The following is a 57,671-nucleotide window of genomic DNA, read 5'->3' as shown; positions in this document are numbered from 1 at the left end:
AGTATCGACTTTCGTGTCAGTACCATGCCAACCATGTGGGGCGAGAAAATCGTAATGCGTATCCTAGACTCATCCAGCGCGATGATGGGCGTAGATGTACTCGGCTATGAACCAGAGCAAAAGCAAATGTACTTAGAGGCCCTTGAACAACCGCAAGGGATGATCTTAGTGACCGGCCCTACAGGTTCGGGTAAAACGGTTTCACTATACGCAGGCTTGAACATTTTAAATAAGCCAGAGCGAAACATCAGTACTGCCGAGGATCCGGTAGAGATCAATCTAGAAGGCATTAATCAAGTACAGATCAACCCCAAAGCCGACATGACCTTTGCCAATGCTTTGAAAGCTTTTTTACGTCAAGATCCCGATGTGATCATGGTCGGTGAGATCCGAGATTTAGAAACCGCCGAGATTGCTATCAAAGCCGCACAAACCGGTCACTTGGTAATGAGTACACTGCATACGAATTCGGCACCAGAAACACTCACTCGTTTGCTGAATATGGGCGTACCCGCCTATAACGTTGCCAGCTCAGTCAGTTTAATTGTGGCGCAGCGTTTAGCACGCCGTTTATGCAAAAACTGCAAAGAACCTGAAATATTGCCCAAAGAAGAGTTGCTCAAACAAGGGTTCACTCACGATCAACTAAGTGACATAACTTTGTTTACCCCTAAAGGCTGTGAACATTGTACCGATGGCTATAAAGGTCGGGTCGGTATTTATGAAGTCGTTAAGATCACCCCAGAGATCTCCAACCTGATCATGTCAGGGGGGAACTCAAAGGAAATAGCGCAAATTGCACAAAAGCTCGGTTTTGCCAACTTACGCACATCAGGTCTTAGGAAAGCAGCAAGCGGTCTCACCTCACTAAAAGAGGTCAACCGGGTCACAAGCTACTAATTAACATCAGCTGAGGTTAACTAGCTTCTCAGCCTAAATTTAATTACACTGTGGGCAAAACACGCTAAGGGAGCCGTTTAATGCCCACAGTTGTAAAATGCCCAACTTGCCAAGCCGATGTAATTTGGTCAGACCAAAGCCCTAACCGCCCATTTTGCTCTAAACGCTGCCAATTGATTGACTTAGGAGAGTGGTCGTTTGAGAACAACAAAATCTCAACTGCTATCACATCCAACACACAATTAAATCCGCAAGAGCAGCAAGCAATGATTGAGGAAATTGAAGCCATGATGGCACAAAATGAAGAATCATTTTTTAAAGAGTAACCTTATCTTGAATTGACAAATGAGCGACCCTAAACACCCTATGTTTAGGGTCGTTCTTCACAATAATTAATGGCTACGTTTTCTTTTGTAGTGCTTGATTTTAGCTAGCTTCTCGCGCTGCTCTTGGTCTAGTACCTGCCAAATTTGCTGCTTACTTTTCAATTTTGCAAGTAATGCTTTGTCTTTTGCCACACTGCTTTTTGCAATCAACGCTTTCGCTTGTTGCTCATCAAAGTAATCATTTTCTACCAGCGCTTTAAATTCGTCTTTGCTGTCTTTTCGCGTCTCTTTGAAGGCCATCATTGCGGTTTTTTTCTCTTTTAGAATGTCTGCGATTTTATTTTGCTGCTCTTTCGTCAAATTGAGCTTAACCGCTGCTTTTTCGCTCAATAAAAAGTGCGTTTTATGGTGTCCCCCCTGCCCCGCTTGAGATACTGCGCTAACCAACAAAAAACCTGATAATGTACATACAGTTAGTAAGTTTGATAATTTCATTGTAGTTGTCCTTTGGGTTGTAATGTTTGTTCATGGTTAGCTTAGGTACTTGGATGCAAAGTAACGCAAAGCAATGTAAAGGCTGTGTAAAGTTCTGCAATTTAGTTTTGGGCGAGGTACACTGAGCACAGTGGTAAGTTGAAAAGTAAAGTTATGAGCAAACTGTTATTAATTGAAGATGACCGCGCATTAAGCGATTTACTCGCCGAATACCTGTCCAGCCAAGGCTGTCATATCACTCAGGCTTTTGATGGAGAGCAAGGGCTACACCTCGCAATTACACAGTCATTTGATGTGATCTTACTTGATATTATGCTGCCTAAATTAGATGGCTTTGAAGTCCTAAAAAAACTAAGAGCAACGCACCTAACACCCGTGATCATGCTCACCGCCAAAGGCGATGACTTTGACCGTATTTTCGGGCTTGAACTCGGCGCCGATGATTATCTACCAAAACCATTTAACCATCGAGAGCTGCTCGCTAGAATAAATGCCATTGGCCGGCGTATTGATTATGTCAAACAAGAGCATAAACATATCAAAGAGCTTACGGTTAATCAGGTCACTTTAAACGAATCAGCAAGGCGTGTTCATGTCTGTGAACACGAACTTACTTTGACAGGCACTGAGTTTGCAGTCCTCTATCAACTTATGACCCAAGTGGGTGAAGTAGTAAGTAAAGACGCTCTGAGTCAACAAGTGCTCGGCAGAAGGCTTGCGCCTTTTGACCGCTCTATTGATGTTCATGTCAGCAACTTGCGAAAGAAGATCGCAAAATATAATGACGCAAACTGTATCCAAACCGTTCGTGGTAGTGGCTACGTATTTTTGGCCGAATGAGATGCATAAATTGAAAAAACCACTGACTTTGCTCAAACCTTCAGGTTTGTTTTTTCAAGCTTTTTTAAGCTTTTGGCTGACTATAGCGAGTATCTTATTGCTGCTAGTCGTACTCAGTCAGTTTCAACCTGAGCGCCTTGAAAGCAAACCATTAAAAGGGCACTTACTCAATGCACTCAATCACCTACAGCACAATATTGAGCGATTAGTGAACGTAAAGGGGAAGGCGATAGAAAAAGTACTGAAGCACTCTCGTTTTACTGAAAAAAAATGGCTTTACCTTGCCCATGAAAACATCGAGCAAAGTATTAGCTCTCAACATAATAAACTCTCGCTCGATTTGTCTTTATTACACCTCGATGAGCCAACCCAGCCACAATTTATAGTCACTGAGCGTTACTACGCCTACGGGCCCTTTCCCATCACACTTGGACAAGAGCAATATCAACTTTTTCAAGTAAAACCCCTACGTGACCCACCACTGCTCACAAAAATGAAAATGCTCCCATTTTGGTTAAAAGCATTGGCCGTGATGCTGCCTTCGATTGCTTTAAGCATCTTGTTCAGCCGCCGCTTAGTTGCGCCTTTGACTGCATTAGGAGTTAGCGCAAAGAAACTCGCTTCGGGTACGCTCACAGCCCGAGTCACAGTCCCCAAGCGCAGACATGATGAGATCACAACACTCATGCATGATTTCAACCATATGGCCGACAAACTTGAAAAAAGCGTGATGACCCATAAACAACTTCTCGCTGACGTATCACACGAATTACGCTCGCCGCTTACTCGTTTATCACTAGCCAATGCCTTGGCTTCTGAACTGGCAAATGACGAGCAACAGAGTTACTTGGCGCGCATCGAAAAAGAAGCGCAATGTTTGGACAAGATGCTTTCCGATGTATTGACCCTGTCACGTCTAGAGCATGGTCAACAAGCATTGTATATGCAACCAACCAGCTTAAATGCACTACTCGATAACCTGCTAGCCGATGGCAGGTTTGAAGCTGAGCAAATGTCCAAACAGCTCTTGTTTAATGAATTGCCCGATATTTCACTGACTTGTGATGGAGAGTTACTCAGTAGTGCGATTGAAAATGTACTGCGTAATGCCATTCGCTATGCCAACCAATCCATTCATATTACCTTTCAACTCAATCAACAAGAATTAGCCATTGAAATTAAAGATGATGGTGAAGGGGTATCTGATGAAGCGTTAGAACAGTTATGTCAGCCGTTTTACCGCACCAGTCAATCCCGTAATCGAGATAGCGGCGGTATTGGTTTAGGTTTAGCAATTGCCAAACGCGCTGTTTTCGCGCACCATGGCACTTTAGAGTTTGATCATAATCAGCCTCATGGGTTGAAAGTTACAATAACATTACCAACATGACTTTTTACAGCCACAGCACCCAACTTGCACAGCATCAAAGCCTCATTGAACAGCATTGGCAGCAATGCCAACACGGCTACTTTGAAGGAACTCGTGGACGTTTATTTTATACTTCTCACGTGCCAGTTGGCGCAAAGTACTATGTTGTGCTGGTCAATGGTCGCATTGAGTCGGCTTGGAAATACCAAGAGTTACTATGGGAATTTGCGCAAAATAACCTAGCTGTATTTACCTTTGACCATATTGGACAAGGTTTATCAGAGCGCCTAACCCGCAACCCACACATTGGTTATGTGCCGCAGTTTTCTGATTATGCTGACGACCTTCATTTGTTTGTCGAGCAACTCGTCAACCCCCATGTAAAAGGCCCGCTATTTTTACTCGCCCACTCGATGGGGGCTGCCATTTCGTGTGATTATTTAGCTCGTTATTCCCCAGCTTTTGAAGGCGCCTTTTTATCCGCTCCGATGCTCGATATTCAAACCCATAATACGCCTTACACACTTGCAAAATGGGCCGCTCGAATAGCTTGTTTGATTGGCCTTAGAAAGCATTATGCCTTTGGACAAAGTGATTATAACCCTGTCGCATTTGCTGATAATCAACTAACCCACTGCCATACTCGTTACCAGCGCTTTCGTGCTTTATACCAAAAGGAAGCTGAACTCGCTTTAGGCGGCGTTAGTTTTGGTTGGCTTAATCAAGCCTTCAATTTTATTGAAAAGGTCCCAAGCCTTAACATACATTGCCCAATCTATATTGCCAGTGCCGAACACGATGAAATTGTCGATAATCACGCACAACTAAACTTTGCGAAGCACGCAAATGTGCAGATGCGAACATTTAAAAATGCAAGGCATGAACTGTTATGTGAGCAAGATGACATTCGCTACGAGGTGCTCTCAGCGTTTTACGCTTTTTGTGAAGCATTAGCGTTTAATGCTAAAGATACAGGATCTTGATGAATTAAAATATCCAATTCCCCATCAAACGCTTGTTGGATAATAGCAACCACTTCATCTGCAACCGTGTGCGCACGCATCAAGGGCATATGATCATCTAGCTCCAAGTGCAGCTGAATAAACTTCACCTTACCACTTTGTCGCGTACGTAAGTCGTGTACGCCATACACATCTTCGTGGCTAGAAGCTAACATGACAATTTCTGCTTTTTCCTCATCAGGCAACTCTCTGTCCATTAAGTGTGCCGCGCTTTCTTTGGCGATATCCCAACAGTTATAAAGCAAGTAGCCAGCAACACCAATCGCAAAGATAGGATCGGCATAAGCCACCCCATAATAAGACAACAAAATCGCCAGCAATACAGCAAGATTCAACAATATATCACCCTTGTAATGCAAAGAGTCAGCCTTCACCGCCACAGATTGTGTGCGCTTAACGACTTGATGCTGAACCGCAACCACCAGCAAGGTGCAAACAATGGCAAATAAACTCACCCATACACCCAGCAAAGAATGTTTCAAAGTAACCGGATTGATTAACCGCTCAACCGCATGAAATGCCAACAGGCTGGCGGAGCCGGCAATAAATGCAGCCTGACCAAGCCCTGCAAGCGCTTCAGCTTTTCCGTGGCCAAACCGATGATCATCGTCCGCGGGGCGCAAAGCATAGCTAAGTACTAGAAAACTCATCATCGAGGCACTAATATCGAGTAAAGAGTCAGTCAATGAACCAAGCATTGCGGCACTGCCTGACGACAACCAAGCCCAACATTTCGTGGCTATCATCAAACTGACCATCGCCATGGTAAACATACTGGCAAAACGCACTAATACATCATAACTTGCCTTCACGAGCTTCCCTTTTGTTCTACAGCGGACTCACTAAGTCCTCGATATTTATATTTAATAAGTGTACAGCTTAGCGAAATGAAGTGAAATATTGATGACATAAAAGCGCAAAACGCTTAGCCAGCTTTTATCACTGCGCTATACTAGGCGCTGCTATTTTTTCGAGGTGACTATGTTAGATATTGTATTGTACCAACCAGAGATCCCGCCTAACACGGGGAATATCATTCGTTTATGTGCCAACACAGGTTATGACCTGCACTTAATCGAGCCACTTGGCTTCGAGTGGGATGACAAACGTGTAAAACGCGCCGGTTTAGATTATCACGAATTTAGCAATGTTCAGCGCCACGCTTCTTTTAAAGACTATCTCAACAGTGCGCAACCTAAGCGCGTTTTTGCCTGCACAACCAAAGGTAAGACATACCACCATGAACCACAATATCAGGCGGGAGATTGCTTATTATTTGGTCCAGAAACTCGTGGCTTACCAGAGGAGATTATATTCTCACTGCCAGAAGAACAACGAGTAAGGATCCCAATGCGCCCAGACAGCCGCAGCATGAACTTATCCAATGCAGTCGCTGTGTTTGTGTATGAATCTTGGCGCCAACTCGATTTTGCTAACGCCCAATAAAGAAAAAGCGGAATTTATTCCGCTTTTTGCTCTCTACTCAACAAAGCCATAGCGGCTTCTTTGACATCTTTTTGCTGATAGAGCACTTGATAAATTTGCTCCACGATAGGCATTTCAATACCCGAACGCTGTGCAAGCAAATACACTTCTTTGGTATTGCGGTAACCCTCAACCACCTGGCCAATACTCTGCATTGCGTCATCGACACCTAGACCCTTACCAAGTGCCAAACCAAAGCGACGATTACGTGATTGATTGTCTGTACAGGTTAAGATCAAATCACCCAATCCAGCCATACCCATAAAGGTCTCTGAACGTGCGCCTAACGCTTTACCAAGGCGGCATAATTCTGCAAGGCCTCGAGTGATCAGCGCTGTTCTTGCATTCGCGCCGAAGCCAAAGCCATCCGACATGCCCGCGCCAATCGCAATCACGTTTTTCACCGCACCGCCAAGTTGGATACCAATGAAATCATCGTTATTGTATACACGGAAAGAACGGCCACAATGCAATAACTTAGCGAGCTGAGTCGCGAATTCACTCTGCGTTGCCGCGACAGAAATTGCCGTTGGCAGCCCTGCAGCCATTTCTTTAGCAAACGTTGGTCCGGAAAGTACAGCCAGTGGTACACTCTCACCCAACTGTTGCTGTGCAACTTCTTGCAACAAACGACCAGTATCAGGCTCTAACCCTTTGGTTGCCCACGCCACTTTTGCACCCGGTTGCAAATCCTCTCGGATCATCGCTAACGTGTCTGCAAAAGCATGACTTGGTACCACCACCAGTACAACTTCACTGGCCTTAACCGCCTTATGTAAATCGGCTTCTAAGTGCAAAGAATCTGGAAAAGGAATATCAGACAGATAACGTTGGTTTTTACGCTCAGCTGCAAGCGTCGCAACATCATCTTTATTTCGACCCCATAAGGTGACATGGTGACCATTACGGGCGAAACAAATAGCAAGGGCGGTGCCATAAGACCCCGCCCCTAAAACAGTTACAGCTGACTGAACTGAACTCATAAATTATGCGTCAGCAGTTTGCTCAGCTGGTGCTGATTGCGCCGCACGTTGCTGCATGTACTGTGCAAACAAAGCGTCAAAGTTAACTGGTGCTAGATTTAACTGTGGGAAAGTACCACGGTTAACCAAGCTTGCTACTGTTTCACGTGCATAAGGGAATAAAATGTTCGGGCAGAAAGCACCTAACATGTGTGCCATTTGCACTTCTTCTAAATCAGCGATTGAGAAGATACCTGCTTGTTGGATCTCACATAAAAATGCTGTTTCTTCACCCAGTGTCGCAGTGACAGTCAGCGACAACACAACTTCAAATACGTTGTTGTCTAGCTTGTCTGAACGCGTGTCCATATCTAGTTTAACTTCAGGCGTCCACTCTTTTTGAAAGATAGCCGGCGAGTTAGGCGTTTCAAATGAAACATCTTTTGTGTAAATACGTTGGATATTGAATTGCGCGCCTTCTTGTTGTTCTGCTGCGGCGTTTTGGTTCTGATCTGTCATGAGTGTTCCTAAATTCTTTAATTTTTAAATAATAAGTTTATAGACTAAGCAAAGCGTTTAGCTCACCTTTTGCTTCAATAGCCATCATATCGTCACATCCACCGATGTGTTTTTCGCCGATAAAAATCTGCGGTACTGTGTAACCGCCATTGGCTTTTTCAATCATTTGGTCACGCAACTCTGGCTGCTTGCCAATATCATATTCAGTGTATGTTACACCTTTAGCATCAAGCAATGCCTTAGCTCGGTGGCAAAATGGGCAATAATCTTTAGTATAAATTACAACGTCGGTCATGGCCTGCTCTCTGTTACTTTCCTGTTGTGGTTGGTAACCCTGCACTTTGCCAAGATCCCATGCCACCATTTAAAACATATACGTGTTCAAAGCCCGCTTTGTGCATGGTATTCGCTATACCTGACGCAGTCATGCCTGTTGTACACACAATTATAATGGGTTTGTTCTTTTGTTTTTCAAGCCCTGCAAAATCATTTTGTTTTGCTTTCTCTGCGCTTAAGTGTTTTGCACCTGCGATTCTGCCCGCGTTAAACTCTTTCATCGGACGAATATCAACGACTTGCCCCTCTTCACGGTTTACTAATAACGTAAGCTGTTGAGGGTTAATTTGTCTGATGGCAGAAAACTTACTTTTAAACCAGCTAGCGACAATCATCACAACCAACGCCAACCAAATAACACTTAGAATCGCGTTATTACCAATAAATTCGATGTATTGTTCCATGCACCTTCCAACTTTACACTTGTTGAGTACGCCATTGATAGTCCGTGACGTGCCCACATATTATGAATAGCCACGAAGTATAACGTTTGCATACGTTTCGGTATAGCCCTTTGTACATTGACCAAAGCATGAATTGCATCTCTATAACGCAATAAAGATGAGGATTAATCATCGCCACAGGGCTGAATATTTACACAAAACAAGGTATGCTAGGGCCAGAAATTAAGTCGCGCTTATTGTCTTAAGCCCACTTCGGCATGAATGAAGATATTAGTTCTTAAAGGAGCCCAAATGAGTACACCCAAAAAACCACTTGTCCTAATGATTTTAGACGGTTGGGGTTATCGAGAAGAAACCGAAAGTAATGCTATTTTAGCAGCGAACACTCCGGTTTTAGATCATTTATGGCAAACTCGGCCTCATACTCTGATCTCAGGTTCAGGGTTAGATGTGGGCCTTCCTGATGGGCAAATGGGTAACTCTGAAGTGGGACATGTTAACTTAGGCGCTGGCCGCATCGTATACCAAGATTTTACTCGTATCACCAAAGCTATTAATGACGGTGAATTTGAACACAATCCGGTACTTGTCCAGAGCATAGACAAAGCTGTCGCTGCGGGCAAAGCCGTTCATCTGATGGGATTACTCAGCCCCGGCGGGGTCCATAGCCATGAAGATCACATCGTTGCAGGCATTAAACTGGCTGCACAACGTGGTGCGAAAGCGGTTTACTTCCATGCCTTTTTAGACGGTCGTGACACGCCACCGAGAAGCGCTCAAGCCTCTATCGAGCGCATCGAAGCGTTGTTTGCGCAGCTTAACTGTGGACGATTAGCGTCAATTATTGGCCGTTACTACGCGATGGACAGAGACAACCGCTGGGATCGTATTGAATCAGCATATAACCTCATGGTTTGTGCGCAAGGTGATTATCAATACAATAGTGGTGTTGACGCCCTTCAAGCTGCTTATGCACGTGATGAAAATGACGAGTTCGTCAAAGCCTCTGTTATCCAGCCTCAAGATGCACAACAAGCAAAAATTGAAGACGGCGATACACTCATTTTCATGAACTTCCGCGCTGACCGAGCACGTCAAATGACCCGTGCCTTTGTGGATGCACAATTCAGTGCATTTACGAAACAAGTAGCACCAAAACTCAGTGCCTTTGTGATGATGACAGAATACGCAGCTGACATTGACGCACCCGTAGCATTTGCACCAGAAGCGTTAAACAATGTTCTGGGCGAATGGCTTGCTAAACAAGGCAAAACACAGTTGCGAATTTCTGAAACCGAAAAATATGCCCATGTCACTTTCTTCTTCAGTGGCGGTAGAGAAGATGAATTCGAAGGTGAAAAACGTGAGTTAATTCCTTCCCCTCAAGTGGCAACTTACGACTTACAACCAGAAATGAATTCTGAGTTACTTACAGATAAGCTCGTAGAAGCAGTTCACAGCGGCAAGTATGATGTGATCATCTGTAATTACCCCAATGGTGACATGGTTGGTCACTCGGGTGTATTTGAAGCAGCTGTAAAAGCCTGTGAAGCCGTAGACAAGTGTATTGGTCGCGTTGTGGAAGCACTAGAGCAAGTGGGTGGCGAAGCATTGATCACAGCTGACCATGGTAATGCCGAACAGATGACCAATGCAAAAACAGGCCAAGCTCATACAGCACACACCAGTGAGCCTGTACCTTTTATTTATGTCGGTAGAACGGCGCAAGCACATGCGAATAAAACATTGAGTGACGTTGCCCCGACGATGTTGCATCTACTTGGCATAGAGCAACCAAGCGAAATGACTGGCACGCCAATCATGACATTAAACTAAGTATGTATAACACACTTAGCAAGTTACTCTTGTTAGGTTTTTTATTAGCGGCAAGCAGCATTGCCGCTAATGAATCTCGCACCAAGCAAGATTTAACTGAAGTACAACAAGAGCTAAAAAAGAGCCAACAAAGCTACCAGCAGCAGCGTCAGAAAATCGCTGAGATGCGCGCTACGCTCAAATCTCACGAGCTTAGTATTGCCAAAAGTGCCAAAGCCTTGTCATTAACACAGCAAGGTATCAGCGAAAATAAACAGCAGCAATATGCTCTGAAAAGCGAAGCCAAAAGTCTTAATAAGAAAAAGCAAAAGTTACAACAACTACTCGCTGCACAGCTAAAAAGCGCCTACATGAATGGCACTCACGATTACTCAAAAATGCTTCTAAACCAAGAGCATAGCGCCACTTTAGAGCGCACAATAAGTTATTACGACTATTTTAACAAAGCCCGCATTCAGCAGTTGGACGAACTGAAACAAGTATTCGTAAAACTTGCCGAAAACCAACAAAAATTAGAAAAAAAGCAAGCCCAGCTCTTGGCTTTATCAGAGCAACAACAGCTGCGTCAATCAGAGTTAATTGCAGGACAAAAGCAGCGTCAAACACACATTCAAAAATTAAATACGGCTTTGCGAGAGACCGCACAAGCCATCGATTATCTAAAAGAAAATGAACAAACCCTTATCACCACTTTGGAAGAATTAGCAAAGGTACAAGAGCCCGCTGAGATTGTGCTCGATGGACTTAGCACCAGCAAAGGACAACTACTTTGGCCTAGTGATGGTCGCTTAAGATACAAGTTTGGACAGCGTAAGCATGCTGGAATGAGCTGGAAAGGCGTGCTGATCCAAGCTGAAGCAGGCATGCCAGTAAATAGTATAAGACAAGGTCAAGTCGTGTATGCTGATTGGCTCAATGGCTTTGGATGGGTCATCGTCGTTGATCACGGAGAGGGATTTATGAGCCTGTATGGACATACACAAACCCTACTCAAAGATGTCGGCGATCTTGTAAATACAGGGGAAACTATTGCCTTAGTAGGACAAAGCGGCGGGCAGGCTCGTTCTGGTCTATACTTTGAAATACGGCATAAAGGAAGCGCTGTCGACCCGGTAAAATGGTGTAAAGCAAGTTAATTGAATAACCCGTGCTGCACCAACACTTGGAGCAGCACATGACATTCACTCACTTCACAAGAAAAGACTTTTTGCAGATTGTAAACGCATGGCGCATATCGTTACTGTGTGTTTTGTTAAGTCTGGCTTTGCTTTCCGTTTCCTCAAATGCAAAACAACAATTTACCCAAGAACAAGTCAATGAAATTGTTTTTCATATTCACGCCTATTACGTTGAAGACTTACCACTTAGCCACGTTCATTTTAAAAACTTCGACACCTTGCTAAAGCAACTTGACCCATATTCAAAGTATTTATCTGAAACAGAATTAGAGGCTATTTTTAGCGCGGCAAATGGTCGCTATACCGGTATAGGCATTGAGGTTGAAGAGCGAGAAAACCGCATCGTCATAGTCAACACCTTACCGGGTTCTCCTGCTGAACTTGCAGGCATCGAAGGGGGTGATAAGTTAGTTGCAATCAACTCTGAAGACGTCACCAACAAAAACATTGAACATGTATCAAAACTGCTTCAAAAAGCGCAACTTTCTACTATTCAAGTCACCGTTGAGCGCGCAAAGAGCAAACTTACATTAGCGCTGCGCCGCCAAGAAATTAACTTACAAAGCGTCACGAGCCAACTACTTGCTCATGGAAATGGATATATTTCGCTGAATAGTTTCAACAATAATAGCTTTCACGATGTTGCCAGACACATCAATAAGATGACATCTAATAATGGAGCGCCTTTATCAGGCCTTATTATCGACCTGAGAGATAATCCTGGTGGGACATTAACCGCGGCAGTGGCGATTTCAGATCTATTCCTAAATTCGGGCGTTATTGTCTCCACCAAGGGACGCTTTTATGACGCAAACCAACAATTCAGTGCTCAACACGGTGACATTCTTAACGGTGCTCCGCTTGTGGTCATGATCAATGAAAACTCCGCTTCTGCATCTGAAATTTTGGCTGGTGCTCTGCAAGACAATCAAAGGGCTTTAGTGGTAGGTACAAAATCCTTTGGTAAAGGCTCTGTACAATCGCTTATCCCTATAGGCAATGGTACGACGGCACTGAAATTAACAACGGCTCGTTACTACACGCCACAAGGGCGTTCCATTGAAGGGGTGGGTATTGAGCCTGATATCACGCTATCGAAGCAAGTACTTTCACAAATGAGTAAACAGGTTATAATGACTGATGAACAAACAAGCAAAAGTGAGCTACTTGCTAAATTAGATTCTCATTTGCTCAATGCTAAAAAGTTACTTGAAAACCAATAATATTTAAAACAAAACCACAATAATAAGAATGGAAAAGTGCAGGTTATTTATCGGGGAATTGTAGCGCTTTGGCTACTCGCGTTGCCGTGTGTAGCCAAGCAAATTGCCATTGTTGTTGATGACATTGGCAACCACAAACGAGACTTACAGTTGCTGGAATTACCCGGACAGCTGTCTTTTTCTATTTTACCGCATACCCCCTATTCTCAGCAGTTCGCTTATTTAGCCAGCCATGCAGATAAAGAACTGCTTCTTCATGTACCCATGCAATCATTGCAGGATAAAGCGCTAGGCCCTGGTGGACTGACTCTTAATATGAACAAATGGCAGCTTCAGAGCACCCTAGGACACGCTTTGGCTACATTACCTCAAGTTAAAGGGGTCAATAATCATATGGGTTCAGCCTTAACGCAATATGTAGAACCAATGAAATGGACCATGGAGATACTCAAAAAGCGAGGGTTATTCTTTTTAGACAGTAGAACGACCGAATACACTCAAGCTCAAAATGTCGCAAATTTATATGGTGTTGAGAACATTGGTCGACACGTTTTTTTAGATAATATACTCACTGAAGAAGCACTTAGCGCACAATTAGAAGTACTCAAAGAAAAAGCGGATAACGAAAGGTTTGCGATAGCGATTGCCCACCCTTACCCTGAAACCATGGCCTTTTTACAAAACGTATTACCCGAATTAGAAGCCCAAGGATATGAGCTAGTTCCTGTATCACGGCTTGTCGAGTCAAAGTATATTCAACTTGCCAAACATGCCCAAACAAGTGCCGTATCACCTATTCCTGCAAGCGAATAAATAATAATCGGCACACTTTGTCCATTCTTTGATCTCACTCCATGCACAATTTGCCAATGTGCGTTATAACTTTACTGTGTATTGCCAATAATAAAGGAAGTCATTATGTTACATACGGTCGCCGATCTGATGACTGTTGATCCATTTGCCGTTGACAGCAAAGCCTCGTTAAAAGACGCTCATGATCTTATGCGAGAAAAGAATATACGTCATATACCTGTGATTAATGAACAAGGTATACTGCAGGGGATGCTGACGCAAAAAATTATGATTTCGAAAGTGATGGGAATTATGGCCACTTATGGTGCGAATGCACTAGAGAGAAAAGAAAAATACACGCTAGTTGGAGATGTTATGGCAACCGACTTCGCCAGTATTCAGCCAACGCAAAGTTTAGCTGAAGTTGCGGAGTTTTTTGTCAAGAACCGTCATGGCTGTATGCCTGTAGTCGACGAACAAAATAAGTTATTAGGCATTTTGACTTCGTCAGACTTTGTCCGTTTAGCAGCGGCCTTACTCAGCTAAAAAGCAAAAAGTAACAATGTACTGACAACTGCCATTGTTACTTTTCACATTTGACTAAAACAATTACGCTTTTTCAGCTAGCGTTCTAGCAACGGTACGCATACCTACCGTTGTGGCACCAGGCGCCCACTGCGCACTTGCGCCATCTCTAAACGATGCAGCTAAATCAATATGAACCCACCCTTTACCTTCATTTGGTACAAAGCGTGAGAGGAACCCAGCTGCATTTGATGCCCCACCAAAACCGCCGCCTTTTTGTGCTCGGCTATTTGCCGTATCCGCATAGGCAGAAGGGCAATTATTCTGATGCCATTTTTCAAGTGGCAATGGCCACGCAGCTTCAAACTCTTGCTCAGCAAATTGCTGAACATCATTTATCAACTCTTTATCCAAACCAAATAAAGCATTGTATTCCTGCCCTACTGCAACTAGCGCAGCTCCTGTAAGCGTCGCAGCATCAATGATAAGCTCCGCACCACTTTCACCAGCTGCCATCAAGCCATCCGCTAACACCAAGCGACCTTCTGCGTCAGTATTTACGATTTCAACGGTTGTGCCATTTTTATAGGTAAGAATATCACCAAGCTTATAAGCGTGTCCTGAAATCAAATTCTCCGCACAACACAAAAATAGTTTAATGCGTTTATTGATGCCACGTTGAATCGCCAAAGCCAAGCCTGCGGTCACAGTAGCTGCACCACCCATATCACACTTCATGCCCAGCATACCTTCGCTCGATTTGATTGAATAACCCCCCGAATCGAAAGTGATCCCCTTACCGACCAAAGCGGCACTCACTGGAGCTTGTGCATCGCCCGTTGGGTTGTAATCTAACTCAAGCAAAACAGGAGGGCGCTCGCTACCACGGCCTACCTCATGAATACCAATCCATTGCTGCTCTAACAAAGCCTTGCCCTTAATGATCTGATAGCTCACATGCTCAGGCGCTAAAGACTGAATAAACTCAGCCGCGGTACCCGCTAAACTTTCTGGGTAAATATCTTCAGCTGTGCCATTGATCATTTGTCTGGCCCATGTTGCAGCATTTTGCAACGCACTCAATTCATTAAGATCCGATTTGGCATTGTCTACAAATTCAACACCAGTGAGTTGCTTAGGACTTACAAACCCCTGATAGAATGCCCACTGCGATTCAGTACACCAGCCATCGCCTTGCAAATGAACTTGAGTAATACCTTGCTGAGCCAATGTTCTCGCGGCTTTTTGAATGTTCTTCAACGTTTCCAACTCATTTAGGTGGATCGTTGCTCCTTGATTGTCAAAAGATAGTGCTGCGTTTGCACCCCAATGCGGTGCTGCGGCTTGTTCGCTTAAACGGACAATAAATTTGTCAGACATAGTTATAATTACTCTTGCGCTTATGAATAACTTAAAGTGTACACTAGCGCGTAAGTTGACCCAACCGATTGCGATTAATTGATGAAATTTTCAAACCCACTCAAAAAAGCCACACTCATCAAACGCTACAAGCGCTTTTTAGTAGATTTACACTGTGAGCAGCAAGGAGAATTCACTGTTCACTGTGCCAATACAGGAAAAATGACGGGTTGTGCTGATCCTGGATTTTCGGCCTACTACTCAACCAGCGATAACCCTAAACGCAAGTATCCCAACTCTTTGGAGTTGACTCAAAATAGCGCAGGTGAGCTGATATGCGTTAATACCGCACATGCAAACCAAGTTGCTAGTGAAGCAATCGAGAGAGGCGCGATTAATGAATTGACTGGCTATACGCAAATACAACGCGAAGTAAAGTACGGTCATGAAAACAGTCGCATCGATATTTTGCTTAATAACGAAAAAAACGCACCATGCTACGTTGAAGTCAAATCCGTCACTTTGTTGGATGCAAACAAAGGCTATTTTCCAGATGCACAAACGCTCAGAGGACAAAAGCATGTGCGTGAGCTTATTGCTTTAAAAAAGCAAGGGATCCGCGCCGTGTTGTTATATGTTGTCATGCATGAAGGTATCAACAGTGTCAGTCCTGCAGCACATATTGATGCGGCGTATACTGAATTAATCAAACAAGCCATTGCTGAAGGTGTAGAAATTCTCGCTTATAAAACAGCAATTTGTGAAAAAGAGATCATAATAAGTCAACAACTTCCCATTATTATGAGTTGAAATAAATAAATTTACCCATATATCGCAGAGAATTAGAACTTAGCCTCTAAGACTGAGATAACTGAGCAGACGTCATACTAAAAGTTAAAAAATGTTTGCTTAGGGGGTAAGATTCTGCTATTTATAGCCGCCGGCGTTAGCTGGGGTATTGTTTTAAGGATTTAGGAGAATTCTATGCCAGACCAAAAGAAACTGGGGTTATTGGCTCAAGCCGGTTTAGAACCTTATCAGGAAAAACCGGGCGAAGAATACATGAATGACGCACAACGTGCGCATTTCAAAGCAATTTTAGAAGCATGGCGTAAAGACCTACGTAATGAAGTGGATCGCACAAAAACGCACATGCAAGACGAAGCAGCAAATTTTCCTGATCCTGTTGACCGAGCAGCTCAAGAAGAAGAGTTTTCTTTAGAATTACGTACCCGTGATCGTGAGCGTAAACTAATTAAAAAGATTGAAAAAACACTGCAACTGATCGAAGACGACGATTTTGGTTTTTGCGAATCTTGTGGCATCGAAATTGGTATCCGTCGCTTAGAAGCGCGTCCGACTGCCGACTTATGTGTTGATTGTAAAACACTCGCAGAAATCAAAGAAAAGCAAAACGGCCGAGGCTAACCTCAGCCAACTATGCTCACCCCAGCAGTATCAAAAGTAGGGAGCTATCGCGGTCGATTTGCTCCCTCGCCTTCCGGTCCCTTACACTTCGGTTCACTTGTTGCGGCACTTGCCAGCTACCTAGATGCGAAAACAAATCAAGGCCAATGGTTGGTTCGTATTGAAGATATTGATACCCCCAGAGTAGTTAAAGGTGCCGACAGCGATATTTTGTCCACGCTTGAAGCTTATGGGCTATGCTGGGATGAAAGCGTTGTTTATCAAAGTCAGCGTCATGATTTATATCAACAAGCTCTGACACAATTAAAACAACAAAAATTGGTTTACGCTTGTGCGTGCACTCGCAAAGAAATCAAAATACGAGGTGGTTTTTACGATAATCATTGTCGTACGCTCAATCTTCCTGAAACAGATCATGCCCTACGCCTTCGGCAAAACTACCCCATTTATGAGTTTGATGACCTTATTCAAGGTAAAGTGCATATTCCAACACACATCGCTTTAGAGGATTATGTTATCAAACGCCGTGATGGCTTGTTTGCGTATCAATTAGTAGTCGTGTTGGATGACATTGTTCAAGGGATCAGCCATGTGGTCCGCGGCGCAGATTTACTCGAACCAACAGCGAGACAACTTGGTTTATTTGCGCAACTTGGGTTTGCAGCACCGCACTATGCACATGTGCCACTTGTTGTCTCCAAGCCTGGTTTTAAGCTATCTAAGCAAAATTATGCCCCAGCAATTGATAAAAATAACCCTGTACCGGCAACCCTAGAAGCATTGAATTTTCTTGGTTTTACCCCACCTAAAGCACTTCATAGTGCAAAAATCGATGAAGTCATACAGTGGGCAACTGACGAGTTTTCTCTGACGCGAGTGCCTAAAGTACTCGAAAAACAGCTTATTTCAGCGCCATAAAGCACAATATTTAGCACGGTAACTTAATTTTTTGCCAGCTCTGGTATATTATAGCGTGCCTCGTAGTCAAGCCTACGGGCAGCATATTTGACGGTATATCTACTTCGTTTTTTGGGAGACGGGCTATTATTTCTAAATTATTTAAGTTCTGCAGGCAATTAGTTGGTCAAAGTGAAGGCCAAACTACGTCTGTCGCTTGCGCTGAACCAAAAGTGATCCCGCGTAGTGAACACAATATTTCACGCAAACAATTTAGCCCAAATGCAATCAAGGTACTCTATCGTTTAAAAGACGGTGGCTATGATGCGTATCTAGTCGGTGGTTGCATTCGTGATATTTTGTTAGGGATCGAGCCTAAAGATTTTGACGTTGTAACCAATGCAACGCCAGAGCAAGTAAAAAAGCTATTTAGAAACTGCCGTTTGATTGGACGCCGTTTTCGTTTGGCGCATATCGTATTTGGTCGAGAGATCATAGAAGTCGCGACGATGCGTGGTCATCACCAAGGGCAAGACAAGAAGAACCCGGTGAGTCACTCTAGTGAACATGGGCAACTACTGCGCGATAATGTATACGGCACCATTGAAGAAGATGCTGAACGTCGAGATTTTTCGATAAATGCGCTGTACTACTCGGTTAATGATTTCAGTATTCATGACTTTGCTAATGGTATTGACGCCATTAAAGCACGCAAAATAGAGCTCATTGGCGATCCCGAAACGCGTTACCGAGAAGATCCGGTACGTATGCTTCGCGCTGTCCGTTTTGCCACCAAATTGGATATGCAAATAGCTCCTGCAACCAAAGCGCCAATCAAGGAACTTGCAGACTTACTGAGTAATATCCCGCCAGCTCGCCTTTTTGAAGAAACGCTCAAGCTATTTTTAAATGGTAAAGCACAAGACAACTTCCATATGCTGCGTGAGTTTGGGTTATTTAAGCAGCTATTCCCCGCGCTTGATGCAATACTAGAACAAAATGAAAATGGGTTCGAGCAGCGCTTTATCGCGCAAATGTTTGCCAATACGGATCAACGTATCAATGCCGACAAAAAGGTAACACCTGCATTCGTATATGCTGCATTACTATGGTTTCCATTGTTACAGCGCAGTGAGCAGTTACAACAACAAGAGCAGCTTTCTGAATACGATGCCTTCGCTCAAGCGATGAACCTAGTACTAAGCGACAACGCGCAGCATATTGCTGTGCCCAAACGTTTTACATTGGGAGCAAGAGATATTTGGCATATACAAATGCGCTTAGACAAGCGTGGTGGTCAACGCGCCTACCGCTTAAGCCAGCAGCCAAGGTTCAAAGCAGCTTACGATTTCTTACTATTGAGAGTGGAAAGTGGTGAAGTACAGCAACAAGCCCTTGCTGACTGGTGGACTAACTACTTACAACAAGATATAAACGGTCAAAAAGACATGGTGCGCTCACTGTCATCACAAGAAGCTGGAAAGCCTCGTCGCCGCTATCGCCGTAAACCAAAGAAGAAACCACAGGGTAATGAATAAGGTATACATTGGCCTAGGCGCTAACCTCAGCGAGCCTATGGCACAATTAACGCGTGCGCTAGAGGCGTTAAAACAACTGCCTCAGTGTCACTTTGTCAGCTGCTCACGATTCTATGGCTCAAAGCCTATGGGTCCTCAGGATCAACCTGATTATGTGAACGCGGTTGCCCGCATTGATACAGAGTTAGCCGCTGAGGCGCTATTAGACGCATTACAGCGCATTGAACTTGAGCAGGGTCGAGTACGCAAAGAAGAACGCTGGGGCCCACGCACGCTAGATTTAGACATTTTACTTTTTGGCACCGAGCAAATTAATTCCGAGCGATTAACCGTACCGCATTATGGTTTATGCCAACGCGAATTTGTTATTTATCCACTGCTTGAAATCGCCCCTCACCTAGAATTACCTTCAGGTGAAAAGCTTGCTGAAGTTTGTAAGCAAGTACCATTAAACGGCTTAACCCCCATTCAATAATAACGATATTCCATCAAGAGGACTGACATGGCTAAGGTAACTGTATCAACACTGGCAAAAATGAAAAAACAACAAAAAAAGATCACGGCACTAACAGCCTACGATGCTAGTTTTGCAAAACTCTTTCATGATAATGGTGTCGATATTATATTGGTGGGTGATTCATTGGGCATGGTATTACAAGGTGGGGAAGATACTCTATCAGTAAGCAATGACGATATTGCCTATCATACTCGCTGCGTAAGAGCTGGCAGTAAGGAATTGTTTGTCATCGCAGATATGCCATTTATGACCTATTCAAACCCAGCACAGGCATGTGAAAACGCTGCACAGCTTATGCGCTCTGGTGCAAACATGGTTAAGTTAGAAGGCGGCTCTTGGTTACTCGATAGCATTCGAACATTAACACAGCAAGGTATTCCAGTATGTGGTCACCTCGGCCTAACACCTCAGTCTGTCAATGTATTTGGTGGTTTCAAAATTCAAGGTCGCCAGGATGAACAAGCTGAGCGTATGATAGCCGATGCAAAAGCACTTGAAGACGCTGGTGCGCAACTACTGGTTGTGGAGTGCATTCCATCTGAGCTCGCAAAACGCATATCTGAAGCGTTGACCATTCCAGTGATCGGTATTGGTGCAGGTAAAGACACTGATGGTCAAATTCTGGTTATGCATGATCTAGTGGGTATTTCAGCGGGCTATATTCCTAAATTTTCTAAAAACTTTTTAGCCGAAACAGGTAATATGCCAGACGCGGTTAAGAAGTACTGCCAAGATGTACAATCTGGCGCGTTTCCCACTTCTGAACACGAGTTTAACTAATGCAATCCGTAACTGAGATAAAATCGCTTCGTAGCCAAATCAAAGCCTGGCGTCAGCAAGGCTTAACTATCGCGTTCGTGCCAACTATGGGTAACTTACATGATGGACATTTTTCTTTGGTCGAAATGGCTAAAAACCTCGCAGATAAAGTGGTAGTAAGTATTTTTGTCAACCCTATGCAATTTGGTGCGTCCGAAGATCTCGACAGCTATCCGAGAACTCTGATGCAAGACAAACAGGGTTTAGCAGACTTAGAAACTGATTTAGTTTTTACCCCTACCGTCGAAGCGATGTACCCCAACGGTTTATCGGCACAAAGCTATGTCGATGTACCTGAAGTGTCTTTAGGGTATTGTGGTGGCTCCCGCCCAGGCCATTTCAAAGGTGTAGCAACCGTTGTGACCAAATTATTCAATATGGTGCAGCCTGACATCGCCTGTTTTGGAGAGAAAGATTATCAACAGCTTCAAGTAATAAAAACCATGGTACGCGATCTGTCTATGCCAATTGAAATTGTTGGCGTACCAACTAAGCGTGAACAAAATGGCCTAGCTATGAGCTCTCGTAATGGCTATTTGAGTAAGCAACAAAAAGACACCGCCAAAGTGCTATATAAAGCGCTTAAAGGTGCAGAGCTTGCGCTCCAAACAGGTACAAAAACGATTAGCGATATCGAAGCGGCAGCCAAGCTTTCATTAACTGAAAGCGGCCTAAAACCAGATTACTTTAGTATCGCAAATGCATCCACATTAAAGCCTGCTACACTAGAGGATACACAATTAGTGATACTGGCTGCTGCATACTTAGGCTCAGTGAGACTGATAGACAATTTGCAGGTTAGCCTTTAACTTTTAAACATCTCACAAGGACAGTTATGAAAAAGCTCGTCATATTTGCCAGCGCTGTTTTTCTCAATGCGTGCCAGAACAATAACTCAGCGGAGTTAAACTTTTGCGCACAGCAAAACTACCAATGTGAAGTACAATGTGAACGCGTAGCGCCAAATGGCAGCTTATCTAGCCAAATGTGCATAGGTGACTGTACCGATAGTTTTAATAGCTGTAAACGTGAGGCTGATCAACTCATAAAAACCAGCCAAACACCCTAGCACTTTTTTGCTCTTACCTAGTAAAAAGCCACTCGCCATCGAGTGGTTTTTTTAACGCAGCTACGCCTGATTTAACCCATTACAAGTGTTCAGGTGTTATTGCAAGTTAATGCAATCAGGGTTATGTCGCGCTACGATAGCTTAAAATTACCATAACACAAAAAACAAACGGCCTGCACATTCATGCAGGCCGTTTTGAGCGCGGTGTAAACAGTCCAGATTGTTTACATTATAATCTTATAGCAAGCCTAGCTTCTTAAGTTCAGAGCTTGCCATTTTGCCAGAAAGTGGCACGTAACCATCTTTCTCTACAATTTTTTGACCGTCTTGTGAAAGTACCATCTTCAAAAATTCAGCTTCGATTGGCGCTAAAGGCTTGTTTGGGTGTTTGTTTACGTAAACATACAAGAAGCGTGATAATGGGTATTTACCTTGAGCAACATTATCTAAAGTTGCATCAACAAAGTTACTACCTTTTTTCGCTAGTGGCACAGTACGTACACCAGAAGTTTTATAACCAATGCCTGAGTAACCAATTGCATTCACTGATGAAGAGATTGACTGTACAACCGATGCAGAACCAGGTTGCTCGTTTACGTTGTTACGGAAGTCACCTTTACACAGTGCTTTTTTCTTGAAGTAACCGTAAGTACCAGATACCGAGTTGCGACCATATAGCTGCACATCTTTTGCTGCCCAATCACCTGTCAAACCAACATCACTCCAGCGCTTTACTTCTGCTGATGCACCACACTTACGTGTTGAAGAGAAAATCGCATCAACTTGGTCAATACGTAAACCTTCAATAGGGTTATCTTTGTGTACAAATACAGCTAACGCATCGATAGCAACACGCACTTCTGTAGGCTTATAACCATAACGCTTTTCAAACGCTTCGATTTCTTTTGACTTCATTTTACGGCTCATTGGACCGAAGTTAGCTGTCGCTTCCGTTAATGCTGGTGGCGCAGTTGAAGAGCCCGCAGCTTGAATTTGGATATTTACGTTAGGGTAAATACGCTTATACTCTTCCGCCCAAAACGTCATCATGTTCGCTAACGTATCAGAACCCACTGAAGAGAAGTTACCTGAGATCCCGCTGGTTTTGTTATATTCTGGTAATGTTTTATCCAACGCTGATACTTGTGTTGAAACTAATGTTGTTACAGCCACACCCATTGCGGCAACTAAGCTTTTAAATTTCATTGGGGTTACTCCAATTGTTCGTCCCATTTAAATGACGCAGACTATTTTGCAGCCATTCAATGACAGAAAAATTACTTCTATATGACACTTTTATGACTTTCATCATTTGTCATAAAAGAGACCTTTGATTTCGGAAAGGCAAAAGAAAAGCATGATCCTTCACCCAACGTACTTTGTATTTCCAAGTTAGAGTCATGCCTTGTAAGCACATGCTTAGTAATAGCGAGCCCAAGCCCAGAACCACCAGTTTTTCGACTACGAGCTTTATCCACACGATAAAAGCGTTCCGTTAGTCTGTGAATATGCTCTGCTGCAATCCCATCTCCATTATCAATCACAGAGAAGCTAGGTCTGCCTTGCTCATCACAAAACCAATTGACTGCGACCTTGCCTTCAGGCTTGGTATAATGAATGGCGTTAAAAACTAAGTTAGAAAAGGCACTTCTCAGCTCATCCGCAGAGCCAAGAATATCTAATGTTTGATCAACATTAAAAATGAGTTCATGGTGCTTTTCCTGATTCAATGATTTTGCTTCAGTTTCGATAAGTGACAGCATCGCTGGCACATTGACAGGTTTGTCCTTATCTTGCTTGCGCGCCCCTTCAATTCGAGACAGTGACAATAACTGATTAACGAGGCTATCCATACGCTTACATTGTTCAATCATTGTAAAATGCGCTTTATTCCACATGCTAGGCGGCGGTAAATTGTCACTATCCAACATCTCTAGATAGCCGGTAACCACCGTAAGAGGTGTTCTTAGCTCATGAGATACATTCGCAACAAAGTCTTTACGCATTTGCTCCAACTGCTTCAAACGCGTGATGTCGCGCACCACCATCATCAACTGTTCAGCATACGGCATGACTCGAAATTCGAGTACTTGCTCACTGGCATGGCCTGAATCTAGCTCTAAAGGTTCATCAAATTCATGCTCATGCATGTATTTCGCAAATTTTGGATCTCGGATCAAATTGTCCAAACGCTGGCCGTGATCCGTTGGCCATTGAAGCCCAAGTACCTTAAGTGCTAACTGGTTGCACCACACAATACTTAAGTCTTGCTGTAACACAACGACTGCATCAGGCACAGCTTCCGCACCCTCTCTAAATCGGCGGATCAACTCAGCAAGCTCGTTACGTTTTTTACGATTTCGGTGCTGAAGGTGATAGATCCCTTCAAAAATTTGCTCCCATGCGCCTTCCCCCTCAGGTGGATTAAAGCTTCGTTGGTTTAGCAACCAATCGCTCAAGCGATACAACTGATGGTAGTGCCATAATAATAAAGACAATGAACCAATGAAGAGTAAAAGAAACGGCGCACCGATCAAAATACCGATCAAAGTTAAAGGCAGAAAATACAAAAACAGGCGTTTGAATAACGCCTGTTTATTAATCACTCGGTACATAGATGATCGTGTCCTAACACTACTACGTTATGATAGTTATAACTTGCTAGAGAAACGATAGCCAGCACCACGTACTGTTTGTACTAATCTATCATGTCCCAATGGTGCAATCGCCTTACGTAAGCGACGAATATGCACATCAACCGTTCTATCTTCAACATAAACATTAGTCCCCCAAACATGGTCAAGTAGTTGTTCACGGCTGTAAACACGCTCAGGGTGAGTCATGAAAAAGTGTAGCAAACGAAACTCTGTTGGTCCCATATCTAATTCGCTACCAGCAGAAGTTACGCGATGAGAAATTGGATCTAAGCGCAGGCCATGTACTTCAATGGCTTCTTCCAATGAAGTTGGTGATACACGACGGATCACCGCTTTGATCCTTGCCATCAGTTCTTTCGGTGAAAATGGCTTCGTCACGTAGTCATCTGCGCCTACTTCTAAACCTTTCACTTTGTCCTCTTCTTCACCACGTGCAGTTAACATGATAATTGGGATCTGGCGAGTATATTCACTTTGCTTAAACTTTTTAGCAATCTGAATACCACTACCACCTGGTAGCATCCAGTCAAGAAGTACCATATCTGGGTATGGTTCAACCATTGCGGCGATAGCAGAGTCATAATCTTCAGCTTCAATCGCTTGAAAACCATTTTGCTCTAATACAAAAACCAGCATCTCTCTAATAGGTGCTTCATCATCAACTACAAGTACTTTACGTGACATCCCAATGTTCTCTTTCATTACCGAAGTTGCTGTCATTATTATGACTTAGTGTGACAGTTTTATGAAATTGTAACTCGGATCTTAAAAAGCCGCCAAAAAATAAAGAAATTTTATTTCTTTCTTTGGCGGCTCTATAGCTCATTGATGTTACTAAATTATTTTGTTTTCTGAAATTAAATATTAAAAATCATAGCGCAGCGTTAAGGCCATATGATCTTCATCAGGTGTGTTATCTAAACTAAATTGAGAGTACCAAAAATACATACGCGCTTGCTTTGAAAGACTTTTTTCTACGCCAACAGAAGTGGTACTACCAGAGTCAGATAATTTTCCATGGGCGCCATCTGAATCTTGGTATTGAGCCAATAGTTTATAACTATTAATTTTATATGATGCACTGACAACAAAGCTATCGACAGTGTCACTGCTATCAATTTTTTCACTTTGTTGATATGCCCCACCAATTGTAGCGTCGCCAACTCGACCTTGAATCGTGACTCGGTTAATATCATACCCAGCCACTTCACTATCATGAGCAACACTAACGTAAATAGGGGTTTTCTTAAGTTTGCTATCGCCATACATACCAGCAATAGATAAACCAGATTTACCTTTTTGCTTGCTATTGTCTTCTGCGATATAGCTCACTACAAACTTCATATGATTCAGCTCAGGCGTTGTGTACTGAATAGTATCACCTAGTCGGTTTTCACCTGCAAATGACTGCTTTATATCAGCTTCAAAGTCATTCATCATATCGATTTTGCCTTGTGATTTTTTCATCGCTGTATCATCACGGCCAATTAAGACTTGTCCAAAACTACCCTTTAGCCCTACATACTGAGAGCGAGCAGTAATATTCTCACCACTTTTACCGTCTTTATCATTATCAGCAGGGTTCACTTCGAATTCATATTTAAAAAACGCTTCAAGTCCTTCACTAACCTGAGCATCGCCTTTAACTCCAAGTCGGGAGGCATAGCTCTCTATACTTGTCTCATTTTCATCGCTTACATCACTATATTGCACACCGGCGTGCACACGGCCATATACTTTAACATCTTCAGCACTAGCAAAGCCTGATGATATTAATAAAAAAGAACAAAAAACCGTTAACTTAGTTGTTTTCATTTTTTGCGCAGCCTCAGTTAATGAAGATCCAGAGTCCAAACTCCGTGGGCCCATATAGAGATAGTAAATTAAAGAACTACATTATAAAAATTAGACGTTTCCTAGAGGAGATCAAGGAATAAAGCGTTCCGAGATCAAATTTATACTAAGCACACTGTTTTGGATCAAATTCTTACTAAGTTGATCCGTCTGGGATCACTATATTACTAGCTTACACCGTAATAAAAGCCTTAATAACCATTAGATTAGTTAGAAACCCTTTAAAAACCAGCATATCGACGATCAATATGTTCCAAGCTGGTAAAATAATGATCCAAACAAGCATCAATCAGTAACTCATTGATCTTAAAACACGATCAGCTAGTAAAATTTTGATCCAAAAAAAGCCTCGAAATCGAGGCTTTTTATTCTCAAATAGCAGTGTTAGTTATTATTTGATCTGAGCGTCTAACTCCCCTGACAAATAACGTAAGTGCATATCATCTAAAGAAATTGGTTTAATTTTACTTGCGTTACCTGCGGTGCCAAACGCTTCATAACGCGCAACACAGATCTCAGTCATTGCCTTGGTCGCTTCCGCTAAAAACTTACGAGGATCGAAGTTGGCTGGGTTATGCGCTAAATGACGGCGAATTGCACCTGTAGATGCCAAACGTAGGTCTGTATCAATATTTACTTTACGCACACCATATTTGATCCCTTCCACGATTTGCTCTACTGGTACACCGTAAGTTTCTGGGATCTCGCCACCATACTCATTGATCACCGCTAACCAGTCTTGAGGAACTGATGATGAGCCATGCATTACTAAATGCGTATTTGGAATACGCGCGTGAATTTCTTTAATGCGGTTGATTGCAAGGATGTCACCTGTTGGTGGACGAGTAAACTTGTAAGCACCATGTGAGGTACCACAGGCAATCGCCAAAGCATCAACACCCGTTTTACTCACAAAGTCAGCCGCTTCTTCTGGATCTGTCAAAAGTTGATCGTGTGATAATTTACCAACGGCACCAATGCCATCTTCTTCACCCGCTTCACCCGTTTCTAATGAACCTAATACACCAAGCTCACCTTCCACTGATACGCCACATGCGTGCGCCATTTCAACTGTACGGCGAGTCACATCAACATTGTACTCGTAGCTGGAAGGTGTTTTACCATCGTCAAGCAATGAGCCATCCATCATAACTGAAGAAAAACCTAGCTGGATCGAACGCTGACATACCGCAGGAGAAGTGCCGTGATCTTGATGCATTACCACTGGAATATGTGGCCACTCTTCAATTGCAGCTAAGATCATATGACGTATAAACGGCGCACCAGCGTAAGCGCGTGCCCCCGCAGAACCTTGCACAATAACCGGGCTGTTGGTTTTATCAGCCGCTTCCATAATGGCGCGCATTTGTTCTTGGTTGTTTACGTTAAAAGCTGGAACCCCATAACCATGCTCTGCTGCATGATCAAGAAGTTGACGCATACTGATTAAAGCCATTTTGCTTTCTCCAATAGTCGATAGCCGAAACTATCTTGTTTGAACGGATAAATTGTTTTGTGGCTGCGCCACGTTTATTTGCTGCAATCTAAGTGAGAGTGACAACAACAAATAAGGCCAGCGAACGCTGGCCTTTTAAAAATTATACGTTTGCTCTTTTCTCAAGCATAGCTACTGCTGGCAGTTTTTTCCCTTCTAAGAACTCTAAAAAGGCACCACCGCCGGTAGAAATATATGAAATATCATCAGCAACACCGTACTTATCAATCGCAGCTAAGGTGTCACCACCGCCGGCAATTGAAAACGCTTTTGATTTAGCAATAGCGTTTGCGATTGCTTCTGTACCGTTGCCGAATTGGTCAAATTCGAATACACCTACTGGGCCGTTCCACACAACCGTGCCAGCTTGTTCGATGATCTTTGCTAACGTATTTGCAGTATCAGGACCAATATCAAAGATCATATCTTCATCTGTCACTTCGTTCACATTCTTGATAGTCGCGACGGCTGACTCTGAGAATTCTGTGCCGACAACCACATCGGTTGGTACTGGAATATCACCGTCATTTGCACGTGCAGCTGCTGTTAGCTTATTTGCCTCTGCAATTAAGTCTTTTTCATACAGAGATTTTCCTACGGGATTGCCCGCTGCAGCAATGAATGTGTTAGCAATACCGCCACCAGCTACAAGCTGATCGACCACTTTTGACAAGGAATCAAGCACTGTTAATTTAGTCGATACTTTTGAACCACCCACAATTGCAACTAATGGGCGCGCAGGATTATCAAGTGCTTTGCCCAATGCATCTAGCTCAGCGGCTAGCAAAGGGCCCGCACATGCAACTGGCGCATATAAGCCCGCACCGTGAGTTGAAGCTTGAGCTCTGTGTGCCGTACCAAATGCATCCATGACATAAACATCACATAATGCAGCTAGTTTTTTCGATAGCGTTTCGTCATCTTTCTTTTCACCGACGTTGAAACGTACATTTTCAAACACAACGACTTCATTATCTGCAACATCAACACCATCAAGGTAATCAGTCACTAGACGCACGTTATGCTCAAGTGCATCGTTTAAGTAGTCAACAACTGGTTGCAGTGAAAACTGTGCATCATATTCACCTTCCGTTGGGCGGCCAAGGTGTGACATCACCATCACTTTAGCGCCTTTTTCCAAGGCTAGTTTGATGGTTGGTAAAGATGCTCTGATGCGCGCATCGGAGGTCACTTTGCCTTCCTTAACAGGCACATTTAAATCTTCGCGAATTAAAACGCGCTTGCCGCTTAAATCTAAATCGGCCATTTTAATGACTGACATGGAGATCTCCTTTATTTACGATACTTCTTTTATTCAAATTGTTACTTGGCAGCGTGCATCACCACCGCAGTGTCGAGCATACGATTGGCAAAGCCCCACTCGTTATCGCACCACACCAATAATTTTACTAACCGTTTATGACTAACTCGTGTTTGCGTGCCATCAATAATACAAGAATGTGCGTCATGGTTAAAATCCACCGAAACGAGCGGTTCTTCTGTGTAACTTAAAATACCTTCTAATCGACCTGAAGAAGCCCCTTTGAGAATGTGGTTGACCTTGTCAATATCCACATCTTGATTGAGTGTAACGCTCAAATCCATCGCGGTAACATTAATGGTTGGTACACGCACCGCGATGGCCTCAAATCGACCATGAAACTTAGGTAAAATACGCTCAATACCGCGTGCAAGTTTAGTATCGACAGGAATAATTGACTGACTCGCGGCACGTGTTCTACGTAAATCGCTATGATAAGCGTCAATCACTTGCTGATCATGCATCGATGCATGAATCGTCGTGATAGCACCCGATTCAATACCAAACGCGTCATCTAATACTTTAACCACGGGGACAATACAGTTTGTAGTACACGAACCATTCGAGACTATCGTATGTTCAGATACAAGCTGCTCATCGTTGATACCATAAACAATCGTTGCATCAACATCTGCGTCGGCAGGCTGGGAAAATAGCACTTTTTTTGCCCCAGCGTTTAAATGCTTTTGCGCATCTTGGCGGGAATGAAAAACCCCTGTACATTCCAGTACCACATCCACATCCAACGCATGCCAAGGCAATAAACTTGGGTCTGCTTCGCTGAACAACTGAATGTCATCACCCGCGACATTTAAATAAGGTGCCTGATGGTTTACTTCAAAAGCGAATCGTCCATGAGAAGTATCGTATTTTAATAGATGCGCGACCCCTTTAGGGTCTGCCAATTCATTTATCGCTACAATTTGGATCTCATGCTGGCGACCAGACTCGTATAAAGCTCGCACGATATTGCGCCCAATACGACCAAAACCATTTATTGCCAGTTTGATTGTCATTAAATTGAAAATCCAGCTAAATGCAAAAAATAAAAGGAGCGTTTGCTCCCGAAGATGGCGCTATTGTAATCGACCAAGCCTAAATGTGTAAGGGAAATGACAAACTTTTTTAAACTAAGTCAGCCAATTTAATGCATTTTCCTGCACCGATTGCGTTCACTTGAGCAAGCAATAGTTCTGCTGTAGCAAGCGCATCACTAAGCGCGTGGTGACTGCAAGAATCAGGCAACTGGTAGCGTTTTCTACAATTGGTTAACGTCAAACTATCCTCTGCGAGCATGCTACCCTGACGCAGTAAACGTCTTTGCTCAATTTTAAGTGTGTCAATCACCGCGAGTGGTTCGATGGGCACTTTGAGTTGCAAGCATATACGGCGAATATACAACCAATCTAGTGTGGCATTGTGACACACTAACACCCTCCCCTTCATTGCTTGTGCAAGCTCCGTCATGATATGAAATAACGAATCTCCCGCTTGGAGTTGCTGTTCATCAATACCGTGATAAATAGGACTTTGCGACAGTGTTTTTACTTCTTTATTGAGAAAGTATCGAGCTGATCTTAAATCAATTTTACGCTCGAAAATATGCAACCAACCGATAGACACCATTTCGTTATGATTACTGTTCAAGCTGGTTAGCTCCAAATCAAGCACCACATAAGCGGCAGTATCAAATTCCAACTTTTTCAATCTAAAGTAACTAAGCACACGCTGCCAATAACACTTCAACATAGTTATAAACTGCCTCTGGCAAACTTAAATGCGCATGCCTGTTGTGCCTGTTTCACTAAATAAAATGCTTCTTTGAGTTGATGACGTTCTAGTGACGTAAGACTTTGCGGGTTGACACAATTTTCAGGAAGGTGCGCTTGATCAAATTGCGTTTTAAAACGCAACTGAGTGAAAAATCGCCAACAATCTTTTAGGTCATAAATGTCTTTTTTACTCAGTAAACTCCCTTCTAGTAATGCTTCTAATCGCGCGAGCGTGTTGGCTTTGTGTATACCAGCCTTCAAAGCATACAAGCGCACTAAATCGTTAATGATCACCACACCTCGTCGCTTGAGATCTAAATACTTGTGCTGATGCTGGTCCTTTTCTAATTTAAATTGCTGGAACAACCCAAGTGGCACAGAACTCGTATTGATATCGGTGGCCATCGCGGCATAAAACAACTCATTTTTAGTCAGCTGATTTAACTGATTAGTAAAGTCTTGATACAAAACACTTGAGCCATCTATAAAGCGTAAATCAAAATAGATTTTGCAATTGAGCATGGCTTTCGGCGTAGGGGCATCAATCCACTTTGCAAACCGTTTTAACCAACTGGAAAGTGTCCCACAGCACTGTGGGTTACTGGCCATAATGTTGCCAGGGCAAAGCTTTATGCCACATACAGCCAATTGTTCACATACGAAGCGCCCCATTTGAGCAAAGTATTGATACTGCTGTTCACTTATATCATTGGCAAGTAGTAGACCGTTGTCTTGATCAGAGTGCAACGTTTGCTCTTCTCGGGCTTGAGAACCAAAACATATCCAACTGAATGAGCAGGGTGCAGGCCCATGTTGCTGTTGAAATAAAAAGATCAATCTCGATGTCAACGCATCGCTGATGCCGCTTAATAATTTACCGATCAGGGAAATATCGTCGATGTTGTGAGAAAAGCGCTTTAATAAGGTGCCCGTTTCTTGAGCATGAAGTTTAAGTTCGGCAACACTTTGTGACTTATATATTTTACTGATCAACTGCACAGGATCACTTTTTTGCTGACGCAGTAAATCGGTACTCGTCAGCATCCCTAACGGCTTAAAATGCTCGTCCAACACGGGTAAGTGATGAATATTGTGCTTAAGCATTAAATGCAGCGCCGAGAAAACCCGATTGTGTTCAAAAATATACTTAGGCGAGCTCGTCATGATAGTGGCAATACTTTGCTCTGGGTCGACCCTTTTTGCTAATACACGATTTCGCAGATCTCTGTCTGTCACGACACCTATCAATTTATCTTGTTCACTAACAATGATTGACGACACGCTGTGCTCACTCATCGTTTTTGCCGCTTCAACAATACTTGCCATTGCTGTTAAAGACACCGCCCCTCGGCTCATCACCTCCTTGACCTTTTTTTGGGACCAATCATCTCGTTGCTGCTTATAATGAGAAGACAGTAGTCGGTTAGCATGGGCTTTAACGAAGTGTTGTTCAAATGCTTTGTATTCACGGCGCAAAAATTCAAAGTCAGCTTCTTTGAGCACATAAACTAAGCCTGGAGCCGTCACTTGCAACTGATTTTTGATTGGCTCACCAGTAAGCAAAGAGGGATAACCAAAGTAATCTCCTTGCGCAAGACGAGTAATAATATCCCCATTCGGATTGATTAAATCGTAACTGCCTGAACGTACTAAATACAGACACATATGACTACTTTTCAACCATTGATGTGTATTGTGCTCGGTTAAATAAATTACCTCTAAATGAGTGGCAAAAAAATGACTGGCTGTCTCGGGGAGCTCGTTAAAGGGCGTTTGCGTTGAAATGAACTGCTTTACTTCAGCTATCTCTGCTGTCATGCCGTTCTCCTTCTGAGCAAAAAACAAAGAAACTCAGCCTAATATGCTGAGTTTCTTTTTACATATCATTTATTTTAGTGCGCTTGTGCTGCACTGGAACCTTTTGGATTACGAATACTTTCAACCATTTGTTGCACTTCAATAGGCGTTTCAGCGGTTAGCTTGAGTACGAGTGCCGCCACGACAAAGTTGATCATCATACCAACAATACCAATCCCCTCTGGTGATATACCAAATAGCCAGTTTGCGGGTGTATTCAATTCAGGGCTAACAAACTTAAAGTAGATAATGTATGCCGCAGTAAATGTGATCCCAGTCACCATGCCCGCAATCGCCCCTTCTTTGTTCATGCGCTTTGAGAATATACCCATAATGATCGCAGGGAAAAAACTCGCCGCCGCCAAACCAAAGGCAAAAGCCACAACCGAAGCCACAAAACCAGGTGGATTAATACCAAAGTATGCGGAAATAGCAATCGCCACCATGGCAGACAAACGTGCTGCAAGTAACTCTTGTTTGTCACTAATATCTGGCTTGAGCGTACGCTTAAGTAAATCATGTGAAACAGAAGTAGAAATCACCAACAATAGCCCAGCTGTAGTCGACAATGCGGCCGCAATTCCACCCGCCGCCACAAGTGCAATCACCCATGCTGGTAAATCGGCTATTTCTGGGTTTGCCAATACCATAATGTCGCGGTCAATCTTCACTTCATTTGCACTGTTGGGATCTTCTATTTTGCCTGCGGAGTAAGACATTTTGCCATCGTTGTTTTTATCTTCGAAAACGATTAGGCCCGTTCTTTCCCAATTTTTAACCCATGTTGGCGCGTCTGCGTAAGCGGTACCACTACCATCTTTACCATTAATCGTGTCTATCATGTTGACGCGCGCAAATGAGGCAACCGCTGGCGCTGTGGTGTATACAATAGCAATAAAGACCAATGTCCAAGCCGCTGAAATTCGCGTGTCTTTCACACGAGGCACTGTGAAAAAGCGCACAATCACATGCGGTAAACCAGCAGTACCGACCATCAACGCTGCTGTGATAGCAAACACATCAATCATACTTTTTGACCCTTCGGTGTACTGCGCAAAACCCAGTTCGGCACTGAGGCCATCGAGTTTATCGAGAACATACATGCCCGAACCATCCCCCAGCGTCGCACCAAAACCCGTTTGTGGTAGTAAATGCCCAGTCATCATCATCGAGATAAAAATTGCAGGTACCAGATAGGCAAACACCAACACACAATATTGCGCAACTTGCGTATAGGTGATCCCTTTCATGCCGCCTAGCACAGCGTAGAAGAACACAATCACCATGCCAATATAAACACCGGTTTCAATATCCACTTCTAAAAAGCGCGAGAACACCACGCCCACACCGCGCATTTGACCTGCGATATAAGTAAAGCAGATAAAGATCGCGCATAAAATGGCAACCACGCGCGCCACCTGCGAGTAATATCTGTCACCAATAAAGTCTGGCACAGTAAACTTGCCAAATTTACGTAAGTAGGGCGCTAAACAAAGGGCCAGCAATACGTAGCCACCGGTCCACCCCATCAGGTATACACCTCCATCATAGCCGGCAAACGAGATGATCCCAGCCATAGAAATAAATGACGCGGCACTCATCCAGTCGGCAGCAGTTGCCATACCATTGGCAAAAGGTGGTACGCCACCACCAGCAACATAAAAGTCTTTTGTTGAGCCTGCACGCGCCCAAATCGCAATGCCGATATACAGCGCAAAGCTGAGGCCAACAATAATAAAAGTGAGAGTTTGTACATCCATCATTGCGCCCCTTATTCGTCTACGCCGTATTTTTTATCAAGCGCATTCATTTTAAATGCGTAGACAAAAATCAAAGCCACAAAGGTATAAATTGCGCCTTGCTGAGAAAACCAAAAACCCAATTTGAATCCGAAAAAGCGAATTTCATTGAGTACATCTACTAATAAAATGCCAAAGCCAAACGACACGACAAACCAAATTGCCAGTAGCTTGAACATCAGGGCGAGATTTTCCGACCAATATGCTTTTGCTTGTTCTTCGTCTTTAAAAGCCATTTGTATCCCCTTTCATTGGCAAAATACGCCAATGTGTTGGTGTTAAATTGTCATTAATTACCTTAGCAATGGCATTGCAAGAAGGAATTGAGACCTTAGTCGTAGTAACACGATTACGTTTACGTTAACTGCACCTTGAGAAAGATTCATACAGATAAAAACTCAATAAAAACAAACCCATAGAAAATCTCTCTCATTTTCTTCCACCTATGTTTGAGAAATATGACGCTTATACGACATTAGTCTAACCAACTTGCTTATTTGAATTTACTTAATACTAACAACAACTTATGAAGAGCTTTCCGCGCACATTCATAAAGACATTGGCGCAAATTATGGTATGGTTGGTTCATGACAACTAAATAAGAAGAAGAATGACGGCAGCGCTCGTATTAGTGTCGGTATGTTATATCGGCGTACTTTTTTGGCTCGCAAATTGGGGGGATAAAACCACACCAAAAGCAATGGCAATTAGTCGCCACCCTTTTGTTTATGCATTTTCGCTCGGGATCTATTGTACTTCCTGGACTTATTATGGTTCTGTAGGTACTGCTGCAGAAAGCAGCTGGCACTATTTACCTATTTTACTCGGCCCCGCGCTGTTATTTTTCTTTGCTCATGGCTTTTTAAGAAAGTTGATATTGGTCAGTAAAAAACAAAACATCACCACCATTGCAGACTTTATTTCAGCGCGCTACGGTAAGCGTCAGGCAACAGGTGTTATGGTCACGATGATTGCACTGCTTGCCACCATTCCCTACATTGCTTTGCAGCTTAAAGCGCTTAGCAGCAGCTTTTTATTGCTACAACAAGGGGAGCAAGTGTCGGGTTCAGTACTGGCACTGGTCGGTACATTGATCATGGCACTATTTGCCATTTTTTTCGGTACGCAAAAAGTAGATGTCACGGAGTACCGCTCAGGATTAATGCTCGCGGTCGCGTTTGAGTCTTTAGTTAAGTTACTGGCACTTGGCGCAGTGGCCGCCTTAGCCATTTATGCATTGATGCAAAAACCAGAAGATACAACCCCATTGCTCGCACATTGGTTTGAGTTTGAATCGTTCAACTTTAACTTCTTCGGTCAAACACTGATGGCCGCTGCGGCTATTATTTGTTTACCCAGACAGTTTCACGTCACTGTGGTTGATAACCAAGATAGAAAGCACCTTAATACTGCTAGATGGGCCTTTCCTCTATACTTGTTGTTGATTGGTGCGATGATCATTCCGATTGCCACCGCAGCAATACACCCACAAATTGGCTCAGGCATGGCTGCCGATAGTTTTGTGTTGGCACTGCCACTCACGCAAGAGTCCCCTATCATCACCACCTTTGTGTTTATTGGTGGTCTTTCTGCTGCCACCGCCATGATTGTGGTCGCGACGCTTACGCTCAGTACAATGCTTTCAAACGATGTTATTTTGCCTTTGTTTTTAAAACGAAAATTAAAACGTAGCGCCCTCACCCGTAACTATAAAGCATCCATTTTAAATATACGCCGAGTCACTATTGCCGCTATTTTACTACTGGCTTATTTATACCAACAATGGTTTGGTCATGGTGAAGCCCTAGCAAGCATGGGGCTAGTTGCTTTTTCATTGGTGACTCAATTGCTGCCAGCCATTGTCGGTGGCTTATACTGGCGAAAAGGCCATGCTTACGGTGTTTATGCCGGCTTATTGGCTGGCTTTGTATGCTGGTTTCTATTTTTGATGGTCCCTGTTATGGATGCTGGTGTTACGCTTGATTACGCATTAAGGCAAAGCATCATTACACAAGGTACTTTGGCCGCACTGATCGCGAATATCACTTGTTATGTGAGTTTCTCACTCGCAGCCCATGAGCGTCTTATCGATAAAATCCAAGCGGCAGCGTTCGTCAATCCAAAAGAACAAGCAACCTTTACTAAACGAGCCAATAAACACGTTAAAGCAAGTGTGTATGACTTCAAAGTGCTACTGCAAACGTTTTTGGGTATCCAACGCTCAGGGCAGTTACTGAGTCATTATGCGCTCACCCATGATATTGACGATAACAATGCCCACCCTGAGCCTGACTTTATCGCCTACTGTGAGCGTGCTTTAACGGGTGTACTTGGGGCATCTTCCGCACAGGCACTTATCCAAGCGGTCTCTTCAGGTAAGCAAATGGCATTTGAAGAAGTCGTCAATTTTTTTGATGAAACTACTCAAGCCCTGCAATTTAATCAAAACTTACTCTATACCTCCCTTGAAAACCTCAGTCATGGTATTTCAGTGGTAGACAAAGACTTAAATCTAGTCGCTTGGAACAAACGTTACACTGAAATGTTTGACTATCCCCCAGCATTTCTAGAAGTTGGCCTGCCCATTGAGAAAGTCATTCGCTTTAATGCCGAGCGCGGTGAGTGTGGCCCCGGCGAAATAGATCACCTTGTTGAAAAACGCGTACAACATTTACGAAATGGCACACCCCATCACTTTATTCGTCACCGTAAAGACGGCCAAGTCTATGAAATGACGGGCAACCCTTTGCCCGAAGGTGGTTTTGTCACCAGCTTTTCTGACATCACTATGCATATTGCTACCCAAAATGCGCTGGAAGAAATAAACATGGATCTGGAAAATCGCATTGAAGCGCGTACGCAAGAGATCAGAACCATAAACACCGATCTACAAGCACAAATCGCGTCGCGTATCGATACAGAACACGCGCTGACGGCCGCCAAAAAGGAAGCCGAGCAAGCGAATGACAGTAAAACGCGATTTTTGGCACTGGCAAGTCATGATATTTTGCAGCCTCTTAATGCCGCAAGACTTTACTTGGGCGCGATTAATGAGCAAACGTTGAGCAAACAAGATCAAGGTAACTTTGAAAAGCTCAGTGACAGCCTCGATTCCACCGTGCATTTAATGTCTGCGCTACTTGATATCGCCAAATTGGAGCAAGGAGCGATGAAACCCAGCCCGCGACATTTCAATATTGATGATATTCTAGGCCCTCTAGCCAACGAATATGCCATTGTTTCTGCAGAGAAAGGCCTCACATTAAAAGTACGCAGCAATCACCTCGTCGTGCATAGTGATACCACGTACCTGCGTCGCATTATTCAAAACTTGGTCTCTAATGCTGTGAAATACACAGAGCAAGGTAAAGTACTGGTGGCCTGTCGAGATAAAAAACACAGCTTACGATTGGAAGTATGGGATACCGGCCCGGGTATTGCAGAGCATCAATTAAATAAGGTATTTAATGATTTTTATCGTATCAAAACCAACGACAATAAAGGTGTTGGCTTAGGACTGGGTGTCGTAAAAAGGCTATGTGATCTGCTTAGCATAGAGCTGGAAGTGACTTCTGTGGTCGATAAAGGCAGCCGCTTTAGCATTACCATACCAAAAGGCGAAGCACAGTTAGCAGAGCAAAAAGAATCGCGGCCCACCACAGCAAGCGAAGCAATTGAACAACCGAAAGTACGCGTTCTTGCCATAGACGACGACCCTAAAAATCTACAAGCAATGGCAAGCCTATTAGACAAATGGCAATGTGAGTACCAACTTTTTGAAACGGCCGCTAATGTATCCGCCTATGCACAAAGCAATCCAGCACCTGACATGCTCTTGATGGACTACCAATTAGGCGATGACCTAGATGGCCTATCCCTCATTGCTACGTTACGTGATATTTGGCAGCAACCAGTACCCGCGGTTTTAATCACCGCGGTACGTGACGAAACAGTTAAAGGGCAAGCCAAAGAGGCCAAAGTGCATTATTTGTCGAAACCGGTCAAGCCTGCAAAGCTTAAAGCGCTGTTGAATTTTGCAAGATAAACAATTGTTTTTATCTCTAGCTTTTTAGATGCATAAATTTTTCTTTCCTAACGTGCGCTTTGCTTTTAAAGTAAGTACTCAGTAACACAACAGGAATGGGGACAATGAACTATATACTTACCACGCAATGCGCCGATGACATTGGATTGATCGCGAAAATTACCAACCTTTGTTATGAACATAATTTAAATATCACACGCAACAATGAATTTGTAGACAAAGAAGGCGCAAGATTTTTTATGCGCACGGAGCTTACAGGCGAACCTAGCCCGCAATTTTTATCTCAGTTACAAGCACAACTGCCAACAGGCGCCAAGGTTGCACTGCATCACGGTGAAAAAACCAAAGTGGTGTTGCTTGCCACTAAAGAAGCCCATTGTTTGGGCGGCGTGTTGCTTAAGCAATTTGAAAATGCAATGAATATTGAAGTGCTTGCGGTCATCGCAAACTATCCAAATCTTGAACCACTCGCGAAAGGATTTGGTGTGCCGTTTCATTGTGTATCACATGAAGGGCTAAGCCGAGCAGAGCATGATGAAAAAATGGCCGAAGTGATCGAACAATATCAGCCAGACATCATAGGTTTAGCTAAATATATGCGCATTCTAAGCCCCGAGTTTGTGGCGCGTTTTAACAATCGTATCATTAATATTCATCACTCATTTTTACCCGCATTTATCGGAGCAAAACCCTATCATCAAGCATTTGAGCGTGGCGTAAAAATCATTGGGGCAACGGCACACTTTGTAAACGATGAGCTAGATGAGGGGCCAATCATCATGCAAGACGTGACTCAGGTAAGCCACGCCAATGATGCTGAGAGTATGGCGAAAATGGGCCGAGACATTGAAAAAACGGTGTTCTGCAAGGCAATTCAACTTGCTTGTGAACATAAAGTATTTATCAATGGCAACAAAACGGTGGTGTTTAGCTAATAAATATGGCTTAGTATGAAAAAGCGCCGATGCGCTTTTTCATACTAAGCTTCAATGGGTTCTAGTTGTAATTTTGATGCGATCAGTACCGCCTGCGTACGGTTGTACACGCCCAACTTTCTAAAAATTGCGGTAATGTGCGCTTTTACGGTTGCTTCAGAAATATGCAACTCAAATGCAATTTGTTTATTCAGTAATCCTTCGTGTAAATACTGCAAGACTTTGTACTGCTGAGGCGTTAAAGACGCCACTTGTTGTGCAAGTTCCTTATCTTCATTTTCTATACTCGCCACTTCATCTTTCATGCCTTCAGGTAACCAAGTGTCCCCTTCCAGCACGGTATCTATTGCCTCTGCTATCTGCTCAGATGAAGATGATTTGGGAATAAAACCCATTGCACCGTAGCCAATCACTTTAGAAATAACCGATAAGTCTTCACTACCCGATATCACTACCACAGGTAAGCTTGGGTGATCTTCACGAATACGGATCAGACCGTATAAGTCGCCACTGCCCGGCATGTGCAAATCAAGCAGTAATAAGTCTAACTCTTCATATTTCTCTAATGCGATTAGCGTGCTGTCAAAAGTATCAGCTTCAAACACAGTCAGCGCTTCAAATCGATTTTGTAACGCGCCCTTGAGCGCCTCACGAAATAGCGGGTGATCATCTGCGATTAAAAACTGATTCATGGTAGGCTCCTAAAAATTCGGCTGTCATCTAACAAGGTGACAGCCGATATAGTCGTTTAGAATTGAATGTAATTCAAGCTTTTAACGTTCAATTAACGATTTAAGCGATTTTCAATCAGCTCATCAACCACACTCGGATCAGCAAGCGTCGAGGTATCACCTAATTGTTGATATTCGTTGGCTGCAATCTTACGTAAAATACGACGCATAATTTTACCAGAACGCGTTTTTGGAAGACCCGGTGACCACTGAATCATATCCGGTGACGCAATTGGACTTAGCTCTTTTCTCACCCAATTACGCACTTCTTTGGTTAAATCGTCGCTCACCACGACACCTTCATTTGGCGTAACATATACGTATATGCCTTGGCCTTTAATATCATGTGGATAGCCAACAACCGCCGCTTCAGCAACTGCCTCGTGTGCAACCAAAGCACTTTCAATTTCCGCCGTACCTAAGCGGTGCCCTGATACGTTGAGCACATCATCTACTCGCCCAGTGATCCAATAGTAGCCATCTTCATCACGACGACAGCCATCACCTGTGAAATACACACCTGGGTAAGCTGAAAAATAAGTCTGCTCAAAACGCTCGTGGTCGCCATAAACAGTTCTCGCTTGTGAAGGCCAGCTATCAAGGATGACTAAGTTACCTTCTGTAGCGCCTGCTAAGTCATTACCTTGCGCATCAAATAGAGCTGGCGCAATGCCAAAGAAAGGACGTGTTGCTGAACCTGGCTTCATATCCGTTGCCCCCGGTAATGGCGTGATCATGATGCCACCAGTTTCCGTCTGCCACCAAGTGTCAACAATTGGACACGAGCCATTACCAATTTTGTCGTAGTACCAAGACCATGCTTCTGGGTTAATAGGCTCACCAACTGAACCCAAAATACGTAAGCTAGAACGTGTCGACGTGGCGGTAGGTTCGTCACCTTTCGCCATCAAAGCACGAATAGCGGTCGGTGCAGTGTATAGAATAGTGACGTTATGTTTATCAACCACTTCACCAATACGCCCAGCCGATGGGTAAGTCGGTACGCCCTCAAAAATAACTTGCGTACAACCATTTGCCAGTGGGCCATAGGCAATATAGCTGTGACCTGTGATCCAACCCACATCTGCACTACACCAATAAACGTCATCTTCTTTAAGGTCGAAAACATACTCATGGGTCATTGATGCATAAACAAGATATCCACCCGTCGTATGCACAACCCCTTTTGGTTGGCCTGTTGAGCCTGAAGTATAAAGAATGAATAGCGGATCTTCTGCATTCATAGCGGTAGGTTCACATGTTGACGCAACATCCGCTACCAGCTCATGCCACCAGACATCATGGCTTTGCCATTCAACTTCACCACCCGTTAAACGGTGAACAACCACGTGGTCAATTTCCACGCCAGGTTGCGCCACGGCTTCATCTACGTTCGCTTTGAGTGGCACACAATTGCCACCGCGACGGCCTTCATCGGATGTGATCACCACTTTGGCACCCGAGTCTTTAATTCGGTCAGCAATCGCAGAAGGAGAAAAGCCACCAAATACCACCGAATGAACGGCACCAATACGTGCACAAGCTTGCATTGCATAGACAGCTTGTGGCGTCATCGGCATATAAATTGCCACGCGGTCACCTTTGCCTACACCTAACTTTTTCAAGCCATTTGCCAACTTGGCGACTTCATCATGTAATTGCTGATAGGTGATATTTTCACTGTCGGCAGGATTATCCCCTTCCCAAATCAGCGCCACTTTGTCTGCTTTATCTTTAAGGTGGCGGTCAATACAGTTATATGAGGCATTCAATTCGCCGTCTTCAAACCATTTGATGCTGATATGGCCTTTATCAAAAGAAGTATTCTTCACTTTAGTAAATGGTTTAGACCATTCTAGACGCTGTCCATGCTCTGCCCAAAAGCTCTGTGGATCCTCAATTGATTGCTTATAAAGCGTATTATATTTGTCATTATCAATGAGTGCGTTTGATTTAATCGCCTCAGGAACTGGGTAAATGCTCTGTGACATAGTCATCTCCATATTAAATTTATGCGCCGTAAGGCTTTGCCCAAGGATCACTCAGCCAAAGCAAGGAAAGTATTAGACCTTAGTTGTAGAACTTTTTATTTCTAGGCATCAGCATGAAATAATCTCAACATTATTTGCTCTGCATACCGCTGACTTCCTCGCTCAAGAAAATAAAAAATACCCATTAATAAACAATAGCTTAAAGAGCATCATAGGCAACTCTGTTAAATCAAACTCGTCAACAATGCACATTTCATTTCTACCTTAGTCGTATAGACCAATGGGTAATTGAGGAAAATTGAACCTTAATCAAAAGTGATCATCGACGATTTCTCTTGCGACAACATAACTAATTGGTCGCTATAAAGGAACAATGATTATGACAACATCCAATAAATTTAAAAGAACGATGGTTGCAACTAGCTTACTGAGCCTATTTTGTTTACCTGCAATGGCGGCTTCAATTGGCCAAACAGACATCAATTATGGTGGTTATATAAAGCTCGATGCCATGTGGAGCGACTTTTCTGATGGCACACTAGGCAGTGGTAATATTGGCCGAGATTTTTATGTTCCTGGCACCACACCGGTATCAGCATCAACCTCTGAAGATGCGGTGTTTGACATGCATGCGAGGCAATCCCGCTTTAATCTATCGACAAATACCAAACTAGACGATGGCAGCGAAATAAAAACCAAAATAGAGCTCGATTTTATCGCGTCGATTGGTGGTAATGAACGCGTGACCAACTCCTACTCGCCAAGAATTCGTCAGGCCTACGCAACATACAAAGGCTGGTTGTTCGGCCAAGCTTGGTCAAACTTTCAAAATGTCGGAGCATTGCCTGAAACACTTGATTTCGTAGGCCCAGCCGAAGGTACGGTATTCGTTCGTCAAGCGATGATGAAATACACAGTAGGAAACTGGTCATTCTCGGCGGAAAACCCAGAAAGCACTATAACGACCACCACCGAATCGCGTGTTGTGACCGATGATGCGAGCATGCCTGATTTTACGGCAAGATATACCTATAACGCTGATTGGGGTAATTTTGTCGTTGCTGCATTGGCACGCCAGCTGACTTATAAACTCGGCGCGGCTGATGCAACGGAAACATCTCTGGGAGTGAGTGCTTCAGGGCGAATCAACTTTGATAAAAATAACGTGAAGTTTATGCTCACGCACGGACAAGGCCTAGGCCGTTATGTCGGCTTAAATGTGTCGAACGGTGCGGTATTTGATGGGAATGATTTACATGCCATCGACTCAACATCAGGCTTTATAAGCTACCAGCATCATTGGAGCAGTCAATTCAGGTCCACCTTCTTATACTCATTCTTCTCGGCTGATAATGACGAACACTTGCTTGCGATTACTGGTAACCCCACTAAATCGAGTCAAAGTTATAGCGCCAACCTCCTCTACTCTCCTGTTAAAAAACTCACTTTTGGTGTTGAGTATAAGGTCGCGACACGTGATACCGAAGCGAATATCGATGGTGACCTAAATCGTTTACAGCTCTCAGCCAAATATGTATTTTAAAACCTTGCTTACAAAATGAAAAAAGCCCGGAACATCCGGGCTTTTACGCTAAATCAGTTTAATTACAGCTCAACATCTGTTGCCGCTAAGCCTTGATCTTCACCTTCTTCAGGTTTGATGGTTGCTTGCAACAACAACATTTCGCGTAATTTACCTTCAATCTCATTGGCGATCTCAGGGTTTTCTTTTAAGAACTTAATTGAGTTTGACTTACCTTGACCTACTTTACTGCCATTGTAACTATACCAAGCACCTGACTTTTCAACTAGTTTGTGCTTAACGCCTAAATCAATTAACTCACCATGTTTAGAAATACCTTCACCGTACATGATGATAAACTCAGCTTGTTTAAATGGTGGTGCCACCTTGTTTTTAACAATCTTCACGCGAGTTTCGTTACCTACCACTTCATCGCCTTCTTTTACCGAACCAATACGACGAATATCAATACGCACAGATGAATAGAACTTAAGTGCGTTACCACCTGTGGTTGTTTCAGGGTTACCAAACATCACACCAATCTTCATACGGATTTGGTTGATGAAGATACATAAAGTATTAGAACGCTTAATGTTTGCGGTCAATTTACGTAGCGCTTGTGACATCAAGCGTGCTTGCAAACCAACGTGAGTGTCACCCATATCACCTTCAATTTCGGCTTTAGGCGTTAATGCGGCAACGGAGTCAACAATCACCACATCAACAGCACCAGAGCGAACGAGCATATCGCAAATTTCTAGTGCCTGCTCACCGGTGTCAGGCTGAGAAACCAATAGTTCATCAACATTTACACCTAACTTTTCTGCATAAACTGGATCTAAAGCATGTTCAGCATCAACGAAGGCACAAGTTTTACCTTGTTTCTGTGCTTCTGCGATAACTTGCAACGTAAGCGTTGTTTTACCCGATGACTCAGGTCCGTAGATTTCAACAATACGACCCGTAGGTAAACCACCAATACCCAACGCAATATCAATGCCAAGTGAACCTGTTGAGATAGATTCAATATCCAATGCTTGGCTATCGCCTAGCTTCATGATTGAACCTTTACCAAATTGACGTTCAATTTGTGACAATGCGGCGTCGAGCGCTTTTTGTTTGTTATCGTTCATTTGCTTCTCCAATTTAGCGTAATGCGCTCAGTATACTGTATAGAATCACAGTATCAAGTATATTTTAGCCTTGAATACGAGAAACAATATTTTTCAAAGCAAAAGCAATAGCTTGCGTTCTAACATAACTACGCTCTCCAAAGAAAACTTGTTCGTAACAGGTCACACTTCCCTGCACATTAATTGCAAACCAAACTAAACCCACAGGCTTTTCTTTGGAGCCACCGCCTGGACCTGCGATACCAGAAACGGCAACCGCAACATCCGCATTCGCAGCTTTTGCAGCCCCCTTTGCCATCTCAAATACTGTTTGCTCACTCACTGCACCGTAATTAGCCAATGTGTCAGCGCTGACATGTAACAACGCTTGTTTTGCTTCATTGCTGTATGTAACAAAACACCTATCTACATAATTTGAGCTACCAGGCGTATCTGTCAGTGCATAGCTAATTCCACCACCTGTACATGACTCAGCGGTAGTGATCGTCAAACGTTTATCCGTTAAAATAGCGCCCAACTGTGCAGCCAGAGTTTTAATCTCTAGGTTTAGCTCCATATTCAACCTCTTAGGTAGATGCATGTCGATAGATTTATATTCTGAACATACTATAAAACAACAAACCCCCATGATGCAGCAATATCTTAGGATCAAAGCAGAGCATCAAGATATTTTATTGTTCTATCGCATGGGTGACTTTTACGAATTATTTTTTGATGATGCAATTCGTGCTGCGCAACTATTAGATATTTCGCAAACTCATCGGGGTAAAGCATCGGGCGCACCTATCCCAATGGCAGGCGTTCCTTATCACGCAGTAGAAAACTACTTAGCTCGTCTGGTACAAATGGGCGAGTCGGTGGCCATTTGTGAGCAAGTGGGCGATCCAGCCACCAGTAAAGGGCCTGTAGAACGTAAAGTAGTCAGAATTGTAACACCGGGTACCGTGACAGATGAGGCGCTACTACAAGAACGTCAAGACAACCTGTTAGCCGCACTCTGGCAAAATAAACAGCAACAATACGGTGTCGCCTACTTAGATATCAACTCTGGGCAGTTCAATATGGTTGAACTTAAAACGGATGAAGCACTGAGTTCAACCTTACAACGCCTGCAACCTGCTGAGTTGCTCTATCCTGAGTCATTTACTAACTTGCATTTAATTGAACAATTTAAAGGCGCTCGCCGTCGCCCTGACTGGGAGTTCGATTTAGATACCGCAAAACACTTACTTTGTCAGCAATTTGAAACTAAAGATCTGATTGGCTTTGGTGTAGAGCAAGCGAGCACAGCTTTAGTGGCTGCAGGCTGTGTCATGCAATATGTCAAAGACACCCAGCGCACAGCTTTACCGCATATTCGCGCGATCACGCTAGAAAAAAATGAACATGCGGTGATCTTAGATGCCGCCACACGTAAAAACCTAGAACTGACGGTTAATCTCTCGGGCAGTATTGATAATACGTTGGCGCAAATTCTAGATAAGACTGCCACGCCAATGGGCTCGCGATTACTAAAACGCCGTATTCATACCCCAATAAGAAATCGTACAGAGCTCAATGCACGATTGAATGCTATTTCAAGTCTCATTGAAACCCAACTATGCCTAGACACTTATGATGCATTAAAGCAAATTGGTGATATTGAGCGTGTTGTCGCACGTTTGGCTTTGTGTAATGCTAGACCTCGCGACCTCACTCGATTGCGCTCAGCACTGCAAGCTCTGGCACCACTGCATGATTTACTCGCTGACAGTGATGATGGGCGTATTCAACAGATCTGTGCCCAGTCTCCTGCATTGCCAAAATTACAGGACCTACTTGAACGTGCCATAATCGATAATCCCCCCATCTTGATCCGCGATGGTGGTGTGATTGCATCTGGGTATAACGCTGAATTGGACGAGTGGCGAGCTTTAAGCCAAGGTGCGACCGATATATTAGAAAAGCTCGAAACTCGGGAGCGAGAGCGCACTGGGATCAGCACATTAAAAATTGGCTACAACAAGGTACATGGTTTTTATATCGAGATCAGTCGCGCCAATTCACACCTAGTTCCAGCAGAATATATTCGTCGACAAACACTTAAAAACAATGAACGCTATATTATTCCTGAGCTTAAAGAGCATGAAGACAAGGTGCTTGGAAGTCAAAGCAAGGCGCTGGCGCTTGAAAAGCAACTTTATGAGCAACTGTTTGAGTTTATTGCCCCTTACTTGGAGCAATTACAAGTCATGGCCAGCGCGCTAGCAGACTTAGATGTACTTAACACACTTGCGGAGCGTGCTCAAACGCTAGACTATTGTAAGCCAACCTTAAATGATAGTGACGAAATACACGTAGATGCAGGGCGCCACCCAGTGGTTGAACAAGTCAGTAAAGATCCGTTCATCGCCAACCCAGTTCATTTAAATGGTGAGCGTAAGATGTTGATCATAACCGGTCCTAACATGGGTGGTAAATCAACCTATATGCGTCAAACTGCATTGATCGTGTTAATGGCACACATTGGCAGTTATGTACCAGCAAGTGCCGCTAACATAGGCAAAGTCGACCGCATATTCACACGTATCGGGGCGAGCGACGATCTCGCATCTGGTCGTTCAACTTTCATGGTAGAAATGACCGAAACGGCCACTATTTTAAACAATGCTACTAAACAGTCCTTGGTACTTATGGACGAAATTGGACGCGGAACCAGCACCTATGATGGCTTGTCGTTGGCTTACGCAACTGCCGATTATTTAGCACGTCAGTTAGAAGCCAAAACCCTATTTGCGACACATTACTTTGAGCTAACAGAACTCGCCGAACAACAATTAGGCCTCGTTAACGTACATCTAGATGCAATCGAGCATAACGATACGATTGCATTCAAGCATACAGTGTTAGATGGCGCGGCAAGTAAGAGTTTTGGTTTACAAGTAGCTGGTCTTGCTGGCGTGCCTAAAGCGGTGCTCGCTTTAGCGAAGCAGAAATTAAGCCAACTGGAGAATCACCAAAGCGTGGTGGAGCCTGTGCCTGTGCAGCAAAACCTAAGCTTGGAAGCTGCTCAACCTTCTCAATTAGAACACACGCTAAGTGAGATAAACCCTGATGATTTAAGTCCACGCGAAGCACATGCGCTGCTTTACGAGTTAAAACAGCTACTGTAATTGTTTTAGGAGCAAGATCAAAAAAACCACCTTCATGGTGGTTTTTTTGATTTTATAAAAAGGCTTTATAACTGCTCAAATAAGCTGTCTGTGCTTAAGCCTTCATGTTGCAAAATATCTTTTAAACGTCTTAATGCCTCAACTTGGATTTGCCGCACACGCTCGCGTGTCAAACCAATCTCTCTGCCGACATCTTCTAACGTCGACGGTTCATAACCGAGCAAACCAAAGCGTCTTGCTAATACCTCACGCTGTTTAGGATTGAGTTCACCCAGCCAATCAACAATATGACTATTGATATCATTATTTTGCACTTCATTTTCAGGGCCATATCCTTTTTCGTCAGCAATAATATCAAGCAATGCTTTATCATTTTCACCACCGATAGGTGTATCCACCAAAGTGATTTTTTCGTTCAAACGCAGCATTTTAGTGACATCTTCAACAGGTCTATCTAAACACTCTGCGATTTCCTCCGCTGTCGGCTCATGATCAAGCTTCTGAGTCAACTCTCGGGCCGTACGAAGGTATACATTTAACTCTTTAACGACATGAATAGGAAGACGAATAGTACGGGTTTGATTCATAATCGCCCGTTCAATCGTTTGTCTGATCCACCAAGTGGCATAAGTCGAGAATCTAAAACCTCGTTCAGGGTCAAACTTTTCAACAGCTCTAATCAAGCCGAGGTTGCCCTCTTCAATCAAATCTAACAAAGCCAAGCCACGATTATTATAGCGGCGGGAGATTTTTACTACTAAACGTAAATTACTCTCAATCATACGTTTGCGTGACGCTTCGCACCCTTTCAGCGCTTTTCGTGCGTAATAAACTTCTTCTTCCGCACTCAACAAGGGTGAAAAACCTATCTCGCCAAGATATAACTGAGTCGCATCTAAGTTTTTAACGTTCTCATCTTTGGCAAAAATATCATCATCGTCATCAACGTCTTCTAACAACTCAGGCTTTTGATCATCTATATTTAGCTCGTCGAGCTTTTCTTCAAAATCGTCCGTTTTTTTGGTTTTCACATTTGCAGTTTGAGCCATACGCATCCTCCCAAGTGAATGAATAGCGACACGATAAAATGCACTGTGCTCGCTACTTACTTGGCAAATATTTAACCGGATTGACAGCCTGACCTCTAAAACGGATTTCAAATCTTAATGCTGTTTTAGTGGCGTCTGTACTACCTATTTCGGCAATTTTTTGCCCAACTTTAACTTTCTGCTGCTCAGTGACTTGTAACTTCGAGTTATGTGCATACGCACTTAGGTAATCATCATTATGTTTCAAGATAATTAAATTACCGTACCCTCTAAGTGCACTGCCCGCATATACCACCACTCCATCTGCAGCAGCCTTAACGGGGGTTCCTTCAACATTCGTGATTTGAAGTCCTTTGTAGCCATTTTCTTTATCAGAAAAGCGCTTAGTCACCTTACCTACTGCAGGCCAACGCCAACGCACCTTATTGGAAAATATAGCATTAGATGCGTTGCCATTTTTGCTGCTATGTTTTTGAACATACTCTCGTTGTTTTGGCTTATCAAGCTCTTTTTTATCACTTTTGTTATTTTTTTGTTTCCATTTACTAGACTTATTGCTACTGGCAGTGTATTTTTTGCTCTTTTTATTTTTATTTCTTGGATATTCAAGATAAACGAGTTGCCCAGGATAAATGACGTAAGGAGACTGGATATTGTTAATTTTCGCGACAGTTCGCACATCTTTATTTGCGCTAAAAGCAATGGCGAAAAGCGTGTCACCTTTTTGCACACGATAGCGGTTATTTTTTATATGAATTTTTTGTGTTGAAGTGGATGTACCAGTTTGAAGCTCAGTGATAGGTGCAGGTGAAGTTCTGCTTGCGCACCCACTTAATAACATACTAATGGTTGCCAATAGCAACAGATATGTTTTAAGCATTACTCACCCTTTACCACTTTGATCTCAATGCAAATAATTTACATGGTATTTAATTTAAATGATATCACCAGCTATCAAAGGTACAAATCGAACTGGAGCAAGCACGTGCCTTACAAACTGTTCGCCCTTTCTTACAAACAAGGTGAGTTGCTGTTCATGTTCACCAAGAGGAACAATGAGCGCTCCATCTTCATCTAACTGTTCCAGCAATTGGCTAGGTACTTGCCTGGCGGCGGCCGTCACAATAATGCCTGCAAATGGGGCCTTAGTCTGCCAGCCTTGCCAACCATCACCGTGTTTCATGGTGACATTATACAAATCTAACAGATGTAGGCGTCGCTTAGCCTGCCATTGTAGCGCCTTGATCCGCTCCACACTGCAAACCTCATCGAAAATCTGTGCCAGTATTGCGGTTTGATAACCTGAGCCGGTACCGATTTCAAGCACTTTTCCCTTTACACCAACTTGTCGCAAAACTTCTGTCATTTTCGCGACAATATATGGCTGAGAAATAGTTTGCCCCTGTCCAATTGGCAAAGCAGTATTTTCATAAGATTTATGTTGTAGCACGTCATCAACAAATAAGTGCCTAGGCACCTCTTCCATCACTTTGAGTACCTTTTCATCGGTTACGCCTTGTGATCTAAGTTGTTGCATAAGTACACTCGCACTGCGCTTATAACTGCTCAACACGGTTATTTAACCTCATTCAACCAGCGGGCCATCGCATCTAAGCTGTCATGTGCGGTCATATCTACTTTCAACGGTGTGATCGCAACATAACCATGCCTAACAGCATAGAAGTCGGTCCCTTCACCTGCATCACTTTCATGACCAAGGTTACCATACCAAAATACATTCCGACCCCAAGGGTCGGTTTGTTTCGTCATTGTTTCAGCTTTGTGTCGAGCGCCTAAGCGGCAAACTCTGACGCCATTCACTTCATTGTATGGGATGTCGGGTACATTAATATTGATGATTTGATCTTTTGGCAAAGGATGATTTTGTAGCTGTTTAATAATATCAACCGTCACTTGCGCCGCTGTTTCATAATGGATTTCATGCTTTGAACAAAGTGAAACGGCAATGGCTGGTAAGCCCAAATGCCTTCCCTCGGCCGCTGCTGCAACGGTACCCGAATATAGCGTATCATCCCCCAAATTAGCGCCATTGTTAATCCCTGCTACTACTAAGTCTGGTAACTCTTCTAGCAACTGATTCACACCAAGGTGAACACAATCTGTTGGTGTACCATTGACAGAGATAAAACCATTGTCTAACTCTGTCGCTCTTAAGGGGTTTAATAAGGTCAATGAATTACTCGCACCGCTACAATTTCGATCGGGCGCAACAACCGTTACATCTGCAATTTTTGTTAGTGCTTGATATAAAACAGCAATGCCTTTAGCGTGCACACCGTCATCATTACTCAGTAGGATCCGCATCGAGTACCTCTTGATTTATATTATCTTTGCTAGCATCACGATGGCGCACCAGTTCACGTAAGACAGCCGTTGCAAAGGTGCCCTTAGGTAGACTAAATGCCAGTTTAATAGTGTTATTATCGATTGTCTCTACGCTTAAACCTTGTGGAATAAGTCGTAGTGCGCGCCGCTCTGTTTTTAAGCCTAACTGGCCAAGCCCTTGTTGCCAAGCAGTATATGGCTCCAGCCAAGACTTTTCTTGTGCTACCAAGCCTTTCTCACCTTTGCCTACCATCGGCGCAGACAACATAATATCGCCGTTACTTAATCGTGCTATGGTTTCATCACTAATGTCTTCTTCAAAAAAGGCATTGCTACCTCTGAGTAAAAACACTTCTCGGTGCCAGGTTTTCGCTAAACCATGTTCGGCAACGCGTTTACTCACAATATGATTAAAAATATGCGAGCGCGCCGCTGAAATAATTATGCCGCGCAGTTTTTTGTCACGAATGTGCTCGCCTGAAAATAGGCGCTCAGCCATGTCAAGGTTATGACCATCATGGCCAAAACGCTGCTCACCAAAATAATTGGGGACTCCCTGACGCACTGCATTAATACGGGAAAGAATATCCAAAGGCACATCAACATTACGTAACACAATCTTAAATTGATTACCGCTATGGCAACCCGTTCTGAGTTTGCGGTTGTGCCTAACTTGCTTTAAAACAAAAAGGCCATCATTATTGAGTTGGCTAAAATCAATCTCTTTTTTAATCGCCACAGGCACACTAAACCATTGAGTACAAACCCCATGACGATCTTTTAGTCCTGCGTAACTGACATCCCTTGGGGGGACACCGGCAAGCTTGGCTATTTGTTTTGCCACAAACTGAGTGTTTTCACCTTTTTTTACGATCTGCAAGCAAACATGTTCACCTTCCCCAGTCAAAGGGATGTCTAAAATTTCATCCACCATGAAATCTTCAGGGTAGGTTTTAAAGTCTCCGTGTGATTGTGGCTCGCCGTATAGGTAATTTAACGCCTTCATGATTTGAGTAATACCACTACGGCATGAGCAGAAATGCCTTCTTTTCGGCCTTCAAAGCCGAGTTTCTCTGTTGTTGTTGCTTTAACATTCACTTGCGAAAGCTCTGCTTCACAATCAACAGCTAAGTTTGCACGCATTGCGTCAATGTGAGGACGCATTTTTGGTGCTTGCGCCACTATGGTGACGTCACAATTACCTAACACATACCCCATTGACTTCATTTGAGAAACAACACGGCGTAATAAAATTCGACTATCAATGCCCGCAAATTCATTAGACGTATCCGGAAAGTGCTTACCAATATCTCCCAACGCAAGTGCTCCAAGTAAAGCATCACATAAAGCATGAATTGCAACATCACCATCAGAGTGAGCAATAAACCCCTGTTCAAAGGCTATCTTTTCGCCACAGATGGTCAATGGACCATCGCCACCAAATTTGTGCACATCAAAACCATGGCCAATTCTTATCATTATTTACTCTCTTGCTGTTTTGAAATTAAAAAGCATGCCACCTCATAATCTTCGGGTGTCGTGATTTTAATATTGTCGCTGCGTCCAGGTAGCAATTTAACTGGATGACCCGACCATTCCATCGCGGATGCTTCATCGGTGATTGCAACGTCTTGTGCTAACGCCTGTCGCAACGATTTCTGCAATGCCCGGTAGGGGAAAAACTGAGGTGTCAAAGCTTGCCAAAGCGCCTCTCTTGGTACGGTTTCCAAACTATGAGTATTACCCCGCTTTATCGTGTCTTTGACTTTAGCAGCTAAAATACCACCTTGTTGCGCTTCAATACACTCATCTATCAATCGCTGCATATCTTCAATGCACACTAATGGTCGCGCAGCGTCATGCACCAACACCCAATCAGGATCCAGTTCTGACAACGAGTCAAGTGCATTAAGCACCGAGTCCGCTCGCTCTTTACCACCATCTACGCGTCTAATTCGCATATCGTCGAGCTTGAGCGTTTTGTAGTATTCATCATTCGTGCTCACCGCGACGATGATCTCAACAAGCTCTGTTAAGTTACTTAGCTTAGCCAAAGTATGCTCTAGAATGGTTTGTGTGCCTATTTTTAGATATTGCTTGGGGTGATTTACTTGCATACGGCTGCCAACACCGGCAGCGGGTACAATCGCAGCTATTTTAATTGCTTGGTTCATGGTGTTGTTTCGGTAATACTCGAATGAAGGTTTCATTTTCTTTGATCATACCTAGCTCTAACCGGGCACGTTCTTCTACGCCTTCTAGACCTAGCTTAAGATCTTCAATGTCAGCTTTTAATAATTTATTTCTTTTTGAAAGTTTAGCGTTAAGTGCTTGGTGAGAGTTCACCGCACTTTTTATACGGGAGTAATCTTGTATACCATTGTTACCCAGCCACAATCTGTATTGGATAAAAACAGCTAAGCAAAGCAAAACTATTTGAAAAAAACGCATTACTCAGCATCCCATAAACAAGGAGAAAAAAAGTAAGCACGTTTAATGGTTTCTTTGTTTTGTTGCTTTAACATTGTTCCAATTTATCATACTGGCTAGCAGCATTTCTCTTAAGCTGAGTATACGGGGGTCTATGACCTTGTTATATTGCCATCGATGCCCACAACACGCTGCAACCATAAGCGCTTTCGTGGGTTTGTATAACATAGAATCTGTTTCATGACTGTGCCCTGAATTAGAGAACCAGCCATACTGATTACAGTGTACCCCATTGTCTCTTACTTGATCTACACTGTCCATGACAACGAGAGTGTACCCCGCATCATTTATAACAACGGGTACAACCTGACCGATTTTAGCTTGCGCTGTAAAATACTCGATGTTTTTTTTCTCATCGATATCAGGCAACGCTCTTTTTTGTGGGGCAAGCCAAGTCCCATTTTGACAATCGAGCTGCAAAGGCACTTCACCTTGGGTGATATGTCGCGCCGCCCGTTCAACGTAGTATGGTAAGCTCAGAAGCTTTCTTTGTAACTGCTCACCAGCATATTGCTTCGCGAGCAATGGGATCTCTCTTGCATAAAATACATTAACAAGCTCAGCAAAGCGCAAACGCTCATACTCGTTTTGCCATAAATGATTTTGCTTTAGATCCGTAATGCTTTGCTTTGCCACGCTACCTCCACTTGTTGCAAAAGTTATAGCATGGCATACGCATACAGGCTAGCCTTTCATCCTTTGCCCAAGCTTTGCCTGACCATTTTCTAAAAACTGTACAACCGTTTGCCGTTTCTTTCCCAAAAGTAGACTACCATCGACCAAGAACATGAAGTTTTGCCAACATCGTTTAAATATGTCAAAACGTGTTTCCAACACTTGCTCTCTCGATAAGCAAAAATAAACCGTCGTGTTATCTTCCCAGCTTAAAAAAGTGCTGATCTCATCAGGTAAATGCTCAATACCGTCTTCCCAAGGCGCTTCCCAATTTACTTGCTCGCTCCACGTATCATCATTACCCGGCCAGTCTGTTTTAGTAAAAAAGTCAGGGTGGTCTTTTTCACGAGAAATCATGGTACTCCAAAGTACTGCGGAGCGCTCTGGTGTCATCAGTTTAATCGCATTTAAATCCGCTTCAGCAATGGGTAAATCTTTATGCTTAAATACCCACGCTTTTTTAAATTCATCTATAGAAATATAATTCATCTTTTAGCCAAACTGGCACTATTAAATTACAGAGCAGTATACCGTAGCAAGATAGGAGCAAACAATGCAGCATTCACTAAAAGCCGGGATTTACCAACATTATAAAGGGCCAAAGTACCAAGTGCATCATGTGGCCAAGCACAGTGAAACTGAAGAACTCATGGTGGTTTATCAAACTCTATACGGAGACTTCGATTTCTGGGTACGTCCACTATCAATGTTTACTGAGCAGGTCATGGTTGATGGTCACTCAGTTCCCAGGTTCAAATATATCTCTGCTTCGCTCTAAAACATACGATAGGAAAACTAGAGATAGCCTGTCTATTTATGGCACACTAACCTCATCAGACCAGATAATAGGAAATCAGTGTGAGTTTTCAAGGTACCTCGAATTACATCGCGAGTAATGCGCTAAAGCAGGCTGTCAATGCAGCTATTTTGTTGGAAAAACCATTATTGATTAAAGGTGAACCAGGCACGGGCAAAACCATGTTAGCGCAAGAGCTTGCAGACAGCTTAAACACCGAGTTGATCCAGTGGCACATAAAGTCAACGACGAAAGCACAGCAAGGCCTGTATGAATATGATGCTGTATCTCGGCTACGTGATAGTCAGCTCGGTGATGAAAAAGTCCATGACATAAGCAATTACATCATAAAAGGCAAGTTATGGCAGGCATTCTCTGGTGAAAAACGTCCAGTATTGCTAATTGATGAGATAGATAAGGCAGATATTGAGTTTCCAAACGATCTATTATTAGAGCTCGATAAAATGGAGTTTCATGTGTATGAAACAGGGGAGCTTGTGAGCGCTAAAGTTCGCCCAATCGTGATCATCACTTCCAATAACGAAAAAGAACTACCAGATGCATTCTTACGCCGTTGTTTTTTCCACTACATTGACTTTCCATCGCCTGAGCAAATGCAGCAGATCATTGATGTGCATTATCCGGGGATCAAACAAAACCTAGTACAAAAAGCGTTGGAATCTTTTTTCAAGTTACGAGAGATCCCCGGCTTAAAGAAAAAGCCAAGTACAAGCGAGTTGCTCGATTGGCTAAAACTGCTAATGGCGGAAGACATCGACCTTAGCACGCTGCAAGACCATACTCATAAAGGTGGCCTAATGCCGCTGTTTGGAGCGCTACTGAAAAATGAACAAGATGTCAATCTGATTGAAAAGCTAGCATTTATGAGTAAACGTTAGCCTTATGTTGATCGAATTCTTCTTCACACTTAGAAAATATGGCCTGAAAGTCTCTCCCAGAGAGCTTTTAGACTGTCTCAATGCCCTAAACCAAGGTTTAGCATTCGCAGACTTAGATGCGTTTTATGATTTGAGTAAAACGATTTTCATTAAGGATGAAACGCAGTTTGATAAATTTGATCGCGCCTTTGCTGATTATTTCCGAGGCATAGAAGATACTGATTTTCTCACTCAATTACAAAAAAGTGCTCATTTGCCTGAAGACTGGTTGCGAAAAGAGTTCGAGAAACACCTCAGTGAAGAGCAAAAAGCACAGCTCGAAGCCATGGGTGGACTAGATAAGTTAATAGAAACCCTTAAGCAGCGCTTAGCTGAGCAACAAAAGCGACATGCTGGTGGTAACAAATGGATAGGCACTAGCGGCACTTCGCCATTTGGTGCTTATGGTTACAACCCTGAAGGGGTTAGAATTGGCCAAGACGGTAACCGACAACGTCGCGCAGTCAAAGTATGGGACAAGCGTCAATATCGTAACCTAGATGCCGATAGTGAGATATCAAGCCGTACCATGCAATTGGCACTCAAAAAGCTACGAAAATTTGCCCGCAGCGGTGCCAGTGATCAACTCGACTTAAATGAAACAATCGCAGCAACCGCCAAGCAGGGCGGAATGCTGGACGTCAAAATGGCTCCTGAACGGCATAATGCAGTCAACGTATTAATGCTGTTTGATATCGGCGGCTCAATGGACGACTATGTTCATCTTTGTGAGCAACTTTTCAGTGCAGCACATAGTGAATTTAAACATCTAGAATTCTTTTATTTCCATAATTGTGTTTACGAACACGTTTGGCAAAACAATGAACGTCGCCAAACAAGCCTAATAGATACTCACCAGCTCATTAACCGCTTTGGCAAAGACTATCGCCTAATCTTTGTTGGAGACGCCACGATGGGCCCATACGAAATCGCCTATCCGGGCGGTTGCGTAGAGCACTGGAATCAAGAACCTGGCGCCGTTTGGCTACAACGCCTAACGAACCATTTCGAAAAAGTAGTCTGGCTTAATCCGCAACCGAAAGAATATTGGCCTTATTACCAATCAATTCAAATTATTGAAGAAGCCATGCAAAATCGCATGTACCCTATGACGTTAGAAGGTTTAACACAGGCGATTAAAGAGTTGAGTTAGGTGTAAGGTGCATTAGGTGTAAAAGGCTAGCGACTTGAGCGAAGCGAAACGCTCTTTTTACGCAAGGTGAAGTGAGCCAGTTTATAAAGCGCTGAGAGACTACTTATAAAACGCTCAGAGA

General features: G+C 43.4%; 58 protein-coding genes (1 of these 58 running past the window's edge). 26 read left to right on the top strand and 32 right to left on the bottom strand.

Features of this window, described 5'->3' with window-relative positions; all coding sequences use genetic code 11:
* Positions 1-900: the 3' portion of a type IV-A pilus assembly ATPase PilB gene (gene pilB / locus ACW689_RS17385; RefSeq protein ID WP_476293290.1), read on the top strand. 786 nt of this gene lie to the left of the window's left edge; the window shows 900 of its 1,686 coding nt (coding positions 787-1,686); the start codon falls outside the window, past its left edge; it ends in the stop codon at positions 898-900.
* Between the two features lie 80 nt (positions 901-980).
* The gene (gene yacG, locus ACW689_RS17380; protein ID WP_476293288.1) at positions 981-1,226 is read left to right on the top strand and encodes a DNA gyrase inhibitor YacG; all 246 of its coding nucleotides are present in this window, start codon (positions 981-983) and stop codon (positions 1,224-1,226) included.
* Between the two features lie 66 nt (positions 1,227-1,292).
* On the opposite strand, the gene ACW689_RS17375 is transcribed toward yacG, so the two are convergent.
* The gene (locus ACW689_RS17375; RefSeq protein WP_476293286.1) at positions 1,293-1,721 is read right to left on the bottom strand and encodes a Spy/CpxP family protein refolding chaperone; all 429 of its coding nucleotides are present in this window, start codon (positions 1,719-1,721) and stop codon (positions 1,293-1,295) included.
* Between the two features lie 153 nt (positions 1,722-1,874).
* Here ACW689_RS17375 and ACW689_RS17370 point away from each other — a divergent pair, with 153 nt between their 5' ends.
* Genes ACW689_RS17370 through ACW689_RS17360 form a run of 3 tightly spaced genes read left to right on the top strand, consistent with a single transcriptional unit; the run spans position 1,875 to position 4,913 of the window.
* Positions 1,875-2,561 (top strand): response regulator, encoded by a 687-nt coding sequence (locus ACW689_RS17370; RefSeq protein ID WP_476293284.1) that lies wholly within the window; start codon positions 1,875-1,877, stop codon positions 2,559-2,561.
* A 1-nt stretch (position 2,562) separates the two neighbouring features.
* Positions 2,563-3,951 carry an ATP-binding protein gene (locus tag ACW689_RS17365; RefSeq protein WP_476293282.1) on the top strand — a complete coding sequence of 463 codons (1,389 nt, stop codon included), beginning with the start codon at positions 2,563-2,565 and terminating at the stop codon, positions 3,949-3,951.
* Positions 3,948-4,913, top strand: coding sequence for an alpha/beta fold hydrolase (locus tag ACW689_RS17360; protein ID WP_476293281.1), 966 nt, complete (start codon positions 3,948-3,950; stop codon positions 4,911-4,913). The genes ACW689_RS17365 and ACW689_RS17360 overlap by 4 nt, the downstream gene beginning before the upstream one ends.
* Here ACW689_RS17360 and ACW689_RS17355 read toward each other — a convergent pair.
* A complete protein-coding gene (locus tag ACW689_RS17355; protein ID WP_476293330.1) occupies positions 4,862-5,725 on the bottom strand; it encodes a cation diffusion facilitator family transporter in 864 nt (287 codons plus the stop codon). The two genes, ACW689_RS17360 and ACW689_RS17355, sit on opposite strands and share 52 nt — an antisense overlap.
* Before the next feature lie 208 nt (positions 5,726-5,933).
* Between ACW689_RS17355 and trmL the strand changes: the two genes are divergently transcribed.
* A complete protein-coding gene (trmL, locus tag ACW689_RS17350) occupies positions 5,934-6,398 on the top strand; it encodes a tRNA (uridine(34)/cytosine(34)/5-carboxymethylaminomethyluridine(34)-2'-O)-methyltransferase TrmL (protein WP_476293279.1) in 465 nt (154 codons plus the stop codon).
* 14 nt (positions 6,399-6,412) lie between these two features.
* On the opposite strand, the gene gpsA is transcribed toward trmL, so the two are convergent.
* The 4 genes from gpsA to ACW689_RS17330 are packed head-to-tail and all read right to left on the bottom strand — an operon-like array spanning position 6,413 to position 8,658.
* On the bottom strand, positions 6,413-7,420 hold the full coding sequence (gpsA, locus tag ACW689_RS17345) for an NAD(P)H-dependent glycerol-3-phosphate dehydrogenase (RefSeq protein WP_476293277.1): 1,008 nt from the start codon (positions 7,418-7,420) through the stop codon (positions 6,413-6,415).
* A 3-nt stretch (positions 7,421-7,423) separates the two neighbouring features.
* Positions 7,424-7,918 (bottom strand): protein-export chaperone SecB, encoded by a 495-nt coding sequence (secB, locus tag ACW689_RS17340; RefSeq protein WP_476293276.1) that lies wholly within the window; start codon positions 7,916-7,918, stop codon positions 7,424-7,426.
* A 37-nt stretch (positions 7,919-7,955) separates the two neighbouring features.
* On the bottom strand, positions 7,956-8,213 hold the full coding sequence (gene grxC / locus ACW689_RS17335) for a glutaredoxin 3 (protein WP_476293275.1): 258 nt from the start codon (positions 8,211-8,213) through the stop codon (positions 7,956-7,958).
* Positions 8,214-8,226: 13 nt separating this feature from the next.
* The gene (locus tag ACW689_RS17330) at positions 8,227-8,658 is read right to left on the bottom strand and encodes a rhodanese-like domain-containing protein (protein WP_476293274.1); all 432 of its coding nucleotides are present in this window, start codon (positions 8,656-8,658) and stop codon (positions 8,227-8,229) included.
* 291 nt (positions 8,659-8,949) lie between these two features.
* Here ACW689_RS17330 and gpmM point away from each other — a divergent pair, with 291 nt between their 5' ends.
* From gpmM to ACW689_RS17305, 5 genes are all read left to right on the top strand, one after another.
* Positions 8,950-10,494, top strand: a complete 1,545-nt coding sequence (gpmM, locus tag ACW689_RS17325; protein WP_476293273.1) for a 2,3-bisphosphoglycerate-independent phosphoglycerate mutase — start codon at positions 8,950-8,952, stop codon at positions 10,492-10,494.
* Positions 10,495-10,496: 2 nt separating this feature from the next.
* On the top strand, positions 10,497-11,630 hold the full coding sequence (locus tag ACW689_RS17320) for a murein hydrolase activator EnvC family protein (protein ID WP_476293272.1): 1,134 nt from the start codon (positions 10,497-10,499) through the stop codon (positions 11,628-11,630).
* A gap of 38 nt (positions 11,631-11,668) precedes the next feature.
* On the top strand, positions 11,669-12,895 hold the full coding sequence (locus ACW689_RS17315; protein ID WP_476293271.1) for a S41 family peptidase: 1,227 nt from the start codon (positions 11,669-11,671) through the stop codon (positions 12,893-12,895).
* A 36-nt stretch (positions 12,896-12,931) separates the two neighbouring features.
* Positions 12,932-13,708 carry a divergent polysaccharide deacetylase family protein gene (locus ACW689_RS17310; protein ID WP_476293269.1) on the top strand — a complete coding sequence of 259 codons (777 nt, stop codon included), beginning with the start codon at positions 12,932-12,934 and terminating at the stop codon, positions 13,706-13,708.
* A 105-nt stretch (positions 13,709-13,813) separates the two neighbouring features.
* Positions 13,814-14,233 carry a CBS domain-containing protein gene (locus ACW689_RS17305; protein WP_476293267.1) on the top strand — a complete coding sequence of 140 codons (420 nt, stop codon included), beginning with the start codon at positions 13,814-13,816 and terminating at the stop codon, positions 14,231-14,233.
* A gap of 63 nt (positions 14,234-14,296) precedes the next feature.
* On the opposite strand, the gene pepB is transcribed toward ACW689_RS17305, so the two are convergent.
* Entirely contained in the window at positions 14,297-15,592 is a 1,296-nt protein-coding gene (gene pepB, locus ACW689_RS17300) for an aminopeptidase PepB (protein WP_476293266.1), read from the bottom strand.
* A gap of 81 nt (positions 15,593-15,673) precedes the next feature.
* On the opposite strand from pepB, the gene sfsA reads away from it, so the two are divergent.
* The 8 genes from sfsA to ACW689_RS17260 all read left to right on the top strand — a co-directional run bounded on the left by sfsA (position 15,674) and on the right by ACW689_RS17260 (position 21,839).
* Positions 15,674-16,381 carry a DNA/RNA nuclease SfsA gene (gene sfsA / locus ACW689_RS17295; protein WP_476293265.1) on the top strand — a complete coding sequence of 236 codons (708 nt, stop codon included), beginning with the start codon at positions 15,674-15,676 and terminating at the stop codon, positions 16,379-16,381.
* 174 nt (positions 16,382-16,555) lie between these two features.
* Entirely contained in the window at positions 16,556-16,999 is a 444-nt protein-coding gene (dksA, locus tag ACW689_RS17290; protein WP_476293264.1) for an RNA polymerase-binding protein DksA, read from the top strand.
* A gap of 12 nt (positions 17,000-17,011) precedes the next feature.
* The gene (gene gluQRS, locus ACW689_RS17285; protein ID WP_476293263.1) at positions 17,012-17,917 is read left to right on the top strand and encodes a tRNA glutamyl-Q(34) synthetase GluQRS; all 906 of its coding nucleotides are present in this window, start codon (positions 17,012-17,014) and stop codon (positions 17,915-17,917) included.
* Positions 17,918-18,129: 212 nt separating this feature from the next.
* Positions 18,130-19,434, top strand: a complete 1,305-nt coding sequence (gene pcnB / locus ACW689_RS17280) for a polynucleotide adenylyltransferase PcnB (RefSeq protein ID WP_476293262.1) — start codon at positions 18,130-18,132, stop codon at positions 19,432-19,434.
* Positions 19,427-19,909: a 2-amino-4-hydroxy-6-hydroxymethyldihydropteridine diphosphokinase gene (gene folK, locus ACW689_RS17275; protein WP_476293261.1), complete on the top strand. Its 483-nt coding sequence runs from the start codon at positions 19,427-19,429 to the stop codon at positions 19,907-19,909. The genes pcnB and folK overlap by 8 nt, the downstream gene beginning before the upstream one ends.
* Before the next feature lie 27 nt (positions 19,910-19,936).
* Positions 19,937-20,731, top strand: coding sequence for a 3-methyl-2-oxobutanoate hydroxymethyltransferase (gene panB, locus ACW689_RS17270; RefSeq protein WP_476293260.1), 795 nt, complete (start codon positions 19,937-19,939; stop codon positions 20,729-20,731).
* Entirely contained in the window at positions 20,731-21,579 is an 849-nt protein-coding gene (gene panC, locus ACW689_RS17265) for a pantoate--beta-alanine ligase (protein ID WP_476293258.1), read from the top strand. The genes panB and panC overlap by 1 nt, the downstream gene beginning before the upstream one ends.
* A gap of 26 nt (positions 21,580-21,605) precedes the next feature.
* On the top strand, positions 21,606-21,839 hold the full coding sequence (locus tag ACW689_RS17260; protein WP_476293257.1) for a hypothetical protein: 234 nt from the start codon (positions 21,606-21,608) through the stop codon (positions 21,837-21,839).
* A 237-nt stretch (positions 21,840-22,076) separates the two neighbouring features.
* On the opposite strand, the gene ACW689_RS17255 is transcribed toward ACW689_RS17260, so the two are convergent.
* The 11 genes from ACW689_RS17255 to ACW689_RS17205 form a co-directional block, all read right to left on the bottom strand.
* The gene (locus ACW689_RS17255) at positions 22,077-23,045 is read right to left on the bottom strand and encodes a PstS family phosphate ABC transporter substrate-binding protein (protein WP_476293255.1); all 969 of its coding nucleotides are present in this window, start codon (positions 23,043-23,045) and stop codon (positions 22,077-22,079) included.
* Positions 23,046-23,122: 77 nt separating this feature from the next.
* The gene (gene phoR, locus ACW689_RS17250) at positions 23,123-24,454 is read right to left on the bottom strand and encodes a phosphate regulon sensor histidine kinase PhoR (protein WP_476293254.1); all 1,332 of its coding nucleotides are present in this window, start codon (positions 24,452-24,454) and stop codon (positions 23,123-23,125) included.
* A 36-nt stretch (positions 24,455-24,490) separates the two neighbouring features.
* Complete coding sequence (gene phoB, locus ACW689_RS17245) at positions 24,491-25,180, bottom strand: phosphate regulon transcriptional regulator PhoB (RefSeq protein ID WP_070985814.1); 690 nt, start codon at positions 25,178-25,180, stop codon at positions 24,491-24,493.
* Positions 25,181-25,360: 180 nt separating this feature from the next.
* Positions 25,361-26,311 (bottom strand): porin, encoded by a 951-nt coding sequence (locus ACW689_RS17240; protein ID WP_476293253.1) that lies wholly within the window; start codon positions 26,309-26,311, stop codon positions 25,361-25,363.
* Between the two features lie 430 nt (positions 26,312-26,741).
* A complete protein-coding gene (fba, locus tag ACW689_RS17235; RefSeq protein ID WP_476293251.1) occupies positions 26,742-27,806 on the bottom strand; it encodes a class II fructose-bisphosphate aldolase in 1,065 nt (354 codons plus the stop codon).
* Between the two features lie 142 nt (positions 27,807-27,948).
* Complete coding sequence (locus ACW689_RS17230; protein ID WP_476293250.1) at positions 27,949-29,127, bottom strand: phosphoglycerate kinase; 1,179 nt, start codon at positions 29,125-29,127, stop codon at positions 27,949-27,951.
* Between the two features lie 41 nt (positions 29,128-29,168).
* Positions 29,169-30,182 carry an erythrose-4-phosphate dehydrogenase gene (gene epd / locus ACW689_RS17225; protein WP_476293249.1) on the bottom strand — a complete coding sequence of 338 codons (1,014 nt, stop codon included), beginning with the start codon at positions 30,180-30,182 and terminating at the stop codon, positions 29,169-29,171.
* A 109-nt stretch (positions 30,183-30,291) separates the two neighbouring features.
* On the bottom strand, positions 30,292-30,915 hold the full coding sequence (locus ACW689_RS17220) for a 3'-5' exonuclease (protein ID WP_476293248.1): 624 nt from the start codon (positions 30,913-30,915) through the stop codon (positions 30,292-30,294).
* A 2-nt stretch (positions 30,916-30,917) separates the two neighbouring features.
* Complete coding sequence (locus ACW689_RS17215) at positions 30,918-32,756, bottom strand: DUF294 nucleotidyltransferase-like domain-containing protein (protein WP_476293247.1); 1,839 nt, start codon at positions 32,754-32,756, stop codon at positions 30,918-30,920.
* A gap of 74 nt (positions 32,757-32,830) precedes the next feature.
* The gene (locus tag ACW689_RS17210) at positions 32,831-34,555 is read right to left on the bottom strand and encodes a sodium:solute symporter family protein (protein WP_476293329.1); all 1,725 of its coding nucleotides are present in this window, start codon (positions 34,553-34,555) and stop codon (positions 32,831-32,833) included.
* A gap of 11 nt (positions 34,556-34,566) precedes the next feature.
* On the bottom strand, positions 34,567-34,830 hold the full coding sequence (locus ACW689_RS17205; RefSeq protein ID WP_476293246.1) for a DUF4212 domain-containing protein: 264 nt from the start codon (positions 34,828-34,830) through the stop codon (positions 34,567-34,569).
* A gap of 374 nt (positions 34,831-35,204) precedes the next feature.
* Here ACW689_RS17205 and ACW689_RS17200 point away from each other — a divergent pair, with 374 nt between their 5' ends.
* Positions 35,205-38,639, top strand: coding sequence for a PAS domain-containing hybrid sensor histidine kinase/response regulator (locus ACW689_RS17200; protein WP_476293244.1), 3,435 nt, complete (start codon positions 35,205-35,207; stop codon positions 38,637-38,639).
* Positions 38,640-38,743: 104 nt separating this feature from the next.
* Positions 38,744-39,574, top strand: a complete 831-nt coding sequence (gene purU, locus ACW689_RS17195; protein ID WP_476293242.1) for a formyltetrahydrofolate deformylase — start codon at positions 38,744-38,746, stop codon at positions 39,572-39,574.
* Between the two features lie 44 nt (positions 39,575-39,618).
* On the opposite strand, the gene ACW689_RS17190 is transcribed toward purU, so the two are convergent.
* Positions 39,619-40,266: a response regulator transcription factor gene (locus ACW689_RS17190; protein WP_476293241.1), complete on the bottom strand. Its 648-nt coding sequence runs from the start codon at positions 40,264-40,266 to the stop codon at positions 39,619-39,621.
* 92 nt (positions 40,267-40,358) lie between these two features.
* Positions 40,359-42,296: an acetate--CoA ligase gene (gene acs, locus ACW689_RS17185; protein ID WP_476293240.1), complete on the bottom strand. Its 1,938-nt coding sequence runs from the start codon at positions 42,294-42,296 to the stop codon at positions 40,359-40,361.
* Positions 42,297-42,705: 409 nt separating this feature from the next.
* Between acs and ACW689_RS17180 the strand changes: the two genes are divergently transcribed.
* Positions 42,706-43,839 carry a DcaP family trimeric outer membrane transporter gene (locus ACW689_RS17180; RefSeq protein ID WP_476293328.1) on the top strand — a complete coding sequence of 378 codons (1,134 nt, stop codon included), beginning with the start codon at positions 42,706-42,708 and terminating at the stop codon, positions 43,837-43,839.
* A 62-nt stretch (positions 43,840-43,901) separates the two neighbouring features.
* Here ACW689_RS17180 and recA read toward each other — a convergent pair whose 3' ends face one another.
* Positions 43,902-44,951, bottom strand: a complete 1,050-nt coding sequence (gene recA / locus ACW689_RS17175; RefSeq protein ID WP_476293239.1) for a recombinase RecA — start codon at positions 44,949-44,951, stop codon at positions 43,902-43,904.
* 64 nt (positions 44,952-45,015) lie between these two features.
* Positions 45,016-45,507 (bottom strand): CinA family protein, encoded by a 492-nt coding sequence (locus ACW689_RS17170; RefSeq protein WP_476293238.1) that lies wholly within the window; start codon positions 45,505-45,507, stop codon positions 45,016-45,018.
* A 22-nt stretch (positions 45,508-45,529) separates the two neighbouring features.
* On the opposite strand from ACW689_RS17170, the gene mutS reads away from it, so the two are divergent.
* Positions 45,530-48,103 (top strand): DNA mismatch repair protein MutS, encoded by a 2,574-nt coding sequence (gene mutS, locus ACW689_RS17165; protein WP_476293236.1) that lies wholly within the window; start codon positions 45,530-45,532, stop codon positions 48,101-48,103.
* A gap of 65 nt (positions 48,104-48,168) precedes the next feature.
* Here the strand turns inward: mutS and rpoS are convergent, their stop codons facing one another.
* Genes rpoS through ACW689_RS17115 form a run of 10 tightly spaced genes read right to left on the bottom strand, consistent with a single transcriptional unit; the run spans position 48,169 to position 55,152 of the window.
* Positions 48,169-49,152: an RNA polymerase sigma factor RpoS gene (gene rpoS / locus ACW689_RS17160; protein WP_476293234.1), complete on the bottom strand. Its 984-nt coding sequence runs from the start codon at positions 49,150-49,152 to the stop codon at positions 48,169-48,171.
* Between the two features lie 52 nt (positions 49,153-49,204).
* Positions 49,205-50,032, bottom strand: a complete 828-nt coding sequence (locus tag ACW689_RS17155) for a peptidoglycan DD-metalloendopeptidase family protein (protein WP_476293232.1) — start codon at positions 50,030-50,032, stop codon at positions 49,205-49,207.
* Between the two features lie 54 nt (positions 50,033-50,086).
* Positions 50,087-50,725, bottom strand: coding sequence for a protein-L-isoaspartate(D-aspartate) O-methyltransferase (locus ACW689_RS17150; RefSeq protein ID WP_476293230.1), 639 nt, complete (start codon positions 50,723-50,725; stop codon positions 50,087-50,089).
* 2 nt (positions 50,726-50,727) lie between these two features.
* On the bottom strand, positions 50,728-51,477 hold the full coding sequence (surE, locus tag ACW689_RS17145) for a 5'/3'-nucleotidase SurE (RefSeq protein WP_476293229.1): 750 nt from the start codon (positions 51,475-51,477) through the stop codon (positions 50,728-50,730).
* On the bottom strand, positions 51,458-52,504 hold the full coding sequence (truD, locus tag ACW689_RS17140; protein WP_476293228.1) for a tRNA pseudouridine(13) synthase TruD: 1,047 nt from the start codon (positions 52,502-52,504) through the stop codon (positions 51,458-51,460). The genes surE and truD overlap by 20 nt, the downstream gene beginning before the upstream one ends.
* The gene (ispF, locus tag ACW689_RS17135; RefSeq protein ID WP_476293226.1) at positions 52,501-52,977 is read right to left on the bottom strand and encodes a 2-C-methyl-D-erythritol 2,4-cyclodiphosphate synthase; all 477 of its coding nucleotides are present in this window, start codon (positions 52,975-52,977) and stop codon (positions 52,501-52,503) included. The genes truD and ispF overlap by 4 nt, the downstream gene beginning before the upstream one ends.
* A complete protein-coding gene (gene ispD / locus ACW689_RS17130) occupies positions 52,977-53,672 on the bottom strand; it encodes a 2-C-methyl-D-erythritol 4-phosphate cytidylyltransferase (RefSeq protein ID WP_476293225.1) in 696 nt (231 codons plus the stop codon). The genes ispF and ispD overlap by 1 nt, the downstream gene beginning before the upstream one ends.
* Positions 53,656-53,949 (bottom strand): cell division protein FtsB, encoded by a 294-nt coding sequence (ftsB, locus tag ACW689_RS17125; protein WP_476293224.1) that lies wholly within the window; start codon positions 53,947-53,949, stop codon positions 53,656-53,658. Before ftsB ends, ispD begins: the two co-directional genes overlap by 17 nt.
* 42 nt (positions 53,950-53,991) lie before the next feature.
* A complete protein-coding gene (locus tag ACW689_RS17120) occupies positions 53,992-54,624 on the bottom strand; it encodes a hypothetical protein (RefSeq protein ID WP_476293223.1) in 633 nt (210 codons plus the stop codon).
* A gap of 48 nt (positions 54,625-54,672) precedes the next feature.
* Positions 54,673-55,152: a DUF2947 domain-containing protein gene (locus tag ACW689_RS17115; RefSeq protein ID WP_476293221.1), complete on the bottom strand. Its 480-nt coding sequence runs from the start codon at positions 55,150-55,152 to the stop codon at positions 54,673-54,675.
* Positions 55,153-55,216: 64 nt separating this feature from the next.
* Here ACW689_RS17115 and ACW689_RS17110 point away from each other — a divergent pair, with 64 nt between their 5' ends.
* From ACW689_RS17110 to ACW689_RS17100, 3 genes are all read left to right on the top strand, one after another.
* Positions 55,217-55,441 carry a DUF1653 domain-containing protein gene (locus ACW689_RS17110; RefSeq protein WP_476293220.1) on the top strand — a complete coding sequence of 75 codons (225 nt, stop codon included), beginning with the start codon at positions 55,217-55,219 and terminating at the stop codon, positions 55,439-55,441.
* Between the two features lie 80 nt (positions 55,442-55,521).
* A complete protein-coding gene (locus tag ACW689_RS17105) occupies positions 55,522-56,358 on the top strand; it encodes an AAA family ATPase (protein ID WP_476293219.1) in 837 nt (278 codons plus the stop codon).
* Positions 56,359-56,362: 4 nt separating this feature from the next.
* Complete coding sequence (locus ACW689_RS17100) at positions 56,363-57,550, top strand: vWA domain-containing protein (RefSeq protein ID WP_476293217.1); 1,188 nt, start codon at positions 56,363-56,365, stop codon at positions 57,548-57,550.
* The last annotated feature ends 121 nt before the right edge of the window (positions 57,551-57,671 follow it).

The organism is Pseudoalteromonas sp. ABE4_541, from assembly GCF_056312285.1.
Note: the sequence above shows the minus strand (reverse complement) of the source record. Positions and strands in the feature narration are given on the sequence as shown.

Coding starts and splice junctions, on each gene's coding strand:
- ACW689_RS17305 (WP_476293267.1), top strand. CDS start 13,814: ATGTTACATACGGTCGCCGATCTGATGACTGTTGATCCATTTGCCGTT.
- ACW689_RS17115 (WP_476293221.1), bottom strand. CDS start 55,152: ATGAATTATATTTCTATAGATGAATTTAAAAAAGCGTGGGTATTTAAG.
- ACW689_RS17370 (WP_476293284.1), top strand. CDS start 1,875: ATGAGCAAACTGTTATTAATTGAAGATGACCGCGCATTAAGCGATTTA.
- ispD (WP_476293225.1), bottom strand. CDS start 53,672: ATGAACCAAGCAATTAAAATAGCTGCGATTGTACCCGCTGCCGGTGTT.
- ispF (WP_476293226.1), bottom strand. CDS start 52,977: ATGATAAGAATTGGCCATGGTTTTGATGTGCACAAATTTGGTGGCGAT.
- gpsA (WP_476293277.1), bottom strand. CDS start 7,420: ATGAGTTCAGTTCAGTCAGCTGTAACTGTTTTAGGGGCGGGGTCTTAT.
- ACW689_RS17320 (WP_476293272.1), top strand. CDS start 10,497: ATGTATAACACACTTAGCAAGTTACTCTTGTTAGGTTTTTTATTAGCG.
- phoB (WP_070985814.1), bottom strand. CDS start 25,180: ATGTCACGTAAAGTACTTGTAGTTGATGATGAAGCACCTATTAGAGAG.
- ACW689_RS17355 (WP_476293330.1), bottom strand. CDS start 5,725: ATGTTTACCATGGCGATGGTCAGTTTGATGATAGCCACGAAATGTTGG.
- purU (WP_476293242.1), top strand. CDS start 38,744: ATGAACTATATACTTACCACGCAATGCGCCGATGACATTGGATTGATC.
- ACW689_RS17260 (WP_476293257.1), top strand. CDS start 21,606: ATGAAAAAGCTCGTCATATTTGCCAGCGCTGTTTTTCTCAATGCGTGC.
- surE (WP_476293229.1), bottom strand. CDS start 51,477: ATGCGGATCCTACTGAGTAATGATGACGGTGTGCACGCTAAAGGCATT.
- trmL (WP_476293279.1), top strand. CDS start 5,934: ATGTTAGATATTGTATTGTACCAACCAGAGATCCCGCCTAACACGGGG.
- ACW689_RS17110 (WP_476293220.1), top strand. CDS start 55,217: ATGCAGCATTCACTAAAAGCCGGGATTTACCAACATTATAAAGGGCCA.
- ACW689_RS17200 (WP_476293244.1), top strand. CDS start 35,205: ATGACGGCAGCGCTCGTATTAGTGTCGGTATGTTATATCGGCGTACTT.
- ACW689_RS17330 (WP_476293274.1), bottom strand. CDS start 8,658: ATGGAACAATACATCGAATTTATTGGTAATAACGCGATTCTAAGTGTT.
- recA (WP_476293239.1), bottom strand. CDS start 44,951: ATGAACGATAACAAACAAAAAGCGCTCGACGCCGCATTGTCACAAATT.
- secB (WP_476293276.1), bottom strand. CDS start 7,918: ATGACAGATCAGAACCAAAACGCCGCAGCAGAACAACAAGAAGGCGCG.
- ACW689_RS17315 (WP_476293271.1), top strand. CDS start 11,669: ATGACATTCACTCACTTCACAAGAAAAGACTTTTTGCAGATTGTAAAC.
- truD (WP_476293228.1), bottom strand. CDS start 52,504: ATGAAGGCGTTAAATTACCTATACGGCGAGCCACAATCACACGGAGAC.
- phoR (WP_476293254.1), bottom strand. CDS start 24,454: ATGTACCGAGTGATTAATAAACAGGCGTTATTCAAACGCCTGTTTTTG.
- epd (WP_476293249.1), bottom strand. CDS start 30,182: ATGACAATCAAACTGGCAATAAATGGTTTTGGTCGTATTGGGCGCAAT.
- ACW689_RS17205 (WP_476293246.1), bottom strand. CDS start 34,830: ATGGCTTTTAAAGACGAAGAACAAGCAAAAGCATATTGGTCGGAAAAT.
- fba (WP_476293251.1), bottom strand. CDS start 27,806: ATGGCTTTAATCAGTATGCGTCAACTTCTTGATCATGCAGCAGAGCAT.
- panB (WP_476293260.1), top strand. CDS start 19,937: ATGGCTAAGGTAACTGTATCAACACTGGCAAAAATGAAAAAACAACAA.
- sfsA (WP_476293265.1), top strand. CDS start 15,674: ATGAAATTTTCAAACCCACTCAAAAAAGCCACACTCATCAAACGCTAC.
- ftsB (WP_476293224.1), bottom strand. CDS start 53,949: ATGCGTTTTTTTCAAATAGTTTTGCTTTGCTTAGCTGTTTTTATCCAA.
- ACW689_RS17220 (WP_476293248.1), bottom strand. CDS start 30,915: ATGTTGAAGTGTTATTGGCAGCGTGTGCTTAGTTACTTTAGATTGAAA.
- ACW689_RS17210 (WP_476293329.1), bottom strand. CDS start 34,555: ATGGATGTACAAACTCTCACTTTTATTATTGTTGGCCTCAGCTTTGCG.
- ACW689_RS17255 (WP_476293255.1), bottom strand. CDS start 23,045: ATGAAATTTAAAAGCTTAGTTGCCGCAATGGGTGTGGCTGTAACAACA.
- acs (WP_476293240.1), bottom strand. CDS start 42,296: ATGTCACAGAGCATTTACCCAGTTCCTGAGGCGATTAAATCAAACGCA.
- mutS (WP_476293236.1), top strand. CDS start 45,530: ATGTCGATAGATTTATATTCTGAACATACTATAAAACAACAAACCCCC.
- ACW689_RS17240 (WP_476293253.1), bottom strand. CDS start 26,311: ATGAAAACAACTAAGTTAACGGTTTTTTGTTCTTTTTTATTAATATCA.
- panC (WP_476293258.1), top strand. CDS start 20,731: ATGCAATCCGTAACTGAGATAAAATCGCTTCGTAGCCAAATCAAAGCC.
- gpmM (WP_476293273.1), top strand. CDS start 8,950: ATGAGTACACCCAAAAAACCACTTGTCCTAATGATTTTAGACGGTTGG.
- gluQRS (WP_476293263.1), top strand. CDS start 17,012: ATGCTCACCCCAGCAGTATCAAAAGTAGGGAGCTATCGCGGTCGATTT.
- ACW689_RS17155 (WP_476293232.1), bottom strand. CDS start 50,032: ATGCTTAAAACATATCTGTTGCTATTGGCAACCATTAGTATGTTATTA.
- ACW689_RS17100 (WP_476293217.1), top strand. CDS start 56,363: ATGTTGATCGAATTCTTCTTCACACTTAGAAAATATGGCCTGAAAGTC.
- pepB (WP_476293266.1), bottom strand. CDS start 15,592: ATGTCTGACAAATTTATTGTCCGTTTAAGCGAACAAGCCGCAGCACCG.
- ACW689_RS17180 (WP_476293328.1), top strand. CDS start 42,706: ATGGTTGCAACTAGCTTACTGAGCCTATTTTGTTTACCTGCAATGGCG.
- ACW689_RS17360 (WP_476293281.1), top strand. CDS start 3,948: ATGACTTTTTACAGCCACAGCACCCAACTTGCACAGCATCAAAGCCTC.
- ACW689_RS17190 (WP_476293241.1), bottom strand. CDS start 40,266: ATGAATCAGTTTTTAATCGCAGATGATCACCCGCTATTTCGTGAGGCG.
- ACW689_RS17365 (WP_476293282.1), top strand. CDS start 2,563: ATGCATAAATTGAAAAAACCACTGACTTTGCTCAAACCTTCAGGTTTG.
- grxC (WP_476293275.1), bottom strand. CDS start 8,213: ATGACCGACGTTGTAATTTATACTAAAGATTATTGCCCATTTTGCCAC.
- yacG (WP_476293288.1), top strand. CDS start 981: ATGCCCACAGTTGTAAAATGCCCAACTTGCCAAGCCGATGTAATTTGG.
- ACW689_RS17215 (WP_476293247.1), bottom strand. CDS start 32,756: ATGACAGCAGAGATAGCTGAAGTAAAGCAGTTCATTTCAACGCAAACG.
- folK (WP_476293261.1), top strand. CDS start 19,427: ATGAATAAGGTATACATTGGCCTAGGCGCTAACCTCAGCGAGCCTATG.
- dksA (WP_476293264.1), top strand. CDS start 16,556: ATGCCAGACCAAAAGAAACTGGGGTTATTGGCTCAAGCCGGTTTAGAA.
- ACW689_RS17375 (WP_476293286.1), bottom strand. CDS start 1,721: ATGAAATTATCAAACTTACTAACTGTATGTACATTATCAGGTTTTTTG.
- ACW689_RS17230 (WP_476293250.1), bottom strand. CDS start 29,127: ATGTCAGTCATTAAAATGGCCGATTTAGATTTAAGCGGCAAGCGCGTT.
- ACW689_RS17170 (WP_476293238.1), bottom strand. CDS start 45,507: ATGGAGCTAAACCTAGAGATTAAAACTCTGGCTGCACAGTTGGGCGCT.
- rpoS (WP_476293234.1), bottom strand. CDS start 49,152: ATGGCTCAAACTGCAAATGTGAAAACCAAAAAAACGGACGATTTTGAA.